Here is a 57671-nt window from a genome sequence, read left to right on the forward strand (position 1 = left end):
CTTCGTACTTGCCCTGAATACGCTGGGTTAAAGGGTTCAGCGAATGTTTGCGGATGGTCTTTGGGTGTAGAAAGAATAATGTGGTCTACTAAAACTCCAGGGATACGGATGCGGTCTGGAGTGAGTAGATGTTCGTCTGTGATTTGTTCTATTTGCACTAAGACGATTCCGCCGCAATTTTTTACTGCTTGAGCGATGGCTAGTGAATCGAGGGGGAGCGCTTCCCGTTCCATTGATATATTGCCATTTCTATCTGCGGTTGTTCCGCGAAGTAGTGCAATGTTTAGGGGGAAGTGTTTATAAAGTAAGCATTCTTGGTCGTTTATATCGAGTAGTTGAACAAGATCCTCTGTGGAGCGTGAATTTATTTTTCCGCCTTCAATTCTTGGGTCCACAAAAGTGTGTAAGCCAACTGTAGTGAGGGTTCCAGGCTTGCCTGCAGCTATATCTCGAAACATATGGCAGATAACGCCTTGAGGCAAATTGTAGGCTTCAATTTGATTGTCTATGGCGAGTTTTCCCAGTGTTGGAGCTAGTCCCCAGTGTCCGCCTATAACGCGTTTTACCATGCCTTGATGGCCAAAATGGTTTAATCCACGATGTTTAGTGTCGCCTTGCCCTGCTGCATAGAATAAGTTGAGATTATTAGGTTCGCCCTCTTCTAGGAAGCGCTTTTCAATGGCGCTAGCTAAGGTTTCTGCGAATCCAATGCCTATAAATCCGCCGGTAACAATCATGTCATTGGATTGAATTAGTTCTGCCGCTCGTGATGCGGTAATGAGCTTGCTTGGACGTTGACTCATGGTGGGCCTAATTGTCTATTATTATTTTTAGTATTACAGGTAAAGCAAAGGGGCGGCCAATGTTTTAAATGTGTTTTTAAACAAGGGGTTACTGTTTTTTGTAGAGTGAAAAGAAACCAAATGTGTCTTAATTTGTAGACATTTGTTTTTTTAGTGTTTTATTTATTGGACATTTTATTTAAATGTAAGTACAAACTTGCCCTTGATATGCCAAGTATTTTCGCTGCGGCGGTTTTGTTTCCGTTACAGTTTTGAATGGCTTGTTGTATGGCGTCTATTTCTGTTTGTGATCTTTTACTTTTTAAATCGGTTGCTTTTGGTTGGTTTGATGTAGTGTGGGGTAAATCGTCTAATGCGCCTAGGTCGTTGGCTTCTATAAATTCTCCTTCGGCCATCACGCAGCCGCGTTCAATTCTGTTTCTTAGTTCTCGAATATTTCCAGGCCAGTGATAGCTTTTAAGCCACTCATGGGCTGCTGGTGAAAGGGATAGTTCTGGTAATTGTGATTGGTGTTGAATCTGCTGCAGCATATGTTGAGAGAGTTCAGGGATATCTTCTCGTCGTTCCCTTAAAGGTGGCAACTTTATGGGGAGTACATTGAGTCGGTAGTATAGGTCTTCTCGGAACTGGCCTTTTTCTACTAGTTCTCGAAGGTCTTTTGCTGTGGCTGCAATGATTCGGACGTCTACTTTTTCTAAACGGTTGGAGCCTAAAGCCTCAACTTCTCTTTCTTGTAGGACTCGGAGTAGTTTTGCTTGCATAGCTAATGGCATTTCGGCTATTTCATCTAGAAAAAGTGTGCCGCCATCAGCCAGTTGAACTTTACCTACACGTCCTTTGCTATTGGCGCCAGTGTACGCACCGGCAGCACTGCCAAATAGTTCCGCTTCGGCTAGGGCTTCAGGTAACGCTCCCATATTAATACCCACGAAAGGGGCGCTTCTTCTGGTTGATGAGTGATGGATGCCTTGGGCTAATAATTCCTTACCAGTACCGGTTTCGCCAAGAAGAAGGAGGGTTGTGTCTAATTGTGCGGCTCGAAGCGCTTGGCGTCGTAATAATGCTGTCGGTTGCGAGCGGCCAAGCATGTCGTCTAATGCGTATCGACTAGGTCTTAGGATCTTTTCATCTTCAAATTTGCGGCGTAAGCGGGCAAATTTATCAAACAGAGGTTGTAAGCTTTCTAAGTCATCATAAAAAACAAAACCAATCGCACCTATAGTTTGTTGATTTTCGTTTTTAATGGGTAAACGGGTGACAACGCACCAGCGATGCTTTATTTGCATCAGGTCTACAAAGCTAGGTTTGCCGCTTTTTATAACGCGAGGAAGTTGGGTGGTAGGGAGGAGCTGTTCTACATGGCAGCCGGTTGGGTCAACGTCGGGTGCTATATCTATAAGCTCTTTATATGCATTGCTCATCCATAGGATGTTGCAATTTTCATCTACTGCAATGGAGCCTTGGCATAAGCTCGATAGTAGATCTAATAGATTGTGATTATTGTCTTGATCTATCAGTTCGCGCAGAGAATCCATAAGTACCGCAGTTTTATCCTGTTACTAGTTAGGATAAAACTACGCGTAGAGGCGCTCGCTGCCAAGTTATTTAGTAAAAAAATAGCTATTATGCAGCGTTTTTCTTATTCTGCTTTTGGCGGCGAGAAATAGAGCCTTTAAGTACAGTCTCCCATTCGCCTGCTGTGCTCATTAGTAGAGAGCCGCATTCGCCGCATTTACAGATCTGTGAGTGACCAAGGTCACTGATGGTTTTTAATGAAGGGTGTTCTTTCCCTGTTTTTACTAGCTCAAAACAAAGTACACAATCAGTATTCACGCTTTATTCTCCTTCCCTGTATTAGGCATGAGAGGCTGCTTTGAAAGTATTTATCGGACAGCCTATCAAAACCTTTAGAATAAAATCTATAAAAAACAGAAAGTTTTTGATAAAACTTGGTGCTGTTTGTGGAGTTTGTTTTTTAATTAATTGATAAATATGGTTTTTATATTTTATCTGATGCGCCATCCATAATGCTGCCACTTGAACCATTTTTGGCTAATTCGCCAATCTCTTTATCGATAAAGAACAAGCCCTTGCCATCTTCGCCGATAATCTTGATTTTATCCAAAATGCCATTAAAAAGCTTCTCTTCTTCATGCTGTTCTGCGACATACCATTGAAGGAAACTGAAGGTTGAGTAATCGTGGTGAGTAAAAGCGGTGTGGGCTAATTCATTGATCTTTCCAGTAATGAAGCACTCATGCTCATATACTTTTTCAAAGAGATCTTTAATTGAATTGTATTCCGCATCGGGTGCATCTATAGCACCTATCATTGCTGTTGCGCCGGTTTCATTCACATAAGTGAATAAACGTTTCATGTGTGACATCTCTTCGTCAGCATGTTTGTATAAAAATGCGGAACAACCCTCAAAGCCTTTAGATTCAGCCCATGCCCCCATCTGTAGGTAGAGGTTTGAAGAGAAAAACTCTAAGTTTATCTGCTCGTTAAGTTTTTCAAGCATTGCAGGGCTTAGCATAATAATTGGATCCTTTTAAAATAATCTTTAGCGGATTTTAAATCATTTCAGGTTTACATAGCCACTTTTTGGCGTTAGCAGAGCGTGCGCACTTTTTGCATAGATAGCAGCTGGAGCGAGTATAGCTTGCAAGTGTCTTGAACTGCTCTTCTATATCGGCCTTTTTTAATTTACATAAGGTTTTTGGTTTTGACATAGAGAACTCGGCAAGTTTTTTTGTTAATGATAATCAATCTCAAACTCTATGTGAAACAATAATTGCCGAATATGCCTAAGTATAGATGAAAATATTGCATGGCCGTGAAATAGCTGGGTCGGCCTTAGAGTCTGAGTTTAGGAGTGAAAAAAGAAGAGCAGGCGTAGAGCAATGTGTTTTTAGGGCTTTGTTGCGCTTCGTTTGATAGGTATGGCTGATAAATTAGTTTTGAATGACGCTAGTTAATATAAGCCTTCCATTGCATTATGGTGATGATAGATGTTGGATGAAATTGCTATAGTGACCTATATTGTTAGTGATAATGGGAAAGAATGTTATTGCTGTATTTGAGTTAAAGGTAGATGATTTTTAGCTATTAAAACTCCCGACAAAAAAATAATAACTGGGCTTTAGATGAGCAAAATAACGTTTTTTTACAGTGTGGCCTTTGGTTGCTTTTTAGCATTATCTCAATGTGTATCAGCTGATCGTCTTGTTCAGCCTGCTATACAGCAGGTAGCTCCTGAAAAATCTCTTTTGCTTGCTATTTCACGTGCTGGGGAGCGCTTGGTCGCTGGGGGTGAGCAAGGGGTTATTATCTATTCGGGGGATGGTGCATTAACTTGGAAGCAAGCGGAAGTTCCTACCAGCACTTTAATTACAAGCTTGAACTTTTTTGATAAAAAAACAGGCTGGGCTGTAGGTCATGATGGTGTCATTTTAGGTACTAAAGATGGTGGACTTTCTTGGCAAAAGAGAGTTGATGGTGCAGCGATTAATCAGTTAAGAGTGGGTGCGCTTGAGACTGAATTTAATTATCAAAACAGTTTGGGCGCTGTTGATGCTGATTTATTAGAAAATCTTGGTTACCAGCTGGATGATGCAAAAATAGCTGTTGAAGAGGGACCTAGTTCTCCACTGCTTGATATTATCTTTTTAGACTCGCTAACGGGTTATGCGGTAGGTGCGTATGGACTTTTTCTTAGAACGGATGATGGTGGTTTAAGTTGGGTTTACGAAGGGCATAAATTACCTAATCCAGACAGTTTGCATTTGAATAGAGTGATCCAAACGCAAGCGGGGCATTTGTTGATCTTAGGTGAGGCTGGGCTGTTGATTGAGAGCCTTGATAATGGGGGAAGCTGGTATAAAGTTGAGTTGCCTTACCAAGGTTCCCTTTTCTCAGCAGTTGAGGCAGATAGTCTTTATCTAATGGGGTTGAGAGGTACTGTGCTTAAGCGTACTCGAGATGAATTGGGCAGCACTGTTTGGAATAAAATTGATATAGGCTCAACTGCGACAATTAATGACGCAATAGTGGTTGATGATATTGCCTATCTTGTTGGGCAAGGGGGGGCTTTATTGCAAAAGCAGGGTGAGGCTTTTGTGCCTTTCCTAAAACGTGGTCTTAGGAGTTATAGTGCTGTCGAGTCTGTAGGGCAGTATCTTATTGTAGTCGGTGAAGGTGGTGTTTCTCGAATTGATTTGAACGGAGGGGCTGACTAATGAAAAGGTTGTCCTCAATACTGCTTTGGCCGATTAATACCAGTGAAAAATTAGCTGAGCGCGTACTTTTTAGTTATCGGAAATTGCTTTTAGTCGGTTTTTTGATTGCCACTTTATTCTTTACTTGGCAGGCCTCTCAGATTCGTCCTGATGCTAGTTTTGTGAAAATGATCCCTGCTCAGCATCCGTTTGTTGAAAATTATATGCGCTATAAAGATGATTTAGCGGGTTTAGGTAATAGTATTCGCGTTGTTGTTGCAGCAAAAAATGGCGATATATTTAGTGCTGAATTTCAGTCAACTCTCAAAAGTGTGACTGATGAGTTGTTTTTTATCCCAGGGGTTGATCGTTCCGCATTAAAGTCCATTTGGACACCTAATGTACGCTGGACTGAAGTGACTGAAGATGGTTTTGTTGGTGGTCCAGTTATACCTGCTAAATATGATGGTTCAAAAGAAAGTTTAGAACTCGTACGCACCAATATTCTTCGCTCAGGTCAGGTGGGAATATTAGTAGGTAATGATTTTCGCTCAGCTATGGTGCAGGTGCCTCTTTTTGATAAAGATCCAGAGACAGGGGAGAAACTTGATTATAAAGAGTTTTCCGCTCTGTTAGAAAAGCTGGTTAGAGATAAATATAGTTCTGAAAATATCAGTATTCATATCACCGGATTTGCGAAAATTGTTGGTGACCTGATTGATGGTGCGGTTGAGGTGGCTCTATTTTTTGCGATCGCTTTTGTGGTCACTATGGTGCTGCTCTATCTCTATTCCGGCAGTGTAATGGGTACGATTATTCCTTTAATCTGTTCTCTTGCAGCGGTCATATGGCAGTTAGGTGTATTGAATCTCCTTGGTTATGGAATAGACCCTTATTCGATGTTAGTGCCATTTTTGGTGTTTGCTATTGCGGTCAGCCATGGCGTTCAAATTGTAAATACAATCACACTAGAGTCTGCTACGAATGGGGCTGATAAGCTTCAAGCGGCAAAGCATGCCTTTAAAACAATCTATATTCCTGGGTTAACGGCGCTGATTTCAGATGGTATTGGCTTTATTACGTTGATGGTAATCGAGATCCAAGTTATTCAAGACCTGGCTGTAGCTGCATCTATTGGTGTTGCCGTTATTATTTTAACCAATTTAATGCTGCTCCCTTTGTTAATGAGTTATTTTGGGGTGGGTCGTAACGCTATAACTAAAGCCAAAAAAGGAATAGAGAAAAAGGATTCCCATTGGCACTTGTTAAGTGTCTTCGCTACTCAAAAAGGAGCTATAGTCGCTGTTGTGATTGCTATCTGTCTCGCGGTTTTAGGTATCTATGGGAGTAAAGGGTTACAGATTGGCGATTTGGATGTGGGTGCCCCAGAGTTGCGAGGGGACTCTCGCTATAACTTAGATAATAGTTTTATTACCGCTAATTACTCTACTTCGAGTGACGTGTTTGTTGTGATGGTTTCTACGCCAAAAGAACATTGTAGTCGCTATGAAACGTTGGCTTTAGTCGATCGTTTCCAATTTTACTTACGGAATGTTTCTGGGGTGCAATCCAGTATTTCGCTGGTGGATGTATCGGAACGTGTAACGGCAGGTTTGAATGAGGGGAGTCTGAAATGGCGTTCGGTAATACGTAATCAGTATGTGATTAATGCCTCTCTCTCTTATGTTCCAGCGGGACTGATGAACAGTAGCTGCTCTTTATTACCGGTTATTATTTTCCTTGATGATCATAAAGCAGAAACATTAAAAGCGGTGACATTTGCTGTCGATGATTTTGTTGCTCAATACGAGACAGATACAATCAAGTTTAATATGGCGGCAGGCAAAGCAGGCTTTGAGGCCGCAACAAACGAAGTGATTGAAATGGCCCAGTATGAGATGCTGATCTGGGTTTATTCTGTGGTGAGCTTCCTGTGCTTATTGACCTTTAGATCGCTTCGTACGGTAGTCTGCATCATTGCGCCCTTGATATTAACCTCAATCCTATGTCAGGCGTTGATGGCTAAATTAGGTATTGGCGTAAAAGTCGCTACATTACCGGTGATCGCTTTAGGTGTTGGTATAGGTGTGGATTATGGTATCTATATTTATTCAAAAATGCAGACCTATCTGCAGAAAGGTCATAGCTTGGCTGAGGCCTATCTTGAAACTTTACAAAGTACGGGTAAGTCTGTCGCATTTACTGGATTGACGCTGGCAATAGGGGTTGTGCTTTGGACTTTCTCGCCTATTAAGTTTCAAGCGGATATGGGGGTTCTACTTACCTTTATGTTTATCTGGAATATGTTGGGTGCGTTGATATTGTTACCCGCTATTGCACGCTTGTTACATCCAAAAACTCAATGAATAGAGTGCTGGCGCTTAGGTAGGCCTGTTGGTTTGTCGCAGTATTAAAGTAGGTGAGAGTGGTAGTTATGACTTTTATCTACTTTAGTGCGTCCAGCATTTTTTGCATTTTTGCACCTTGCCCTAAGGTTTTCTTCTCATTAACGAGTTTCAATTTATAGTTGTCAGCTAGACCCATTGTGCGGTTGTTGGTTGTTTTGATCTCTAATAATAAAGCGCGTAGTTGGGATTTAATGGCATCATCGGCTTCTGCGGTCATTATTTTTTCTACCGTGACTGAGTGTGTTTTTTGTAGGTCGGTTAACTCGTCCCATTTTCCTTCTTGCGCTAATAACTCCATGCTGGTGGATTGTTCAAGCGCTTCTTCTGCGAGCTTTATTAAAGGGTTCATGCTTTTCTCCAAAAAATATTAATGATCAGTGTGAAGGTGCCGATAACAAAAATCAACGAGGCATTGAAACAGCTTAAGGATGCTTAGGAAAAAAACTGAATGTTTTTCCTAAAGGGTTTTTTGAAGCGGTCGATAACCTAATCAAGCTTGGATTTCCCTCTTTAGCGAGCTGGAAATTCAAATAGAAAATATTTTTATTACGGTCGGTCAAATTCGGCTGAGTATGAGGAGAACAAACTCATGTCAATGGTAATTAATTCAAACATTATGTCGCTGAATGCTCAGCGTAACTTAACGCTTTCACAGAACGATCAGAACCAAGCAATGGAGCGTTTATCTAGTGGTAAGCGTATTAACTCTGCAGCAGATGATGCTGCGGGCTTGGCAATCTCTAACCGCATGACCTCTCAGGTTCGTGGTTTGGATCAAGCGGTACGAAATGCAAACGATGGCATCTCTCTAATTCAAACGGCTGAGGGTGCGTTGGACGAAACAACTAACATCCTACAGCGTATGCGTGAGCTGTCTATCCAGTCTGCCAACGGTACTTACGATGATGGTAACCGTGCAACCCTAGATGCCGAGGTTCAGCAGTTGATTGCTGAGATTGATCGTATCTCTGAAACAACTAAATTCAACGGCCTTAATATTCTTGATGGAACCTTAGGTCAAGTTGATCTGCAAGCGGGTGCTGATGCCAATGAAACTATCGCGCTAAACATTGGTGCGACAGATACTCAATCTTTAGGTAATGGTACGGGTGCATCTATTATTGGTGCAACAGATTCGGGCAATGACCTATTGACTCAGTTGCAGACATTTGACGGCACAGAGACAATGTCTATCAACGGTATTGATATCGGTGATTTGTCCGGTGAAACAGTGCTTCAGGATGCGATTGATACAGTTAACTCAAACGTTGCAGGTATAACTGTTGGTACATTGGCTGAAGCTACAGCGACAACATCGGGCGATGGTATTGTGAGTTCAGGTGAAAACATTCAGTTTGCAGTGACAATGGCGAACGGCGATGTGCAGACGTTCCAGGTATCTGAGACGGGCTCCCTTCAAGAGTTAGCGGATAAAGCTAACGAAGTATCTAACGGCCTTATACAGGCTGAGATCAATGATGATGGCTACCTAACTGTATCTGTGGAAGGTGCTGATAATGTTGCGCTTAGTGCAACTGGTGCTACGTTAAATGATGCAATTGGTACATTTACAAATGCAACGTTCGAAGCTGCGCTTACCATCTCTGCAGATTCTGGCGATGCTGTAACCATTGAATATAATGATGCTGCTCATGCTGATGTTGTTGGTTTAGATACGCGCTTAGAAGCGGGTACTGTAACAGGCTATCAAGCACAAGCGCAGGCTGATGTTGATGCAGGCCAGGTTACTATAAATGGTGTGACGCTTGGTGAGTACGATTCAAGTGTTGATTATGACGGTAACAGCACTGCTGGTGAAGAAAGTGACTTGGTTGCTTGGTTGAACTCTTACACAGATGAAACAGGTGTGACAGCGTCTCTAGATGGTGCTAATGGCATAACTGATGCTTTAAAACTGACCTCCGTTGATGGTGGTGATATCTCTATCTCATACAAGGATGGTGATGAAGCTGCGATGGAGACTATCTTTGGTCTTAATGAAACCAATGCAGCAGCAGGTGCTGGTGGCAGCGTATCAAGTATCGATATCTCAACTGCTAATGGTGCACAGGAAGCTATAGATATCATCGATTCTGCACTTGAGCAGATTAACTCCACTCGAGGTGATTTGGGTGCGGTTAGTAACCGTCTAGACTTTACAGTGAATAACTTGTCAAACGTATCTGAAAACGTTTCGGCTGCCCGTTCACGTATTGAAGATGCTGATTTTGCTTCAGAATCCGCTGCACTATCAAGAGCGCAGGTTCTACAGCAAGCCGGTACAGCGATGTTGGCTCAGGCTAACGCTGCACCACAGCAAGTTCTATCTCTACTTCAGTAAGATAGCAGCTATACTATATAGATAAAGCACTTAGTAGAGTATTCACCCCCAGAGCCTGTAACGGCGATGGGGGTATTCTCGAACGGTTAAGAAGAGGATTGGGTTATGGCTATTGAATCGATGGGGGCTGCTGCTAATGTTATTCAGCCGTCACAGCAGACTCAACAAACCGTAAATCAGGTTAAGCCTCAGCCTGTTGAACAGCCGCAGAAAAACGAGCAGTTTCAACAGACCCAAGAGGTTTCAGCAGAGAAGCTAGACGCTGCTATTGATCGCCTTAATGAAATGATGGAGAGTAGTCAGCGCTCTTTAAGTTTTTCTGTTGATAAAGCGTCAGAGCAAGTTGTTGTTGAAGTACGCGATTTGACAACTGATAAAGTAATACGTCAGATTCCAAATGAAGAAGCATTAGCGTTTGCTGAATCATTGGATCGGATGATAGGATTCCTTTTTGATAAGAAAGCCTGATATTCCATAGGCTTTATTCCACACACCTAAAAACCAGAGGCAAAGGCCATGAGTGATAGTATTATTAGCTCACTGGGAGCCGGTTCTGGTATCAATACCTCCAGCCTTGTTTCCCAGCTTGTAGAAATAGAAAAGGCTCCTAGAGAGGAGCGCTTAGATGCTACAGAGGAGAAACTGGAAGCGCAGATATCAGCATACGGAACCTTACAGAGTAGTTTGTCTGAGTTAGCTGCCGTGCTTGATCCCCTTTCTGATAATGACACCTTTAATGCGCGTAGTGTTTCATTTCCTGATACCGATGTTATCACGCCTAACTCAGTCGATCCGGGTGCTCAAACTGGTACTTATCAAATAGAGGTTGTTGAGGTTGCTCAAGCCCAGTCTTTAGCGACGGGGGCATACTCTGATAAAGATCAAGCCTTGAATGAAGCAGGTACGCTGACTATTAGTTTTGGTACTTGGACCTACGACGAAGATATTGATCCGGGTGCTGATGCTGATGCGGATCAAGATCCGTACTCGTTTGCGACTAATGATGAGCGTGCTGCATTAAATATTACCGTTGATGCATCTGATTCGTTACAGGATATTGCTGATAAAATTAATGAGGAAGATGCAGATGTTCAAGCATCGGTTTTATTGGTTGATGGGCAGTATCAGTTGTTATTAACTGCTCCATCGGGTGCGGATAATGCGCTTAGGGTGAGCAGTGATGATGCAACGAAAGGCGATGCAACCGGTTTAAGTGTTTTTGAGTTTAATGAAACGGAATCATCACAGGTTACAGAAACTCAACAAGCACAAGATGCTGAATTAAAAGTTAATGGCCTCACTGTATTTCGAGAAACAAATGACATTAGTGATGTTATTCAAGGGTTTAACTTTTCCTTAAATAAGGCGGAGCCGGGTAGTAGTTTTACTTTCACGGTAAGTGAAGATACTTCTACAGCAGAGCAAGCTATAAGAGATTTTGTTGAAGCTTATAATCTGTTTTATGAAACAGCACAAAATCTAACTGGATATAGTACGGATGAAGATAACCAGACCGTAAAGGGTGATTTGTCCACCGATGGTACAGCTAAAGCCTTGCTTAATCAGATTCGATCAACAATAGGCTCCATAGTACCGGGTATCGATGAAGGTTTTACTGCGTTAACAAATGTAGGCATACGTACAGAGCTCGATGGGACGCTGTCGATTGATGAAGAAGATTTTAGTCGAGCAATGGAAGAGAATTTTGCTCTAGTTGAAACCCTGTTTGCAACTAACACCGCGTCATCAAGTGATGAGGTGTCTGTCTCTGTAGGGAGTTATTCTTCTGGCACAGTTCCTGGGAATTACGATGTTGTTATTACTACGGACCCAGAAAAAGCATCGGTGGATGCGGATGCAATGGTTGATGGTGGTAATATTGGTTTTGATAGTGCTGCAGATACAGTTACGATTGCTGATGCTAGCTTATTAGATCTTTCTTTTAAAGTAACGGTCGATGGTATTGAGTCAGATACAATTACCTTGACGGGTAGCTATACAACTGCAGACGAAATTCGTGCAGATTTACAATCTTTGATTAATGGCGATAGTAATATCAGCGCTGCGAACGTTGCTGTTGATGTGGCTTATGATGAGGCGACCGATCAGTTCTCTTTTATATCTAGAAGTTATGGTGCCGCTTCAAATGTCGCGTTTGATGCCACTGATTTTGGTGCAGATATAGCAGAGCTAGGATTTGTTACACAATCTGATAATGGTGTTGATGTAGTGGGCACTATTGATGGTGTTGCTGGATTTGGCTCTGGTAATGTTCTTCTGCCTGAAATTGACTCTGATCCTTATGGTTTGAATTTCACTATCGGCGAAAATGCGGTTGCTGCTGGTACTGTTTCAGTAGATTTCTCACGCGGTTTTGCTGGTGAGCTTGATAAGTTAATCGCGAGCTTTCTGTCTTCTTCCGGTAGTATTCAGCTTCGCGAAGATAATATTAACAAAGCGTTAGAGGATGTTGCCGATGATCGGATTGAATTAGACCGTAAGATGGAAAAGTTAGAAACGCGTTTGTCCGCGCAGTTTTTAGCCATGGAACAAATAGTGAGTAGTTTCCAAAGTACGGGTAGTCAGTTGGACGGTTTGTTGGAACAGTTACCATTTACCGCTAGCAGCAGCTAACGACGTGTTTATTGTTAGGTGTGGATATTAGAATTTAATTAGGTAGGTATGTGTTATGAGTGTTAATTTAAATGCCCTTAAAGAGTATAAAAGTGTAGATTTAAGGGCGACTGTAGAAACAGCGAGTCCACATAAGCTTATTTCGATGTTATTAGAAGGGGCGTTGACCTCTTTGGCCAAAGCTAAAGGCTCCATCGAACGTAAACAGATTGAAGAAAGAACTGAACATTTGAATAAAGCCTCAGATATTATTGTTGGCTTGAAGGGTGCTTTGGACTTGGAAAAGGGCGGTGAAGTAGCTGCTAACCTTGATGAACTTTATAACTACATGATACGTCAATTAATTCTGGCTAATCGCGAGAATAGCGCCGACAAAATTCAAGATGTAATGGGACTCATGCTAGAGATTAGGCAGGGTTGGTCCGGTATGCCGGTTGAGCTTCAGAACGATTAGTTTTTAGTTTGTTAAATTATGTGTAGTAGTTGCCTGTGAATCAGAAAAATGATCTTGTAAAAAAGGCTCTCGCTCTTGGGATTTCAAGTTATCAGAACTCTAATTTTCCACAGGCTAAAGCTTTATTTCAAAGAGTACTTCAGCTCGATGATAGTAATTTCTATGCATTGCATTTTCTCGGTATTATTCTTCTTCAAGAGCAGAATTACAAAATAGCGCAGCTTTTATTAGCAAAGGCTCTAGGTTTAAAGCCAAAGGATGCTGAGGTTAATCACCACTTAGGTTTGGCATTTAAAGGCCTAGGTGATGCAAATAAAGCGAGCCACTGTTTTTCGGAAGCGGTCAAACTCGAACCATCCTTAGCAGTAGCGCATCTAGGTTATGCGGATGTTGTGTCGAGTATGGGGCGATATGAAGAAGCGACTAAGGCTTACAAAACAGCGTTAAAATACGATAAAAAACTCATTAAGGCCCATAATAATTTGGGGAGTGTCTATCGTAAACGCTCAGAACTTTTAAAAGCTATTCCCTGTTATCAAGCTGCCTATGACCTAGATCCTTCCCGCCTAGATATTTTTAGTAATATATTAATGTGTATGGCGTCCGACCCCTCTGTGTCTTCAGAAGAATACCTTATTAAAGCCCAAGTTTATGGTGAAGCTGCGCGCGCAAAAGCAGAACCTTATACAGAGTGGCCGTTATTAGAAAAGATAGATAAGCCGAAAATTCGAGTAGGGCTTGTTTCTGGTGACTTAAGGAAACATTCGGTCGCTTATTTTTTGAAGAGTTGGATCGATAAACTTGATAACAGTAAAGTCGAGTTACTTGCCTATAGTAACTATTCCGACGAAGATGAAGTCACTGAAGAGCTAAAGCCCTGTTTTACTAAGTGGAGTAAAATTGCTCACCGATCAGATAGCGATATCGCACAGACGATTTATGATGATCGGGTCAATATACTAATTGACTTGTCAGGGCATACTGCGCATAACCGATTACCTTTGTTTGCTTGGAAGGCTGCACCTATTCAAATCTCGTGGATGGGTTTTTTTGCAAGCACAGGGGTCGCTGAGATCGATTATTTCATTGGTGATCAATGGAATTTCCCTGATTCTATTAAACCCTTTTATGTTGAGGCGCCTTGGCACTTAAATATATCAGGTTGCTTCTTTCCGCCAGATACTGATGTGTCTGTAGGGGACCTGCCCGCGCTTAAAAATGGGTATATAACGTTTGGCTGCTTACATAAGGTTACCAAGCTGAACGATGACGTTGTTGCGCTCTGGTCGACAATTCTTAAGGAGAATGTCTCTGCAAGGTTATTGATTAAAGATACTGCTTTTTGTGATGCAGCGACTACGAGAAGTATTAAAGATCGGTTTGCTTTACTTGGGGTTGATCCGGAGAGGATTGACTGCGAAATAGGAGAAGCAAGGGAGCTATACTTTGATACGTACAAGCGTATTGATATAGGTTTGGACCCTTTCCCATTTAATGGGGGAACGGTTAATTTAGAATCGCTGTGGATGGGTGTGCCTTATATCTCTTTACAGGGTAGTGATCGTATCTCTCGACGGGGGGCAGCAGTTTTATATAAGGCAGGCTTGGATCAGTTTGTTGCAGAGAACGAAGGTGAATATATTGAGATTGCCAATAAAGTTTGTGCAGATATTCATGCCTTATCAGAGGTGCGTAAAGGGTTAAGGGAGCAGGTTAGTGAATCACGGTTATACAATGGTTCCTTAATGGCAAAAGATTTAGAAGGTGCTTTTAGTGATATGTGGTTACGTTATATTGAAAAAGTATGACTCGCCTCTGAGGGATCATCGCATGTAGTGTGTCGCCATCACCACATTAATTTTCATGTTCATGCCGATAGAAATTTCGTTTAGCATCCATGCTTTTTAACGTGCCTGCCGAGCGCTGAGCAGGAATATCTTGTCTTTCTTGTTGCTCAAGCATATTAATCCTTTGCGATGAAATCGTGTCTAAATATTCTAGGCTGTTCATCGGTGTATAGTTAAGTTCTTTCATCTCGAAATAGCATATTTTCTCCACAAGTGAGATCTCATCTGGCGTGAGTTCGTCTGTATACTTCGCACTGTTATTCGTTATTATGGGGCGCGACAGGTTGGACCAGCTTTCCTGTATTTGTGCATTGAGACGGGTTGTTTCGTCATTATTGAATTTGAGCATAGATGGTTGGAATTGGTGCCCTAAAAATGACAAGGTTGCAGATAAAGCTTCTTCGGGGTTGTCTATTAAATTTTCATATTTGATAAGAAATGCTTTATTTACTTTACGTAGTATATGGTAGTTACTTAGAAATCTTTGTTGGTCATAGGACCATTGTTTAGCGCCAACAATAATGCCCCCGGGATGGCTTTTATTTTTTTTCCACGATAATGCCATGTCTCTTGGGTCTCTGGTTTGGTAAATGAATTTAGCCTCTGGGAAGTTTATTAGCAGAAAAGGCAGAAATTCGTATAGATGGTTCTCTTTAATGAAAATGTTGTCTTTTCCGTCTTCAGATGCTTCCTCAATGAAAATATTTTTGAGTAAAGAAACAATGTCCCCACAGGGTGCTAGCCCTTTCAGTTCTGACTTTTTGAACTCCTTTTTCCAAATCGAGAAGCCCGCAGATAGCAGTATATGAATGTCGTCTATTAGGGCATACCAGTTGCGTTGATTTGATAAATCGCCATATCTAAATAAGTTCCGAGCAACGGGGTTGATTAGGTGCTTAGTTGAAGGGCCGCAGATCTCTGAGTGAGCATTCAGTAGTTTGGTAATTAAATTGCTACCTGAGCGTTCGGAGCACATTAAAAATGTGAAAGACATATGCTTACCTGTACGGATAACGGGGTTGCTTTGATTGTATTATGGAGCGTCTTCAATAAACTATATTTAGTTGGTTTGAATGCTATGTTAAAAATCTTTCTAATCGTGTGTCTTTAAGGTTACTTTGGATTTTCTCAGATATTTCTTTGGGGAGCTCTTGCTTCCATGCATCATCAGATTGTTGTGCTTTGTAGACTGAGTAGGGGTCTACATTGTATTGGCCTGTGCTTTCGTTTAGAAATCTTATAGTTTGATCTGTGTAGCTTAAGTCTAGAAAGTTAAATAGTAATTTTGTTTCTTGGGTTGGGTTGGCTAAATAAGCTGAATATGTAATCAAATGGACCCTGTCTGGGTACGCTTTTTTTAAGTCGAGGAATAAGGTGCTGGCTTCTTTCCATTTTTCAAATCCATTGTATTCTTCCGGCTTATTTTGATTTTTCTTCGTAGCATATTGCCATTCATTAAGCATATTCCAGTTAAGATCGGCCCTGAATTCTTTTGGTGCCTTCAACCATGAATTTATCACTGATAATGGGTTTCTGATGATGGTGACGAGCTTCAGATCATGCTTTTTTGCCATAAGGTTGGCTAGTATGTTGTGATACCGAACCTCCTTATAAGCGATATGTGTTATCTGCTCCTTTTTGAATACTGGCAATATCCCCTTATGTCTTTGTTCTAGCTGGCCTGTAAAGTTATCGTTGCAAGACTTTAATCTCGTGAAAAAGCTGTCAATATCCCCCTGAGTTGATGCAGGTGTTAAGAAGTCTTTGTGAGCGTATGAAAATAGCGGTTGATAGCGGTATAGGGTGTTAGGTGAGCTGTTGATTATTTCCCCAATCCACGTGGTGCCAGACCTCGGAGCCCCATGTATCGCAACAGTAATCAACGTATCTGTATTGTTGCTCAAAGTGTCATCCTTATTCTACCGTGAAATACTGAAACAGTGTTTTTGTCTCATCTATCGTATTGAACATTAAAACATCAATGATCGAAAGAGAAGGGATGAAATCATGATGAAACTGAGAATAGTGACACGCTAGACTGCGTATAAAATGAAGATCAATACCTTGGTTTTTAAAATCCCCCTTGCTGTATAACTCTTTTCCACTAGGGGCGTTTAGATAAGATGTGTAGCCTAGGTCTTTTGTTATTTTGATTAGGCGTTCTGCTTTGTCCATGCCTTGTGTATGAGGCGAGATGTCTGAGGATCTTTTATATGTAATATCGTGATTTAGGTATTGGTAAATTAATTGAATTGCATTGATTGCAACGGAGGCTATTGATTCGTTTTGAGTGTGTTTGAGTGAGGCGTCAATGAGCTCCATAACTTGAGTGAAGTGTGGGGCTTTTTGGTAGGAGTGAGTTAATTTTGCGTAAAACTTCTTTTTCCAACGTGTATCTATGCAAGTCAGAGTATCCTTAATTAAAACATTCTGGCTGGCTTGTTGAATGGGTAGAGTGAACAGGCTAGGTTCTTGCTGGAGCAGAATCCTATTTCTGTTAATCCAGCCTTTTTTTATGTAACTCACATCATCATAAAAAATGAATAGCTCACTAGCTTCGATTAAGTGAAAGTAGCCTAGATAAGGAAAAATATATGGCTGCATTATGGCGACATGGCCGTGCTTCTTCATTTTTCGCCTGTTTCGTTAGTGGTTATTATCTAGGTTATCTATTGAGTGAGTATTAATTGTGTGGTTAATGATTTCACAGATATGTTTAATCTCTTTTGTCGTTAGCCCATTATAAATGGGAAGGCACAGTATTCTAGTCGAGATGTCTTGAGATATGGGGCATCTGTTTGATGGGTTGAGATGTTCTACTGTATCTAAACTGGGGTGAAAGTAGCGTTTGGCTTCTATGTTATGTGACTTTAGGGCTTTTAAAGTCGATAAAAGTGTCGCTTCCGAATCAAGCAGAATAGGCATGTATGCACTGTTATTGGTTATATTTAATTTGATCACCGAAGGGGTGTTTTTGAACTCGTCTTGATAAACCGCAGTTATGTTATTTCTCTCTTTTATGATGTCTGAAATATCATTTAAAATGGAGAGGCCTACGGCGGCTTCGAACTCGTTCATTTTTGCATTGATACCGAGCCTGCAAGGTTCTTTATTATCGTTAAATCCGAAATTTATGATCTCTTTTGCTTTGGCTAAGTCAGATTTATGTTTGAAGCGTATCATGGCCCCTTCGACGGTATGAAACAGCTTGGTTGCGTGGAAGCTTATAATGCTGGCATCGCCGTACTGAACTATATTTCTACCTTTGTACTTAATTCCAAACGCATGGGATGCATCGTAGATTGTTTTTAACGCGTATTTCTCTGCTATTTCGTTAATTTCTTCTATTGGACAAGCATTTCCAAAAACGTGAACAGGGACAATAAATTGGGTGTTCTTATTTATTTTTTCTGCAATCGAATTGGCAGATAAACACCAGTCGGTGGGGTTTATATCGGTAAATATCGGTGTGATCCCTTCCCACTTTAATGCGTTACTTGTGGCGATAAAGGTGAACGGTGTAGTGATCGCCTCAATGGGACTCGTTTGATCATCTACCGAATTTATGAGCGTTTGATAGGCTATCTGCAGTGCTAAAGTACCGTTAGCAACCAGCAGGATATGGTCCGATTCAAAGAGTTCTTCTAGACGTTGTGTTAGCTCGTTAACAAGCGGACCATTATTGGTTAACCAGCCGGAGTCATAGATACGATCTATATATTTATCTAATATTTGTCTGTTTGGAAGATAAGGTCTAGTTGAAGGTATCGACATCTAACATACTCAATAAATATTCACCGTAATGGCTTTTACAAAGGGGCTTGCTAATTCTTCGAATGTCCTCTTCGTTTAACCAACCGTTTCTATAGGCAATTTCTTCTAGGCAGGCTATTTTATAGCCTTGCCTTTTTTCTATTGTTTCTACAAATTGCGCGGCTTCTAGTAAACTGCCATGAGTGCCGGTGTCCAGCCAAGCAAATCCTCGTCCGAGTAATTCAACTTTTAATGCCCCTCTATCGAGATAGGCCTGATTAATAGATGTTATCTCAAGCTCACCTCGCTCTGAAGGTTTTACTTCTTTTGCAATATTTATAACATCATTGTCATAGAAATAGAGCCCTGTGACGATAAAGTTAGATTTAGGCTTTTTGGGTTTTTCTTCAATGGAGATTGCATTGCGGTTTTTATCAAGCTCCACAACCCCAAAGGGTTTTGGGTCTTTGACTTGATAGCCAAAGATTGTTGCTCCTGATGTTCTGGCTGCTGCGCTTCGTAGTTTAGGAGAGAAACCGTAACCATAAAAAAAGTTATCTCCAAGGGCTAGGCATACGCTGTCTTTACCAATGAAGTTTTCGCCAATAATAAAAGCTTGTGCTAAGCCTTCAGGTTTAGGCTGAATTGCGTAACTGAGTCTTATGCCGAAGTCTTTTCCATCCCCTAGTAGTCGTTTAAAGCTATCGTTATCTTCGGGGGTCGTAATGATTAAAATATCTTGTATCCCGCTGAGCATGAGTACTGATAGCGGGTAATAGATCATCGGCTTGTCATATATGGGTAGGAGTTGTTTGGTGATGGCTCGGGTGATGGGATATAAGCGAGTTCCTGAGCCGCCAGCAAGAATGATACCTTTCATAATTTGGCTCTCTTAGTCATTATTATTTTTGTTATTTATGGTGGATGCTTTGTTGTTATTGTACCAATCGCTGTTGTTTAAGTACCAGTGTACAGTTTCTCTTAGACCGTCACTAAAAGAATGGTCAGGTTTCCAGTTTAGCTGTGAATAGGCTTTATCTGAATTTATAGCGTATCTTTTATCGTGCCCAGCTCTATCTGTGACATAAGTTATAAGGGAGTGATAGGGTATATTGGTTGGGCAGAGCTCTTCGAGTAGATCGCAGACTGTATTTACCACCTCTATGTTCTTTTTTTCTTCTTGGCCACCGATGTTATAGGTTTCTCCAATATCACTTCGTTTGATTACTTGGAGTAAGGCTTTTGCGTGATCATCTACATAGATCCAGTCACGGATTTGATCACCTGTTCCATATATAGGTATTTTCTTGCCTTGTAGAGCGTTAAGGATGGTTAAAGGAATTAGTTTTTCAGGGAACTGAAAAGGCCCATAATTATTAGAGCAATGGGATATAATAGTCGGTAATCCGTAAGTGCGCTGCCATGCTTTAACTAAGTGGTCAGAGCTTGCTTTTGATGCTGAATATGGAGAGCTAGGATTGTAGTTGCTCTCTTCTGTAAAGGGGGTATCGGTGGGTAATAAATCACCAAAGACTTCATCTGTTGATACATGATGGAATCTGAAAATTGATTTACGTTTAGCATTAAGTGTTGCCCAATAGTGACGGCATGTTTCTAGCAGTGTGTAAGTTCCGACTATATTGGTTTGAATGAAAGCGTTTGGTCCGGATATTGATCTATCTACATGGGATTCTGCGGCTAGATGCATTACTGCGTCAGGTTGGTATTTGGTGAATATATGACTGATAGCAGTAGCATCACATATATCTTGTTGTTCAAAGTGATAGCGTTCGTTTTGTAAAAATGAGTTATGTGCAGTTATATTGGCAGCATAGGTTAGCTTGTCTATATTTATAACAGTATCGTTAGTGTGTTTTAGTAGGCGGCGGATAACTGCAGAGCCTATAAATCCTGCTCCTCCTGTAATTATGAATCTCATCTTATTCCTGCTTTCTGTATGAGCTTATAGGGAATTACTTTATCTTATTGAAGTTATAGTAGAAACGTTAATTTTTTTTTGGATTCACCGACTATTATAAATCAGGGTTTTGTTGAAAGGGATATTCTCATGTGCGTCAAAATATAGGCGTTAATTTTTCTATTTTTAAGTTCTGTCAGATAATTGACATTTCGTGCTGTGGTTGCCACTATTGGTTCTACTCAAATCAGGTAGAGATAAGCAGGAATGACTGCGCAGCCAAAACTATTAATTATTGATGATGATCTAAGTCGCAGAGAGTTAATTCGTGCTGCACTTTCTTTTTTAGGTCGCCCGTTTGAATTCTATGGATTTGTTGATTGGTTGCAGTCAGATGACCAGTCACTCAAAGGTGATAAAGTCTCTTTAGTGTTGCTTGGACAAAGTGAATTACCTATATCCCTTGAAAAGCTGCTACGCAATTTACAGCAAAAAACACCTGATGCTGCTGTTGTTACTTTAGATGAATGGTCTGAAGTCGCTGAGCTGCCTGATGATCTGAAAAGTGGTGTGACAGGGCAGTTAAATGTGCCCTTTAGTTATCAAGAGTTACTCGATCAATTACATAAAGCTCAACTTTATTCTCGGCCGTCCCTGGGGGCAAGGGATGCGAATAATCCTTCTTCAGAGCTTTTTTCAAGTTTAGTCGGTAGTAGTCGGCCTATGAGGCTGGTGCGGCAGGCTATGTCTCAAGTCACGGGACGTGATGTTAATGTCTTAATTACAGGGGAGTCGGGTACTGGTAAAGAGGTGGTTGCTCGGAATCTACATGATTATTCTGTACGTAAAAATGGCCCATTCGTGCCGATTAACTGTGGAGCTATTCCTGCAGATTTGCTTGAAAGTGAGTTGTTTGGTCACGAACGGGGAGCTTTTACGGGTGCGGTTTCTAGTCGTTCAGGCCGTTTTGAGCTGGCTCAAGGGGGGACGCTTTTTCTTGATGAAGTAGGTGATATGCCTTTATCTATGCAGGTAAAGCTATTACGTGTGCTTCAAGAGCGAAAGTTTGAGCGTATCGGTGGCACTAAAACACTTGAAGCGGATATACGTGTTATCGCCGCAACGCATAAAAACCTTGAAGAGATGATTGAAGAAGGGAGCTTTAGAGAGGATCTTTATTATCGCCTAAATGTTTTCCCAATTGAGATGCCGCCATTACGAGAGCGAACCGAAGATATTCCTCTATTACTGGATGAGTTATTAGGCCGATTAAAAAAACAAGGTTTTGACTCTGTCAGATTTCAAATGAGCGCTCTAGAGTCCTTAAAGGCTCATCCTTGGCCTGGTAATGTGAGAGAGCTGTCCAACCTTGCTGAACGACTAGCGATTCTTTTTCCTAATGGCGTTGTTGGTGTTTCTGAGTTGCCGGCCCGTTTTCAGCATGTTGAAGAACCTGATCCTGCGCGTTATGCGAATACGGAAGAGTTGTTGGAATCATCCTCTGTTACTGGCGCTATAGCTTCTGCCACTCATTTAGATCATCTGCCTGAAGAAGGGCTGGATCTTAAGGCTCATTTAGAAGCTATTGAGCGGAGCTTAATTGAGCAATCATTGGCAGTACATGAGGGTGTTGTTGCCAGAGCTGCTGAGTTATTAAAAATTAGGCGAACGACCTTAGTAGAAAAAATGCGTAAATATGGGATGCAACGTAAGTAATATGAATGATATCGAACGCTATAAAACCCGTATTACGGAATTAGAAACGGCCTTAAGTCAGGCGCAAGAATCCCTAATAAGCGAGTCTCTTCAACGTCAAAAAAATGAAGATAAAAATGTTGGGCTTAGTGACCGTTTTCAAAACCTATTATCGATTTTACCGGCAGGTGTTGTCCTAATTAATGGCGCAGGCAAGGTGGCTGAGGCCAACCCTGCAGCGGAAAGCTTTTTGGGTACCCCTTTAATCGGGCAGTTTTGGTTTGACATTATTAACCGCAGTTTTGCACCTCGTGGAGATGATGGGCATGAGGTTTCTTTAAAAGATGGTCGTCGTGTCAGTTTGATGACCCGCGCGATGGATAGTGAGCCGGGCCAGTTAGTGTTACTGATAGACCAAACCGAAACGCGGTTGCTACAAGGGCGTGTTTCCCATTATCAGCGGTTGTCTGAGATGGGTCGTATGATGGCCTCATTGGCGCATCAGATTAGGACGCCTTTATCCGCAGCGTTGCTCTATGTTGATCACTTAATGCGCCCAGATCTTTTAGTTGAGCAGCGGCAGAAGTTTGCACGTAAAGCTAAATCTCGTTTAACAAACCTTGAGCAGCAAGTCCGAGATATGCTGATTTTTGCGCGGGGAGAAATGCGGTTGGATGATCAGATCTCTTCTTCCGCATTTATGCGGGAGTTAGAGGATATGCTTGATCTTCCTCTCGTCAGCTATGATGCAGATTGTGATTGTATCAATGATGTCCCTAATTACGAGTTTCAGTGTAATAAGGACGCACTGTTAGGTGTATGTATCAACCTAGTTGAAAACGCGCTCCAGGCAAGTGGTAAAGGGTGCGAATTAACTATACGTTTTACGGATGACGCGGGCCGCATAGCCCTGCAGATTATTGACCAAGGGCAAGGTATGACGCCGGAGCAATTAAAACGTGCGCTAGAGCCTTTTTATACAACTAAGTCTCATGGTACAGGGTTGGGGTTAGCTGTAGCTCAGGTGGTTGCTCATGCGCATCATGGTGAATTTTTAATACGCTCCACTCTGGGGGAGGGTACTGTTGCAACTATAGTACTGCCATGCCTATTAACCAAATAACTCTAAGCTTGAGCGATATACAACATGCCTAATAAGATAATGATTGTTGAAGATGACAATGAGTTACGAGAAGCGCTTTGCGATACGCTAGAGCTAGCGGGGTTCTCCTATATTGAGGCGCCTGATGCTGAAGAGGCCTTAGCGTTACTCGCCAAACAGCAGGTCGATATGGTTGTTACTGATGTGAATATGCCAGGCATGGATGGTCATCAGCTTTTAGATGAAATTCGGAAAGTACATCCTGGGCTTCCTGTTATGTTGATCACTGCATTTGGCCAAGTGAGTAAAGCAGTTGAGGCGATTAAGGCAGGTGCTGTTGATTATTTAATGAAACCTTTTGATTCTGAAGCCCTTATTTCTGCTGTACGTCGTTTTGCCTCGGGTGCTGTTGTAGCGCCCGAAGCACAACAGCCCATTGCGGAAGAGAGTAGTAGTAAGCAATTACTTCAATTGGCTAAAAGAGTGGCTGCTTCAGATTCAACAGTGCTTATCTCTGGTGAATCAGGCACGGGTAAAGAGGTTTTAGCCCAATATATTCATAACCACTCTTCACGAGCGGATAACCCGTTTATTGCCATCAATTGCGCAGCTATCCCTGAAAATATGTTGGAAGCTACGCTATTTGGGCATGAAAAAGGGGCGTTTACTGGAGCATATACCAGCTCTCCCGGTAAGTTTGAACAAGCTGATGGAGGGACTTTGCTTTTAGATGAAGTGTCGGAAATGGATTTAGGTTTACAGGCAAAACTGTTACGCGTTTTGCAGGAGCAAGAGGTTGAGCGTATAGGTGGGCGTAAAGTGATATCGCTCAATGTCCGTGTGATTGCTACGACTAACCGCAAGCTTGAAACTTATGTTTCTGAGGGTAAGTTTCGAGAAGATCTTTATTACCGTTTAAATGTGTTTCCTCTTCAATGGCGACCCTTGAGAGAGCGGCCAGCGGATATAGTGCCTTTAGCTGAGCTTTTATTTAGCAAGTATTGCCAAAAGATGCAGCGTTCCCCTGTTGGTTTGTCCTCTGAAGTTGTTAATGCACTAGTTGAGCATACTTGGCCGGGGAATGTTAGAGAATTGGATAATGTGGTTCAGCGTGCTTTGATTTTGCAAGGGGGGGCTGAGATTCGAATGGCTGATCTTATGCTTAATCCTGCTGACATTTCCCAGGCGGAAATATCGGAAGTAGAGACCGAATTAGATGATGAAGATTTGGTGGGTCAGTTGGGCGAAGGTATGCGCCAACATGAATTCCAATTAATTATCGATGCGTTGAAAGCAACTCATGGAAGTCGTAAGAATGCTGCTGAAAATTTAGGGATAAGTCCCCGAACCTTGCGCTATAAATTAGCAAAAATGCGTGAGTTAGGCTTAGATTTGGATAAATTGCTCGGTCGTTGATGAATTGTTGGATAATAAAAAATCACTTACAAATCAGCTTGTTGTGGGTTTTCTGGGACTAAGGTCTTAGTTCGGATATACCAAGGTCTAATTCAGGGTATTGCTCTCCCTTCTGTATAAACCTAGGACAGATATTTAACCTCATTTGCGTCTGATAATAAAAAATACCAAAAACATAGACGATCTGAGGGTATTTTATAATTACAACAATCAAGCTAAGGGCATCACGATGAGTGAAAAAATATATCCAGTTAGTCCGGAGATCGCGGCACAGGCGCACATTGATAATGATAAATATCTAGCAATGTACGATCAGTCTGTGAATGATCCAGACTCATTCTGGGGTGAAGCAGGTAAACGCCTAGATTGGTTCAAACCATATACAAAAGTTAAAAATACATCTTTTGATCCACATAATGTTGATATCCGTTGGTTCGAAGATGGTACGTTAAATGCGTCATATAACTGTCTTGATCGTCATTTAGAAACTCGCGGTGATCAGGTTGCTATCATTTGGGAAGGAGATGACCCAAGTGAGTCTGAAAATATTACTTACCGTCAACTACATGAGCGTGTTTGTAAGTTCTCAAATGCGCTTAAAGCGCGTGGCGTTAAAAAAGGCGATGTTGTAACTCTTTACATGCCAATGATCCCTGAAGCTGCTGTTGCGATGCTGGCATGTACACGTATTGGTGCAGTGCATTCAATCGTATTTGGTGGTTTCTCACCAGAAGCGCTTGCAGCACGTATCGAAGGCGCGAACTCTAAAGTCGTTGTTACTTCAAACTACTCCCTACGTGCAGGTAAGTCTGTACCGCTGAAAGCTAATGTTGACAAAGCGCTTGAGCATGAAGCAGCGAAAGCATGCATCGAGAGCGTTATCGTTGTTAAGCGTGTTGATCAAGATGTTGAGTGGAATGACAGCGTTGATGTTTGGTATGAAGACCTAGTAGCTGATGCTTCTGCAGAATGTGCTCCTGAAGAGATGGAAGCTGAAGCGCCAATGTTTATCCTTTACACATCCGGTTCAACGGGTGCGCCAAAAGGTCTTGAGCATACAACCGGCGGCTACATGGTTTACGCTTCTATGACTCATGAATATGCCTTCGATTATAAAGAAGGTGATATCTACTGGTGTACTGCCGATGTGGGTTGGGTTACAGGTCATAGTTATATTGTCTATGGACCACTTGCCAATGGCGGCACCTCATTGATGTTTGAAGGTGTTCCAAGCTACCCAGATAACAGCCGTTTCGGTCGCGTTATTGAAAAGCATAAAGTTAACCAGTTCTACACGGCGCCAACCGCGATTCGTGCCTTGATGCAGCAAGGTGAAGATGTTCTAGGTGATTCCGACCTATCTTCACTACGTATCTTAGGTTCAGTAGGTGAACCGATTAACCCTGAGGCGTGGGAATGGTATTACCGTGTTATTGGTCAGAGCCGTTGCCCAATTGTTGATACGTGGTGGCAGACAGAAACAGGTGGCATGATGATCTTGCCTCTACCTGGTGCTACTGCTGCTAAACCAGGCGCTGCTTCACGTCCATTCTTTGGTGTTCAGCCAGCATTGCTTGATGCGGATGGTAATGAGCTGGAAGGTGCTACCGATGGTAACCTCGTTATTAAAGACTCATGGCCTGGTCAGAGTCGTTCTATTTGGGGTGATCATGAGCGCTTTATTCAGACTTACTTCTCTACGTATAAAGGCTATTACACTACAGGTGATGGTGCGCGTCGTGATGAAGATGGATATTACTGGATCACAGGTCGTGTAGATGACGTAATTAACGTTTCTGGTCACCGTATGGGTACCGCTGAGGTTGAGTCAGCACTTGTTGCGCATCCTGCTGTAGCTGAAGCTGCTGTAGTAGGTTACCCGCATGAAGTTAAGGGTCAGGGTATCTACGTATACGTGACGCTACAGTCCGGCTACGAGCAATCAGATGAGCTACTGAAAGAACTGCGTATGCATGTTCGCTCTGAGATTGGTCCAATTGCTTCGCCTGACTTGATTCAATTTGCACCAGGCATGCCGAAAACTCGTTCTGGTAAAATCATGCGCCGTATCTTACGTAAGATTGCTGAAGATGATTTTGATGCATTAGGTGATACCTCAACACTGGCTGATCCGTCGGTTGTAGATGATCTCATCAATAACCGAATGAACCGTGCTAAGTAATATTTTTTAATATTTAGTCTAAAAACTCTCGTAGGACTCGGAATATCCGAGACTTACGGGAGTTTTTTGTTCTATAGTAGTAGTTAAATCACTGGAAAACCGTTCCATTTACGGTCGGCGTTCGAGTAACAGTTTCTTAAGGGGGAATTGAACGCATGCAGTTAGCTCAAAAAATTATTATTGCAGATGATCATCCACTATTTCGCGCGGCTTTGAAGCAGGCGGTTGCTCAGGCACTGCCCGGCGTCGAGACGATAGAAGCAGATTCTCTACCGGCTGTTCAGGAGGCTGTTGACCAGCATTCTGATGCTGATCTTGTTTTGCTTGATATTCACATGCCAGGCACTAATGGATTCTCAGGTTTGGTTTTTCTTCGTGGTCAAAATCCAGGTATACCTGTGGTTGTAGTTTCCGGAAGTGAACAGCCTCATATTATGAAGCGTGCAATTGATTATGGTGCTTCTGGTTTTATTCCAAAATCTTCTTCTTTAGAAACAATAGCGGATGCGGTTGTTGCAGTATTAAAAGGGGAGGAATGGTTGCCACAGGAGGTTGCAGATAATCTTCCTGATGTAAGTGAGGATGATCAGAAGTTTGCAGTCGCTTTAGCGGCCTTAACGCCGCAGCAATTTCGCGTGTTGACTATGTTGACTGAAGGGTTGTTAAACAAGCAGATTGCTTATGAATTAAATGTTTCAGAAGCAACAATCAAAGCGCATGTAACTGCTATCTTACGTAAATTGGGCGTTCATAGTCGTACTCAGGCGGTCATCGCAGCGCAACGTTTAGGTGTTGAACCGCCTAAAACTGATTTAGAGTAACCTGTAGCTCGTTAATGTTAATAAGGCGCTTGATGCGCCTTTTTTCATGTCTATGTCACAGAGGTAATGTGCTTTAGCTGGCTCGTGCAGTTGCGATGGTTTTGTTAATGATGGCCCTAAGTGCAGCAGGCTTAATCGGTTTAGTGAGTAGTTGAGCACCATTGGCCGCAATCTCCTCTTTCACTGCTTCGGTGCGGTCTGCGGTAATGATAATGGCCGGTACTTTTTTGTTGAGCAGTGGTTGAATATCTTCCAGCGCCATAATGCCGGTTAGTGTTTCTGAAAGATGATAATCTGCCAGAATTATTTCGGGTTGGAAGCCCGCGTTAATTTGTTTTATCGCATCCTCTGTTGATAGTGCTGTATTAACCTCGCATTCCCAACCATTAAGTAAAGCTGACATCCCTTCAAGAATTTTAGGTTCATTATCGATCACTAATGCTTTAATTCCTTTAAGCCCTTTGCTGTGAATCCAGCCGCGTTTTTCCGGTTTAGGTTTGATGGCTTTTGCTGGATCACCTAAAGGTATTTCAATACTAAACACGGTGCCTTTGGTTGGCCATGAGCGAACATTCAGGCTGTGTCCTAGCATGTTAGCAATACGCTCGGTGATGGCTAGCCCTAGCCCTAGACCTTGTACTTGGGAGTGTCTTGGGTTGTCTATTCGCTTGAACTCTTCAAATACCTCGTTGAGTTTATCTTCAGCTATGCCGACACCGGTATCCCATACTTCAATTCTCAGCATGTTATTGTCTCTGCGACAACCCAGTAGAATTTTTCCCTCTTGTGTGTAACGGATAGCGTTGGATAGGAAGTTTTGAATTACACGGCGCAAAAGTTGTTGGTCGGAACGAACAACCTTATTACATGGGACGAAACGAAATTTCAGCCCTTTTTTCTTTGCAACGGCTGTAAATTCTGTATTCAGCGCGTTAAACATATCGCTTAGGCAGAAGTCACTAATTGAAGGAATTAATGCACCGGCATCTAATTTAGATATATCGAGTAAAGCGGTAATTAGCTCTTCTGCCGCAGTTAAAGAACCATTTAGGTTGTCTACAAGCTGACTTGTTTCCTCGCTATGGCTCTGTTGGGCCAGTGCGGAAGTAAATAGACGTGCCGCATTTAAAGGCTGTAATAGGTCATGACTTGCTGAAGCTAAGAAACGTGTCTTGCCTATATTAGCATCATCAGCGTCCGATTTGGCCTGACGTAGTTCATCTTCCATTAGTGAGCGGATTGTATTTTCTTTACGTAGTTCTTTGTTTACTACAGAAAGGGCGTGCGTTCGCTCTCTCACTCTCTGTTCTAAGGTTTCGTTAGTCTCTTTAAGGGCTATTTCTGCTTTACGTCGCTCTGTAATATCTTGATATAAAGAGAAGTAACCTAGTACATCGCCGTAATCACCTATATGTGGAATGTATTTTACTTCTGCGTATCGCTTGCTTCCGTCGGAAGTCGGTAAGGTCGTTTCAAAACGCTGCTGTTTACCTTTTAGTGCTTCGGTAATGTAAGGGCTTCTAAGCTCATATTCTGCTTCAGACATGATTTTATAGCAGGGTTTTCCTGAGATTGAGTTTCGATCTAAGTGGAAGGTCTCTGCATAAGCCTTATTGACAAAAAGATAGCGTCGCTCTGGATCAAGGTATGCAATCAGTACAGGTACATTGTCCGTGTAGATGCGAATATTTTGTTCGCTTTCCCTTAACGCTTCTTCTACATGTTTGTAAGTGGTGATGTCCATGTAGGTGTTAACGTAGCCGCCGTTAGGCATTGGGTTGCCGCGGACTTCTAAGACTGTGCCATTGGGGCGAAAACGCTCGTAACTGTGGCGTTGGCTTGATTTAAGTAAAGATAAACGCTTTTTGACCTGTTCCTCGTTATTACCGGGGCCGTACTCTCCTTTGGTTGCGTTAAAACGAAATACTTCTTCAATTGGGCGTCCAACGCAGATAAGGCCTTCCGGATAATCGAACATCTCTACATAAACTCGATTCCATGCAACAAGTCTCATTTGCTGATCGACAACGCTAATGCCTAAGCTGATATTTTCAATAGTTGATTGCAGCAGTGAACGGTTAAACCGGAGTGCTTGAGAGGCTTCATCAACGATAGTTACCACATCGCCAATGTGCATATCTTTTCCACGCAAGGTGGACGCTAAGACTATGCGTGAAGATGAAGCACCAATCACGCCCGCAAGTAAGCGTTCGGTAAATTGGATTAATTCAGGCGTGGCTTTATCATCAGATAGGGGTGGCTCTTCATCCCGTTGTAGAGCAAAGCCCGTAAATGCATGTTGGGTGCGGCTGATCCCTAGAAAGCGTTCAGTTAGCATTTGTAAATCACCAACAGTGACTTGTCCGTACTGTCTTGAACTTTCGGTTAGATCCTTGTTGTATACGTCAACAAATGCGCTTGCTTGTATGCGGTCCACAAGTCGCGGTGTTGCGTAGCGAGAGATCAGAATATAAAGACTCGTATTAACGAATAGAGACCAGAATACCCCATGGGATAAAACATCTAGGCTATCGAGGTTAAATAGATTGGTTGGTGAAAGCCAAGTGATATTAAATATCCCGTTATTGAGATACTCAGGGCCTAGTAATCCTGCTTCACTAAATGAGGGGAGCACAAGGGTATAAAGCCATAGTATAAATCCGCCAATTAGGCCGGCAATAACCCCATTGCGGGATCCAGATTTCCAGTAAATTCCGCCAATAATCGCTGGTAGAAATTGTGCTGCTGCCACAAATGCAAGTAAGCCGAAAGAAGCTAGCGGGGATTGATCGCCTAGGATTCGATAGTAGAAATAGGCCAAGATCATTAAGCATAAAATGGTGATACGTCGGACACGAAGTAAAAGGGAGCCGATATCTTTGTTATCAGAGAGTCTGAGCCATGAAATACGAAATAAAAGCGGCATGATTATGTCGTTACATACCATTGTGGCTAAGGTAATGCTTGCTACGATAACCATACTGGTGGCCGCGGATAATCCCCCAATAAACGCGAAGGTCGCAAGTTGTTTGTAATCCGCAGCTAAGGGGAGCATAAGTACAAAAGTATCTGCATCAACGTTTGTACCTTCAAAATAGAGCACACCTGCTGTAGAGATGGGTAAAACGAAAGCCGATAGTAAAATCAAATAGACAGGAAATAACCAGCGAGCCAGTTTTAAATGTCCAGCATGTGTATTTTCTACTATGGTGACATGAAATTGACGCGGTAAGCAGATGACGGCCGCGCAGGCGAGAAGTGTCTCTGTTAAAAAACTGCCCTCAAGGAGTGAGGTTGTGTAGTTGTTATTGTTATTTAACTGTAGGGCGATATTGTAAGCAAGGTTGCCAAAACCATCAAAAACTTCAAAGGTTACGAAAATACCAACGGCTATAAATGCTGCGAGTTTTACGATGGATTCGAAAGCTACGGCGAGTACTAAACCTTCATGGTGTTCGGTCGCATCTATCTGTCGCGTACCAAAAAGAATGGCAAATATGGCCATGACAATGGCAACGAAGAGCGCTGTATCGCTCCCTTTACTGATGACCTCTTCTGTTCCCGGTGTTAAGGCGTTGTAGCTAATCGCCACCGCTTTAAGCTGCATGGCTATATAGGGCATAGTGCCGGTAACGGCAATAATGGTTACTAATACAGCTAGGGCTTGGCTTTTACCATAACGAGATGAGATGAAATCAGAGATGGTTGTTATATTTTGTTGTTTGCTGATCAGCACCATTTTTTCAATTAATTGCCAGCCGAAAATAAATACGATGACCGGCCCGAGATAAGTGGCTAAAAACTCCCATCCGTTGGTGCTTGCTCTGCCTACTGCGCCATAAAAGGTCCAAGAAGAGCAGTAGACGGCAAGGGAGAGTGAGTAGATGATCGGTCTACTGGCTGCCCGAGGATTTTTTTGAGCATTTTTGTCACCGTAGTAAGCGATGGCAAAAAGCAAGCCTAGGTAGGCAAGCGATATAAGAATTATCGACCAACCTGAAAGCATAAACACAATTCCTCGGTGAGATTGTCAGGTAGTTAGTTTACTTGTTTTGAGCAGGAACCCAATGTTTACCTGATTTTTGCAGAATAACTAATAGATATGTATCTAAATGACTAATACTTTTGTATAGGTGCTTGTTGTTAATAGGTTTTTTGGTTATGCCCTAGAGTCTGCGGGAAATGGCTAATCAGAGGGAAATTGATAGGTATAAGGATATAACGAGTCGACTAAAGTTTAGCTTTGTTTGGCTGCGGTGTCTGATAGTCTCTACCTGTCTTAAATTTTCACCAATTTTTCAATAACAAAAATAAGGATGGTGTTATGTCAATTAGTAATGAGCAGGCGCAAGCCTACTGGCGCGAAAATTTGCGCATCATTATGACTCACCTTGCGATCTGGTTCGTGGTTTCCTACGGCTGCGCGATCCTGTTCGTTGAACAGCTTAACGAGATTCCGTTTTTCGGTTTCCCATTAGGTTTTTGGTTCGGCCAACAGGGGTCAATCTTCGTATTCGTCATCTTGATCTGGACTTATGTGTTCAGTATGAACAAGCTTGACGAGAAGTATGACGTTCACGAATAACAATAATAATTTCAATTAGGACGGCATTGCTATGAGTCTCGACGTTTTAACTTTTCTCTTTGTAGGTGGCTCCTTTGCGCTATATATCGGTATTGCGATATGGGCGCGCGCAGGATCAACCAAAGAATTCTACGTGGCAGGCGGTGGTGTACCACCAATTGCAAACGGTATGGCGACGGCCGCTGACTGGATGTCTGCAGCTTCGTTTATCTCTCTAGCCGGTTTGGTTTCCTTTATCGGTCGTGATGGTTCAGCTTATTTAATGGGTTGGACTGGTGGTTATGTATTGTTAGCACTGCTGTTAGCGCCTTACCTACGTAAGTTTGGTAAGTTCACAGTACCTGACTTTATCGGTGACCGTTATTACTCGCAAACTGCGCGTGTAATTGCAGTAGCTTGTACAATTGTAATCTCTTTCACTTACGTTGCTGGTCAGATGCGTGGTGTTGGTATCGTGTTCTCTCGTTACCTACACGTTGATATCAACACAGGTGTAATTATCGGTATGGCGATCGTATTCTTCTACGCTGTACTCGGTGGTATGAAAGGTATTACTTATACTCAGGTTGCACAGTACTGCGTACTTATTCTTGCGTTTACTGTACCTGCATTGTTCCTATCTGCTCAGGTTACGGGTCACATCCTTCCTCAGATCGGTTTAGGTGCAACTTTAGATAGTGGAATGTCCGTGCTAGCGACCTTGGACCAACTTTCAGTTGATCTAGGTTTTAGTCAGTATACTAGTGGTACGAAATCTACGATTGATATCTTCTGCTTAACCGTTGCGCTAATGTGCGGTACTGCAGGTCTTCCACATGTAATCGTACGTTTCTTCACGGTTCCTCGTGTTAAGGATGCTCGTATCTCTGCTGGTTATGCATTGATCTTCATTGCGCTTCTTTATACTGCGATTCCTGGTGTTGCTGGTTTTGGTCGTGTAAACCTTATCCAAACACTGAATGGCGCTGATGGTTCGGGTGCTTCTTATGAAGCTCTAAAAACCGATGCTAAGTGGTTCCAGCAGTGGGAAAATACAGGTCTTATCGGTTGGAATGACCGTAACGGTGACGGTAAAGTTCAGTATGCTGCAGGTCCTGCATTTGACGCTAAGAAAGGCAAGCCGGCCTTCACAGAAGAGCGGGGTGAGTATGGGCAGCGTGTAGCCACTAACCCTCTTACTGGTGCTGATTTTGATGCAAATAAACAGCCATTTGCTAACGAAGTATATGTCGACCGAGACATTATGGTGTTGGCTAACCCTGATATTGCGCAGCTTCCTAACTGGGTAATTGCGTTAGTAGCAGCGGGTGCGGTTGCAGCGGCACTATCTACTGCAGCGGGCTTGTTGTTGGTAATTTCAACAGCGATCTCCCATGACTTGATGAAGAAAACTATCAATCCGAATATCAGCGATAAGCAGGAGCTTCTTTATGCTCGTCTAGCTGCGATTGTTGCGATTTGTATTGCCGGTTACTTCGGTATTAACCCGCCAGGCTTTGTTGCTCAAGTTGTAGCCTTGGCGTTTGGTTTGGCGTGTGCTTCAGTATTCCCAGCAATCATTATGGGTATCTTCTGGACTCGTCATAACTCACAAGGTGCGATTGCCGGTATGTTGGTAGGTCTAGTATCTACAATGTGCTACATGTACTACTTCGCATTTGGTAGTGGTACACCTGATCAGTATTTCTTAGGCATCTCTCCAGGTGGCTTCGGTACTGTTGGTGCGGTTCTGCATATTATTGTTGGTTTCGTAGTATCTAGTATGACTGCGGCACCACCAAAAGAAATTCAGGAGATTGTAGCTGATCTGCGTATTCCGCGTGGCGCTGCTGAGGCTCATGATCATTAAGATCGAGTAATCACCTATTAAAGAGGCGCCCAGCGTAGAGTTGGAGCGCCTTTTTTTGTGAATATTGTATAAGGATTTTAGATATGCCTGATTCTTTCAAAATGACAAATCTACCGTTTAGTTTGTTGGATGAAAAAGAGCAAAACACACTGCGCTCTAGCCTAGATATAGGCTATTACCAGAAAGGTGAGGTTATTATGGCTGCTGGTGAGGAGCCTGAAGGTGTGTTTATTATTTTGAAAGGAAGGGTTGGAGAAAGTGAAGTTATTAAGGAGGGGGAAACGAGCCGAGAGCAAATTTTTGTTTATTACACAAATGAAGATTATTTCGGTGGCTGGTCATCAATTCGTGGCAAAGCGATTCATAACTTCATTGCTGAAGAGGAAACTATTTGTCACGTTTTACCAACAAAAACTTTATTGGACTTAATGTCTACTAACAGCCTATTTGCTGATTACTTCCAGCAAAATCTGTCGGCTAAAGCTGAAATTGTTCAGCAGCATGGCAAAGACCAAGATATGGCTGAATTTATGTTGGCTAAAGTATCTGATGGGTTGATTAGGGAACCGTTGGTCATAGTGGAGGGGACCTCTATACGTGAAGCAACCTTGATTATGCGAGAGCATAAATCGGATTGCTTGTTGGTTAGGCGAGGAAGCCGATATGGGATGGTAACGGGAACTGACTTGCTTGATGCGGTCATCGTGAATGAGATGCCGATGGATACAGATCTTGCGGAGATAGCAAGTTACCGCTTAATTACAGTAGAACCTGACGATTATCTATTCAATGCGTTAATTATTATGACCCAGCAGCGTATTGAACGTGTTGTGGTTATGCAGGGATCTGAGATGAGTGGGATTGTAGAGCTCACAGATGTATTAAGCTATTTCTCGAGTCATTCTCATGTTATTGGTTTGAGGATTGAGAGAGCGCAAACGGTTGAAGATCTAAAAGAGGCTGCGCAGGGTTTAGATGATTTAATTAAGGCTTTGGTTTCACATGGCGTTAAAACGCGTTTTGCTATGGATCTTTTAGCCGCCATGAATGGTCGAATAATCGCCAAATTATTCAATATTATCATGCCTTCTGATATGCAGCCGCATGTTTGCCTTTTGGTGATGGGTTCGGAAGGACGTGGTGAACAGATTATGAAAACTGATCAAGATAATGCTGTTATTTATCGAGATGGATTAGTCTGGCCGGAGATGCAGGCGACCTTAAACCGCTTTAGTGAGACTTTGATCGGATTCGGTTTTCCTCCGTGCCCAGGTAATATTATGGTTTCAAACCCTGCTTGGGTTCGTTCATTGGGTGAATGGACTCAGATGTTGAGGGAGTGGGCTGAAAAGTGCGACTGTGAGTCGCAGATGAATTTGGCTATCGCGATAGATGCTAAGCCTGTGGCTGGTAACCCTGCTATATTTAAAGCGAGCCGTAATTGGTTTATGCGTCATTTGCGTAATAATGATGTTTTTTTCTCCCATTTTGCAAAAGCGTCTTTAGAGTTCGATACGCCGCTAACCTTCTTTGGTAATTTAAAAGATAAAGGGCACTTAGATATTAAGAAGGGTGGGATATTTCCTATAGTTCATGGTATTCGGACTATTGCTCTTGAATATCGTATCAAGGTGACAAATACATTTGAGCGAATTGAAGCGTTGGTTGAGCAGGAACAGTTGCAGAAAAAACATGGTAGCGAGCTAGCGGAGGCGCTAAGTTTATTTATTAGTTTAAGGTTAAGGCAGCAAATTAAACGTATAGAGTGTAGTGAAACTGGTCACGACCAAACACCTAACTTAATTGAATTACAGTCGTTAGATAAAATGGAGCGTGATCTGTTACGGGATGCTTTGCATATTGTAAAAGGATTTAAGAAGCATCTTGAGCTGAGATATCACCTCGGGGGTTAGTTGATGATAATACCCAGAGCGGTTAGAAGAATAAAAGAGAAATATGATCACAAAGCGGGTCCGTTCGCCCATCTTTTTGAGTCCTATAATGGTGATGAAATTGTATCGCTGGATTGTGAAACTACAAGTTTGGATGTGAAGCAAGGTGAAATTGTATCTATAGGTGCGGTTAAGATTAGAGGTCGCAAAGTACTTTCGAGTGAGCGGCTAGATATTAAATTAAAGCCACCCAAATCTTTGAGCGGCGATTCCATTAAAATTCATAAAATTCGTGAGAGCGATTTAGCGGAAGGTATCGAGATTGAAGATGCTTTGCAGCAGGTGCTTGAGTTTGTGGGAAATCGTCCTATTTTGGGCTATTACGTGAATTATGATATTCGCATGTTGGATAAGTTTATCAGGCCTCTATATGGCTTTGGTTTACCGAACAAGGCGGTTGAGCTTTCGCACGTCTATCACGATATTATCAAGTGGAAGTCTGTTGGTGGTAATGTTGATTTGCGGTTTGATACTATATCGAAAAAGTTAGATATCCCCATGTTGGAGCGGCATACTGCTATAGGTGATGCTTTGACCGTAGCATTGATGTATGTGCGTCTGAAATACGGCGATCCACCAGAAACGCATTATTAATAGATAATACGTCAAAAGATTAGCGGGCTCATGGCCCGTTTTTTGCTTTATCTCTACCGTGTGCACTCATTTATAGTCTGAATAGACAAAATAATGACATTATTTTGTTATCCTCTATTGATGAAGTGCTAAGTGTGATTATAATGTCAATAAATTGCCGCTTGGTGTTGGTATGATAGAAAGAGCAGATATAAATAGCGTTCTTATGCAGATGCGGACGATTAAAGCGCAGGTCCAAGCCCCTTCTTCCGATATGGCGGATATTGCGCCGGAAGGTTTGAAGGAAAATGGTGTTGTAGGGCGGACGTCGTTTGGAGATATCTTAAAAAATGCCGTTGATGGTGTGCATGATACTCAGGTAAGTGCCAAAAAGTTGGCGGTTGCGTACGAGCAAGGTGATTCGAGTATCGATTTACCGCAAGTAATGATTGCGGCTGAGAAGGCGTCTGTATCTTTTCAAGCTATGACCCAGGTACGTAATCGCTTGGTGTCAGCTTATGAAGATATTATGAAAATGCCGATCTAATAAAAAATAGAAATTCAAGGTGAGTGGCTGTGGCTGGTGGTTCTGAAACGTTAAGTGGAAACCCAATGCAAGGTTTTAATAAGCTAGGTATTGTACGTCAACTCGGTTTGATGGTTGGGTTGGCTGCCAGTGTCGCTATAGGCTTTGCTGTTGTTCTATGGTCTCAAAAGCCTGAGCAGCGAGTTCTCTTTAGTAACCTCTCTTTTTCTGATGCGAATCAGATTATCGAACAACTTCGTTTATACAATGTCCCCTATAATTTTGATGCGGATGGTCGGGCTATACTGGTGCCTGATGAATATGTTCATCAAGCACGTTTAAAACTTGCGGCTGAAGGTTTTACTGCAGATAAAACTGTAGGCTTCGAGATTATGGATAAAGAGCAAAGTCTCGGTACCAGTCAGTTTATGGAAACGACAAGGTATAGACGAGGCTTAGAGGGTGAGCTGGCGCGCACAATCGCTAGTATGACGGCCGTTCGAAATGCTCGGGTGCATTTAGCTATACCTAAAGATACGGTGTTTATTCGCGACACTCGTAAGCCTACAGCCTCAGTTTTCTTAGAGCTTTTTTCTGGTCGAGCTCTCGAACGGGATCAAGTTGCATCAATTGCTAATTTAGTTGCTTCAAGTATTCCTGCTCTTAATGTTAAAGATGTAACAGTGGTTGATCAGCAGGGCCGTTTGCTGAATATGCGCGACAAAGACGTTAATGTCGTTTTAGCAGCGAAGCAGCTTGAATATACACGAAGCCTAGAAGGAACTTTGCTCAATAGGGTTAATAGTATTCTGCAGCCCGTTGTGGGGGCGGGGCGTTTCCGTGCTGAAGTATCTGCTGATGTGGACTTTACAGCGGTTGAGCAAACGGATGAACTTTATAATCCGGATCTGCCAGCGTTGCGTAGTGAGCAAACGATGGATGAATCTCGTGTTAGCGGAAGTGCACCTGTTGGGGTGCCTGGTGCATTATCTAATCAGCCGCCAGGGCCAAGTAGTGTTCCTGAACAAGTAGGGTCGGGTGACAGTGCTGCGGCGGGAGGTGGATCTCCAGGTTCCGCTCGTAAGCAGGCGACTCGAAACTATGAGTTGGATAGAACGATCAGTTATACCAAGCATCAACAAGGACGTGTTAGACGTTTAACTGTAGCGGTTGTGGTAGATGATTTGTCTAGCGTGGACCCTGCAAGCGGTGATGCGATCAGGGCGCCTTGGGATCAGAATGAATTGGAGCGCTTACGTATACTTGTCCAAGATGCTGTAGGTTTTTCTGCCTTGCGTGGCGATAGTGTTAATGTTGTGAATACTCCCTTTGTCGCTGAAGAACCTATAGTGACAGAAGATATTCCGATCTGGAAAGAAGATTGGATCTGGGATATCGCTAAGCAAGCAATGGCTGTTATTTTTGTTCTGGTTTTGGTTTTTGGTATTTTAAGGCCAATTTTGCGTAACTTGGCGACAGCAGGTACCGCTGGCAATGTTGCTGGTTTGGGTGCTGCGGGTGATGTGAGTGCTGAGTTGGCTGGGTTAGATGGCGCTGACTTTTCGTCTGATTCTGTGACCTTTGGCAGTGATGATGAATTACTACCTACCCCCAATGAAAGTTTTGATTATCAGTTAAATGCTATTCGTAGTATGGTGGCCGAAGATCCTGCGAGAGTAGCGCAGGCAGTTAAACAATGGGTAGGTGATAATGAGTGACGGAGCGGATCAGGGGGGGCGTGAAATTGATAAGGCCGCCATCCTGCTGATTAGCTTGGGTGAAACTGACGCTGCAGAAATTCTCAAACATATGGGCCCTAAAGAGGTTCAAATGATTGGAGAGGCGATGGCACAGTTAAATAATGTTCCTCAGACAAAAGTAGAATCGGTTGTAGGTGACTTTATGGGATTGGTTAGCGACCAAACCGGTATAGGCATTAATAACGATATCTATATTCGCTCTATGCTTAATCAGGCGTTAGGTGAAGAAAAAGCTAAAACTCTCCTTGATCGTATTCTTATGAGCACCAATACGTCTGGCCTTGATACGTTGCGCTGGATGGAGCCTCGACAAATCGCAGAAATTATTCGTTATGAGCATCCACAGATTCAGGCGGTGGTTGTAGCTTATCTTGAAGCTGATGTGGCGGCGGGTGTTTTAGGGTGTTTCGATGAAAAGCAACGCCTTGATATTCTTATGCGCGTTGCTGCTTTGGATCGTATTCAGCCGCAAGCGTTACAGGAATTGAATGACATATTGGAGCGTCAATTTGCTGGCGCAGGCGGTGCGAGCACTGCTACCTTGGGCGGTGTAAAATCAGCCGCGAATATCATGAACTTTATTGACTCTAATATAGAAGTTGAGTTGATGGAGAGTATTAAAGAATCGGATGAATATCTGGCGTCTAGTATCTCTGACCTCATGTTTGTTTTCGATAATCTGCTTGATGTTGAAGATATGGGTATTCAAGCTATCTTGCGTGAAGTGTCGACGGATGTGCTAGTTATTGCGTTGAAAGGTGCCGATGTGGCCTTACAGGATAAAATTTTCAGAAATATGTCTAAGCGTGCTGCTGAATTGCTTAAAGATGATCTTGAGGCGAAAGGTCCTGTACGGGTTAGTGAGGTCGAAGGCGCACAGAAAGAGGTGCTTACCATTGCACGCAGACTTGCCGATGATGGTGAAATTATCCTTGGCGGTGGTGGCGAGGCGATGGTGTAATTGATATATGTCTAACGAAACTAAGGCGTATAAACGTATTAGGGCTGAAGATGTGCGTGATGCTCAAAGCTGGACTTTACCTCAAATGGGAAAGTCTTCTGCGGCCGCTACTGCGCTTCAGCATAAAACAATTGCCGAAGTTACCGTTGTTGATGAAGTTATTGCTGCAGAAAAAATTACTGTTGCTGAGCTTGAAGCTATCCGGGAAACTGCGCGTATTGAAGGTCTCGCGGCGGGTTTAGAAGAGGGGCGTAGTCAAGGTCAAGAGGAAGGACATACAGCAGGTTTAGTTGCGGGACGAGAAATTGGTTACAAAGAGGGTTTTCAGCAGGGAGAGTCAGAAGTTGAAAGGCTTCAAGCACTGCTAAAAGGTCTGTTGTCTGAATTACAAACTCCACTGGATGAATCGACCGCAGCTATCGAAGAAGAGCTAGTGAAACTTGTTGTTTTATTAGCTGAAAAAACAGTAGGTGCTGAACTGCTATCAAGAAAGGATTTGCTTTTATCTTCTATCCGAGAAGGCTTACAGCAGCTGCCTGAACCCATAACGACAGTGCTTCTAAAAGTGAATCCAGACGATTCTGAGTTTATTGAGCAATCACTGCTTCTGCCGGGTGGCTCTATTGTTGTAGAGGCTTCCTCTGATATAGCGGTTGGTGGGTTTCACCTTGAAACTGAAAATACTTTGATTCAAGATGAAGTTGAAACACGTTTTGCCAAAGTTGTAGGGCAATTCTATAACAATCTAAAACATGATGCTGCTGGCGATCATGAGTAAGCTTCTAGAAAAACTATCCCGTTATTCTCAATACCGAATAGATCCTCCTTGCCCGCGTGTAGAGGGGCGCATCACGCGTATGATCGGCTTGACGATCGAGGCTGTCGGTATTAAGTGTGCTGTGGGGGCATGCTGTTTTATTGAGTTATCCAAAACAAATAAAGTTGAGGCTGAGGTGGTGGGGTTTTCTGGAGACCGCATTTATTTGATGCCTTTATATCCAATCGATGGATTACAGTCTGGAACACGGGTTATAGCGTCTTCTGAATCTGGAAAAGTCCCTGTTGGGATGAATCTTCTTGGTCGAATATTAAACGGTGTGGGTAAGCCCATCGATGGTAAAGGGTCTTTGCAGCCGGAAGCTGAAACGGATTTAGCTGGCGAGATTATTAATCCCCTTTTGCGAGAGCCAATAAAGCAACCTCTTGATGTAGGTATCCGAACAATTAATGGCTTGTTGACGGTCGGACGTGGCCAGCGAATGGGTCTGTTTGCTGGTAGTGGTGTCGGTAAATCCGTATTGCTAGGGATGATGACGCGTTTTACTGAGGCAGACATTATTGTTGTAGGTCTGATCGGTGAGCGAGGAAGGGAAGTTAAAGAGTTTATTGAGCATAGCTTAGGTGAAGAAGGCCTGAAACGCTCGGTTGTGGTGGCTTCGCCTGCTGATGATTCACCTCTTATGAGACTTCGGGCTTCGCAATTATCGACACGTATAGCTGAGTATTTTCGCGATCAAGGGAAAAATGTACTTTTGCTGATGGATTCTCTAACCCGTTATGCTCAAGCTCAACGTGAAATAGCCCTGGCTGTTGGTGAACCACCTGCAACTAAAGGTTATCCACCATCTGTATTTGCTAAGATCCCTAAATTGGTTGAACGAGCGGGTAATGGTGAAGAGGGTAGTGGTTCTATTACCGCGTTTTATACGGTATTGACTGAAGGGGATGATCAGCAAGACCCTGTAGCTGATTCGGCACGTGCGATTTTGGATGGGCATATTGTTCTATCGCGTCGTTTGGCTGAGCAGGGGCATTATCCCGCAATTGATATTGAGGCCTCAATTAGTCGTGCGATGCCACAGATTGTTGAGGTGGATCATCTGAAAATGGCAATGCGATTTAAACAGCTATACTCTAAGTATCATCAAAACGAGGATCTTATTAATGTAGGGGCTTATGTTAAGGGAAGTGATCCTGATACTGATTTTGTTATAGAAAATTTACCTTCAATTAGCGCTTATCTGTGTCAGAGTATGGATGAGTCCTTTGCGCTAAAAGAATCTATGCAGCAGATGATTATGGTTATCTCTACACCACCACAAGCGGAGTTAAACCAGCAAATACGTCGTCCAGCAAATAATGGCTTGCAGAAATGAGTAAACGTTCAAAGCGGTTGCAGTTAGTTCTTGATCTTGCCGAGAGAAAAAAGAAACAGGCGGATCAGTTTCTTGCGGCTAGTCGTCAGCGAGTTGAACAAGATAAGAAAACTATGGGGCAGTTGGATCAATATTTAGCTGAATACCATCAAAATTATCTGGGGGTCAATGCGGAAGGCTGTACCGGTGCACAATTGCATGCACAGCAAGCTTTTATGCAGAAGATACAAGATGCCAAAGATGCTCAGACCAATGCCATGGCTCAGAATCTAAAAGAGCTTGAGGCGGTTGAGCAACATTGGAAAACTTCATATGCACGTATGAAGGGCATGCAAAAACTGACGGATAAAGCGCTCAAGGCTGAAATGCAAGCAGAGGAAAAAGCTTTGCAAAAGCAGATAGATGAGCGTGCTCAAGTAATGAAAAACTCCTTCCTATAATCTTGGCCCCTTTTTTGCTTTTGTTGTACTAGGCAAATTCATAGGAGCCTAGAATGAGCGAGCAAATATCAATGTCCACAGGTAGTGGGCTATTAACTTTAAATCTATCAGTATCGTCACAAAGTGGCTCTTCGCTAGCTCCTGGTGGTGCTTTGTTTAGTGGTTTTGGTTCAGTGTTGAGTCAATTGCCAGGGCAAGAAGCTGGACTTGCTAGCGGCGCTTTCTTGCCGCAATCGGGTGGTAGCTTGCCGCAAGTTAGTGATAATGGTTTGCTTCCTGAAATTTCACTGGAGCAGAAGATGCTCTACATTGCTCAGATGTTAGAGCAACAATACGGTGAAGGTGCTGAACTTCCGACTGAGCTTCCGACTGAAGTTGCTGAAGAGCTTGCCAGTGCATTGAAACAGTTTGCTGAGCAGCGTTCAAAGATAGATGAGAAAGCTACAACCACAGATTCTGATATCGCGCCGATCGATGTGGATGAGGGCTTAGCTACCGCGACCGTTGTCGGTCCCCCAATACTTTTATCTGATCTTGAAGAAAGCATTCGTAATGGTGCGCTTTCTGAATCCCTTAAAGCTGTCTTTGATAAGGTTATGGTGGCTAGCGATAAAGTTGCTTTATCCGATGACGTTGATGTGACAGTGCTGCAAAATGGTGTGCTTACCAAGTTAATGGGTAATGCAGAGGATGTTCTAGCATTAGAGCGTGGGTCCAATGCGGAAGAGGCGAAAGCTATAGATGCTCTAACTGTAGCTATGCTCGCAAGTTTAACTAGGGATGAAAAAACAGCAGTATTGGAAGCGCAAAATGCGAGGATGAGTTCGCCTGAGGTAGGCTTATCCGCACAGATACGTGTAACTGAGGGCGCTGCTAAAGTTAACCCTGCTATAATCGCTTCGCCGTTCCCCTCAAAATCAACCAATGAAAGAGTACCTAGCGCTGAGGCTTCTTTGTCGATCGATGATGGGCTTGATACGATGTTGCATTCTGGTGTGAAAAGGGATAATTCTATCGTAGGGCGCAGTTCAGATAAAGTTGATTTAATGAGCTTAAACGCGCAAAAAGAGGTAGCTGCGGAATTGGCTGTCAAGCCTGAGTTGTCGACAAAAACTGTGTCGGGAGGAGTATTGCCTGAAAAATTTGAATCAGCTTTAGAGTTGTCAAAACAGTTATTGCAGAAGGTGACAGCGAATGAAAAGGCTGTTGATAATAACTTTAGTCAACGGATGGAAACATTAGTACAGGCGCAGACCCAGCCGACAGCCGGTGTTATTCAGCCGACACAGGCTCAAAAGGTGGTGTCTGATGGTCAAAACCTTATGATGCCGCAGCAAGTTCAGATCAATACACCCGCATGGAAAAACGCATTGGGTGAACGCGCTATTATGGTTTCGACGCAGAATCTAAATGTAGCTAATATTCAGCTAGATCCTCCAGAGCTAGGCTCTTTAAGTGTCAGAGTGCACATGAATCAAGATCAGCAAGTCAGTCTTAATTTTACCTCGCCTCATGCGCATGTTCGTGATGCTGTTGAACAGAGCTTGCCAAGGCTCCGCGAGATGTTTGCTGAGCAAGGTTTGTCTTTGCAAGATTCATCTGTGGCCGATCAGTCTGCGGATCAGCAACATAGAGAGCAGTTTGCTGAGCAGGGTGAAACAGGTAATTCAGGAAGCTCATATATGGAATCAGGAGAAGCGGGTAGTGAAGAGCCGCTTGCTCAAGTGGAGTCTAAGCCGATGTCGTTGGTTGATTACTATGCTTAGATCGCTTTCGTTGATGATTATTGAATAGCTAGGCGACCTGTAAATTATCGTAGAATGCTTTTTGAAACTAGGCTACTAGCTTGTTGTTTATCATCTGATCGGTTTTGGGTGATTGATATACCTGCTTATTTTCGTTTTTCTTGTAATGGCACTTCGGCTTCTTGTTCGACGTTTACTATAAAAACAGTAGTTTTTGTGGTTCTTGATCTTCAGCCTTAAAAACCTTTGACTTCACGGTCGTGCAGGTTCGAATCCGACCCTAGGTATCATATAAAACGGGCGTTTACGTAAGTAAGTGCCTTTTTTCTCTAAACCGCTTGTACCGTAACCATTTTCCTTTACCCGTGCATTCTCCACATATTGCCCCAAATGTTTAGGTGCAATATGAGCATATTTTTCAACCATTGCTAGGGTCTTCCAGCCACCTAGATCTTTAAGTACATAGAGATGGGTTACATTTTGGACATGCTGAGATGTCCACGTATGGCGTAAATCATTCCAACGAAAATTTTCAATTCCGGCCATAACTAAAAGCAGTGTATGTATCTGGTGGAGTTGAATGGAGTAACGACGACAAAGACTCTTACACCTACGCTAGATTCCGCGGGAAGAAAGCTTGTATAGGTTTCTGTATAAAAAGGTAATTAAACAGAAAACAAAAATGTTATTTAATACGGCTAGACAATGTTTGAGTTGTTAGCAGCTATCTGTGTCTCTATTTCAGTTCTTATTCTCTTAAAATCAATAGGTTTTCTCAGAACGCAAATATGATTAATGTGATGTATGTTTTCTGTAATTTCATTTTCTGATAGCCCTGAGACTACGATTACCTTCATCTTAGATAACAGTTTGTTTTTTAAGAGTGTGGCAATAATTTGAAATCCATCGACACTAGGTAGAGATAAGTCAAGAATTAAAACATCAGGTTTGAATGAGCCAATTTTGATTAGGCCATCATAGCCATCCTGACATAACTCAAGGTTAATTGGTAATCCCCAGCTTGTGATGTTTATGTTATATAGGTTTAAAAGCATTGAATTATCTTCAATAACCATAACTTTACAGCTACTAGCAGCTTCACTTGGATCGAACTGTTCATTTTCCAGATCTTTTTGGTTTGCAAGTAGTTTATTAACAGTATCTTGAGTGAACCGTCTATGTCCGCCAGCTGTTTTTCTAAATTCTATTTTTCCTGACTCGCTCCATAATTGAACCGTCCTTTGTGTAACGCCTAATATTTTAGCGATGTCTTTTGTTGTGTACTCAGTAGCTGTCATTAGTGATACCTAAGGTTAGTTATATCTCCGACCATTATATACAATACTTTTGATATTTTGATTGATTGACATCTACTATTAATTGGTTTGGTTTATTTTATTCTTCATTAAGATAATGTCTTTCTGAATACTGATAAAACATTCAGCTAGTTCAGGGTCAAAATGTTGGCTTTTTTCATTTTTTATTAAGTTGAAGGCCTCAGTATCAGAGTAGGCTGGCTTATAACATCGCTCCATAGTTAATGCATCATAAAAATCTGCTATAGAGACTATTCTCGCACTAAGTGGAATCTCCTTTCCTTTTAATCCATAAGGATAGCCTGTGCCATTATATTTTTCGTGATGACTTAGTGCTATTTCGGCGGCAAGTTTAACTACTGGAACATCTGAATCACCTAAAATATCAGCGCCGAACTCTGGATGTTTACGCATGATTTCCCATTCAGAAGCGTCTAATTTCCCTTTCTTTTTCAGAATTGAATCTGGAATGCCCATTTTGCCTATATCATGCATAGGGCTTGCGATACGAATTAATTCGCAGAATTCGTTAGGCATACCAAATGCTCTTGCAAGCATTTCAGAGAACTTGGACATTCGAGTAAGATGAATGCCCGTGTCATCATCCTTAAACTCAGCAGCTCTAGCTAGCCTAGTTAACGTATTGAGGTGAGCATTATATAGATCCTTGTATGTCTGATCGCGCTCTTTTAACAGTGTATTGAAATCTTTCACATACAATAAAAATTGAGGATCTTACTTGCTATATTCTCTTGAATTAGTGGGCATATGCTGGTTATTCATTATGATACGGTAACCGATTGGATGCTATTGAGGAGGCTAAGAGGACTGAATGGTTTTACAAAATAGGCATCAGCCCCAGCTTGTCCACCGGCTTCTAAGTCAACTTTTTGCCCTTTTGCTGAGAGAATGATTACTCTTATATGAGATAAGTTAGGATCGGATTTTATTTCTCTACAAACATCAAGTCCGCTTAATTCACCTGGCATCATAATATCCAGCAAAACAATTCCCGGCTTAATTGCTTTTATGAGTTGAAGAGCTTCCTGTCCATTCTCAGCCTCATGAAGCTTATAGTGACTAAAAGTTAAGGTCATTTTAACTAGTTCACGTAGTTGCCAATTATCATCGACAATTAATATACTTTTATCGGTGCTCATTGGTTAGTTTCCTTTTCCATTTTTAGTTTTAACAGCCCAATCTCATGGGCAAACACCCTACTCTGCTCATGCATCATATCTTTTTCATCTTGTTTGGGAGGGTATGTAGGGAGCTTGATAATAATGCCGGGAGAAAGATCCTGGTTTAGGACTGCAAGATACCCATGTAGCCGTTTAATAAGGTACCTCGCAAGTGGAATGTTGTGTGATTTCCTATCATTGGTTTGTTTGTGAGTGTTTTGTGTTAAGCCCTTAAATATTTTCTTCATCGTGAAATTCTGATGGAGGTGGGCTATCGAACTATTTCTAGCAGTGATATGTAAAGAGATGTAATGACAACTTTGGTCTACAGTAACGGCTATATTAAATGTAGAGTCTTTATTAAAAATCAGATGATTTAAACAGTCACTTAGAATTATTTTAAACCAGTCAGGGTGACAAGAAATAAGTAGAGAATCAATTTTAGATACGCCATAAACATTTAGTTCTACATTTTTTGATAAAAGAGGAAGCTCGGACTGACAATCTACAGAACCTAGCACTTCTACTAGTAACTCTGGTTTTTTTGGTTCCGATAAGAAGATTGCATTCATCATCAGGTTTAGCTTTTTTTTGAGGTTATGAGCTTCATTCAGTAATTGGTAATCTGAGTCGGGAATTTTTGAGATGAAAAAAGTCGAAAAAAGATCAACTTCATCATTGAATAAATCGTGAAGTTGATTACTTATAGAGTTAAAGTTTTTGGGGTTCTTATTGAATTGAAATTGATCGTTATCAATTTCAGATGGCTGAATACACATGGCCACAATATAAAGTGAATAAAGTTTACTGACGGTTATCAGATATTTAGCGTTAGACGATGTTTGAATGTTGAAACTGTAAGGTGTAAGAATTTGCTCATTTATAACAAGCGATAACATGTCGCCAAGTTGGCCTATACCTATCGTGTCAACATGAGTTCCCTTTATCAGCTCGGATGCAGGTTGATTGAAATAATTTACTTTACCTACTTGATTGATGATCAGTATTGCATCTGCTAGGGCATCAAAAACTTTTGTAAGACTCATAAATCACCTTAATTATATTGTTCCTGATTGATAACGCAGCGGATAGTAACTATATTATAAAATAGAAAAAATGGAATAAAAGTGATAATTTCGTAATTTTCTATTAATAGCACCAGGAAAGCTGTTATCTTGTTGATTTTAAATGATTAATAATTTTTTATTATGTTTTTAATGTTTTTTTGGTCAAGTTTTGATTGAGTTTTGTGTTGACAATTTCCGATATGTAATTAAAAATAAAGAGAATTTATAAGAAATAGTTTCCGGATTTTCGAATAAAGAGGCCAAAAATGGATGTTAAATACAAACTATTGACTGTTAGCTTGCTCGTATCGCTTGTGAGCGCTTGTTCTGGGAGTGGCGGAAAAAATATTAGAAGTTCGTCCTCAGGTCCAGATGGCAATGAACCTGACCCCCCTAAAGAGATGACTTCAAGTACTTTTGTTGAAAAAACGGTTGAAGACTCAAGTGATGTGACGGGCGAAGCAGGGAAGACCATTGAGGTTCTTGGTGCAACTATAAGCCAGACTGAGCTCCCTGTATTAGGAACCGTTACTGATGGCGCTGGAAATGTAGTTTCATCTATAGGTGAAGGCGTCACTGATCTGTCTAATGGCCTCGATAATGGTGTAGGTAATATTTCGGAAAATGATAATGCATTAGGAACAACAATTGCCGGAGCCACAGGGCTAGTATCTAAAACAGGAAACGTTGTAAGTGAGACAGGGACAATAGTGGCTTCGCTCGAAACGTTACCCGTATTAGCACAGCTTGATGAGGCGAGCGGAGTTTTGACAACAGTTGGTGGAACGTTGGATAGCCTAAGCCTAAAAGTAACCAGCATTGGTGATTATCTAACATTAGCCTTTGTTGGAGAAGGTGGTGCTGCTAGTTCTTTGACGCAGAATCTAACTGCAGTTGTACGTCCGTTAATTATAAATGTCGATGGTGTTATTAAAAATGTTGGTCAGGCTATCGTTATTACGCCTGCTGTAACAGGTTTAATAGAAAATGTTGGTGCAGGCGTAGTTGTTCTTGGTGAGAGCTTTGACAAGCAAGATAATATTGTCCTAGCTAGCGCTGGAGGTGTAGTGAAAGGTGTTGGGCAGCTACTTGTACAGGTAGATGGTAACCTTGCCATAGATGCTGAGGAATCAGATGCGGTTGGCTTAAACGCTTTTGCTCTTACAGGTTTACTTGCTGATAACGATTCAGGTGACTTACTCAACCAGTTGTTAGGTAACGGTTTATTACTTGGTGAAACTAGTTTGCTCGCAGAACTTATTAATCAAGATCAGCCGCTCCTTGCTAGTTTGACTCAAGTATTAGATGGGTTGACTGGAGGTTCATTGGGTCTTTTAGGATCTAACGGTGGTGGACTGCTTAACACAGTCGGCGGCGTTACTGGAAGTCTGACAGGCTCTGAAGATGACGGACTTGTAGGCGGTGTACTTAATACAGTCGGAGGTGTTGCTGGTGGTCTGACAGGCTCTGAGGGTGATGGACTTGTAGGCGGTGTGCTTAACAAAGTCGGCGGCGTTACTGACGGTGGTCTGACAGGCTCTGAAGGTGATGGGCTTGTAGGCGGCCTACTTAATACGGTCGGCGGTGTTACTGGCGGTGGTCTGACAGGCTCTGAAGGTGACGGACTTGTAGGCGGTGTACTTAATACAGTCGGAGGAGTTGTTGGAGGTCTGGCAGGATCTGAAGATACAGGACTTGTAGGTGGTGCTCTTGGCGATTTAATAAATCGTTAAAGGAAAGGACGTAGATCGGACCCAGCAATTTTATATTGAAATTGCTGGGTATTATATTTTCAATGATTTGGGATGTATGGACGCAATGATAAGAGGTTTTAAAAATTTCTGGGTAGTTACAGTTGTTCAAGTTGTTTTTTTTTTTCAAATCGAAGTGCTGTATGCAAGTGAACCTCCAGTTATAGTTGACACAGTCTTCGAGAGAAAACCTCAAATTCAACAACAGTCTACAGAGCTTCCTGATTTACAAACACGTACGGAATCGTTGAGTAGCGGTTCGTCTATAGTAATAAAAAATATTGAGATACAAGGTGGAACAGTCTTTAGTTTAGAGCAAGTGTCTGACTGGCTTCAGCCAATTATAGGGAAAGAAGCTAAGCGTGAGTTGTTAATTGAAGTTCTTAACAATATTACAACCGCGTACTCTAAGTCTGGTTTTCCTCTCTCGTATGCCTCAATTCCTTCAGGACAAGATTTATCATCAGGAAAAATAATAATTCGCCTGGTGGAGGGGTATGTTGCTAGATCGGAGGTGGAAGTGGACAGTAAGCGTATAGAAGATCGCATAGAACGATACGTTACTCGTATGATGCAGGAAAGACCTTTATCAAAGAAAACATTTGAACGCTACGTCTCATTAATTGAGGCTACACCAGGATATAAATTCCACATCAATGTTCCTAAGCCAATGTCTGCAACTGGCGCTACGACCATTCGAGTTGAACAAGTTGAGAAAGAATTAATACAGCCTAGTTTAGCTTTAGATAACTCTGATTCCAATAGAATACTGGCTTCTGTCGGTGTGAATTCAAGTACTTCATATGCTGATCAATTGACTATCGCAGGTCTTTTTTCTAATGATGTAGACAAGTTTTATTCAGCAACCTATTCGCAATTCATTAATGATGATGGTTTAACAGTTCAGTTAGGCGCAAGGTATTATAAATCGGACGAGACGGATCGCTTTTCCGTTGTAGATATACCGATGGATTACTTCGAGAGTAAAACTCGTGAAGAATATAGTATAGGGTTAAGTTACCCGCTAGAACTGAGTCAAACTCATGCTTGGTGGGTTGGTAGTAAAATTCATCATTTTGATGAAGCGTCAGTTTTTAAGTTAAGGTCACAGAGCTCTTTTGCTCAAATTAATAAAGATTTGAAATACTCTGCTGTTGAGGCGTATACCAGTTTGCTAATCAATACTAGCAAGAGTGTCCGTCAAGCCAGTGTTGCACTTAAGCAAGGTGTAGATTTAGGTGCTAACCAGAATGAGCTTGGGGACAGCAGTGTAACAGTATCTGGTGCTGAAAACCTTTATTTTACATATCTGACTACAGAGTTGTTTTGGCGCTCACGAGTCGCTAAGAAGTGGCAGATACAAACTAGGCTACATGGGCAGTGGACTGATGATATTCTACCTTCAGCAGAGCAAGATCGATACGGTAATATTCTTTTTGCAAGAGGCTATCCTGAAGGTCAGGCGCAAGGTGATAGAGGATATGCTGGCGAAGTCGAACTTCGATATATACACCCACTAAATACAACATTCATTAAGCAGATCGAGCCTTATTTTATTGTCGATGCTGCTCGTACCCACCTTCTATCAAATGGAAATCGGTCATCATTATCTTCTTCTTCTGTCGGTATCGCTTTTACTGATAATCGTTACTATGGGTTGAGTATGGAATATTCTGTTCCAACTGGAGATCTGCCGATAGATTCGAACCGTCGGAGTGGGGTTGTGAACCTTAGGGTGCAATGGCAATTATGATCAAAAAACGTTTGCTTAAGACAAGTGAAGAGGTAAACTTCGCTTTCTACAAGGAGTTGTTAAAGGGATATAGGATGTTTCGAAAGTATTTTAGTATTGCATTGTTGCTGGCGTTGCATTCAGCAAATGTTAAGGCAGATGAAAATTACTTAAACGTTGGTATTGAGCCTAAAAATGATGCCGTCCTAGTAGCTGAAAAGTGGATTCCAATCCTGCAGGATTTATCTGATTTAATGGGTGTAGCCCTTCGCTTTAAAACAGCGCCTGATGTTCTCAGCTTTAATCGTTCATTAAGTGATGGTGAGTATGATCTTATTATCAGTTCATTTTACTTAAACACAATATTTACTGCAAAATACCACCTAGAGGAGGTCGGAAAACTCAAGCTGAAAGGTAATAATGAAGCCTTGGTCCTTATTGGAAATAATCAGCAACTCTCAAAAAACAATCATCAACGAGTAATAGTTGGTATCAGTAAAGATAATCAGCATAATGATTTGAGTTCTATTTTGGATCACTTTGATAAACTGCATCAACAATTCATTTTGGTGGCTTTTGAAAATGATAGTCAAGTTATTGAAGCGGTCCAAGAAGGCTTACAGGATTATGGCATCGTAAATTATGATGAGAAAATATATGCTGCTACTGAGTGGGACGGTTTCAAGATGTATGGCTTAAATGATGAAAATGAAACATTCTACCTGAGTGCTAAGCCCGAGCTTAGTCAAAATTTATTGAATCGTTTACGTAATGTTCTTGTAAGTATTGAAAAAAAAACACATTGGACTAGCGTCCATGGCATTAGTCATTCAGATGTTATTTCCGGGAAATTTCTTGCATATAACATGTCTATAGAATTACGTCCTTGAGTTTTTCCTGTGTGGCTTAAATTTGACGTGTATAAAAAATCTTTTATACACAAAGTAGCTATGTTTTCAATTTTGACCTCAGTAGTGGTCATGTCCACATTGTATTATTACACTTCATTAATGATGCAACAGACTCTTAATACTGAGTATGAAAATTATTCAAAAAATTTTGAGGCATATCTGCAAGATATACTCTTACCGCTTATCGTTGCGAATGATAGAAAGTCAATTAATCATATTTTAAACTCTTTGATGAGCCTAGATATAATCGAAAGTATGAAGGTTCAGACATTTGATGATGTTATTTTTGAACGTGATAAAAATCGGTTAGTGTCATCTAAAGAATTAGAATCGAAAGTATTCCCCCTTGTTACATCGTTTGAAATTTTAGGCATGACTGTGGGTCAGCTTAAGGCGAATCTCTACTTAAAAGAAAGAGATTTACGCTTTAAAGACACACTCTATGCCTTGTTATTTGCGAATGCTATTGCCGCCTTACTTATTATTATAGCGATTATTCTTTTGTTAGTGAGTATAAAAAAGAAATTAAGTTTATTTGAGGCTGCAACAAGATCTATAACTACGAATCACATCCCTGAGGCTATACAGATTCAAGGCCGAGATGAGTTCTCTCAGATGGCCTTAACGTTTAATTCAATGTTGTGGCAACTTAGAGAAAAATATGTCGCAATGGATATGTCACCAGATGGTATCTTGATAGTGAATAATGTTGAGAGAATAACTTATATCAACACAAAATTATCTCAGTTATTATCACTTGATTCGTCTTTAAGAGCTTATCTATCTTTAAGTGGTTTTAATTTAATATTACGAAGGGAGTTGAACTTAGCAGAATCAACTGTTGACGGTCTTAATAAAGATTTTGAAGAGGCTGTACTTGTTTTAAATGATAAGCGACATACTACTTTTAGGTGTCATGTTAAACTTTACCAACATCAAGATGGTGAAGGTTATTCGAAAGTTTATTATTTTGTGGACATTACACACGAAAAGAAAATCGAACATTTAAAGAGTGAATTTTTAAATACAGCAGCTCATGAGCTTAGAACCCCTCTTGCTGGTATCTATGGTTACAGCGAGTTATTGATTAACTTTGATTATAAACCAGAAAAGTCGAATCAATTTCTGAGTATAATTCATGACCAATCAAAATTGTTAACATCAATAATTGATGACTTGCTTGATCTTGCAAAAATTGAATCAGCGAATGAACACTTTATTGATAGGCGGCAAGCAAATTTAGTAGATACGCTGGATCAAGCTTGTGAACAAGCAAGGATAATTGCAAGATGGAAAAATATCCAAATACAGTGTTTCTATCCCGATGAGATTGAGGCATATTTTGATTCGGAGAAAATACGCAGAGCTCTAGTTAACCTTCTCTCCAATGCTGTCAAGTACTCAGATAAAGACACATTAATTGAAGTACATTGCAATCAGGGACCTTCTGACGAGCAGATAATTACGATTCGTGATCAAGGAGTAGGGATGTCAGAAGAAGAACTTGATCGTTTAGGTGAGAAGTTCTTCCGAGCAGATAAATCTGGCAATATACCAGGAACCGGCCTTGGTGTCTCTATCAGCAACCAGATAATACAACTACATGGCGGTAAATTATCGTATGAGAGTTCTTTAGGAGTTGGAACCATAGCCGTTGTTACTTTACCTAAAAGAATGATTACATCGTTACCAATAAGTGAATGACAAGTTAAAGATTTATCATTAAACCTTTAACTAGATGACAATAGAGTAAGAAATCAGGCTTTAATAATGACAATACAAGTTCATTATTATTGATTAATTGAATAAAGAACGTTTTATATCGCCAACAGAGTTTTTAGCTAACGCCTAAATAAAGCCAATTATCTTATTCCTTGAATAAAAAGTGTACTAGATATTAGCGAGGTTTGTTGGTTTTTATCTGGTTTAAGGTGGTCTCGTAGTGTCGGCGATAAGTGTTTTTCAAGGGTTCAGATACGCTAAAGCATTGCTCTGCTATTTGATGTGACCATGCCAGATAGCTTGCCTAGCCTTTCGTGGGGTCGTGAAGGTGGTAAGCTTGTAATGTTGCTACAGTGATCATCTAACTTAATGTATTTGACGGGATTATTATATGTGTTGATTGTATTGACTTGCTTATCCCGTCGCTCTTCTAAAGACAATGTTTTGTTGTCTGTCACTGCTTCAACGTAATGCAATACTTGCTGACTATACTGCTCTGAAATGTCATTGGCTGTAATCTTGGTGTCATGCAAGATAGAAGCAATTAGCATATCCACATATGTTGCTTTGCCATTACAGAGTGTAGGGTGGTCACTTCGAGAAGATGGTTGATACTATTAATGGTGACGTACCCTTATAAATTAAGTCATCTATAAAAATAGATAGAGTACCTATATTGCTCTCAATAAAACCTGTAACGTTGAGGTTAGTTGTCTTAAGCAGGTTTCATCAGATGGGCATAAAATAGACTGCTATAAGCGTATAGGTGACATATTTGAATAGCTGTCTTTTCACAACAAAAAAATGGGCTAAAAGTAACGAAGATAACTAAGGGGTTCTCAATATACTTCGCTGCGCTACGGTGTTTCGTCGATGAATCGATCCCCCCCTCTCTCTTTCCACACACATATTTCCTCATTTTATGAACATCACGCCAAGGGTGTTAATGCATCAAAAAATTGAAAGGGAAGTTGGCTGAAGAAGTGTTACTGGCGTATCAGACATTATTCTTGCGGAGGGATTGCCGAGGCCTTTCTATTATTTAAATAAAATACTAACGTGGGTGTTTTGTCTCATTTGGCTTTAGGAGAGGGGGGTTGGACATTCAGAACCTCTCATGTGAAAGAGCATATATGTAAAGTTGCTAATAAATTAGAGTGTGTTTTTTAGCAGAATTAAGGGGGGGAAGGGAAAGAAGAAAGGGATGTATGAAGTCAAAGGCTGTGTTGAGCATGTAGATGGGGATGAATTATCTTTTTTTTGATAACGTTAATGTTAATCGCGTAGGAGCTAATGGCTGGAAGCTGCGGCCGGCTCAATTGGGTGTAATCCATCCTTAATGTCGTATTGGTCCTTGTTAAGTAGTGTGGTAACGATAGTTCCTCCTACCGGTACAGGGAAAACGGAAACAATGCTTGCTACATCAATAGTGGATAAGGCTGAGAGAACTTTAGTCATAGTTCCCACAATTCATCTTTAAGATCAAGTTGCAGAAAAATTCTCGAACTGGGGAATGTTAAGAGAGTTAGGTGTTATATCTCGTGATGCACCAAATCCAAAGGTTCTTGCTTTAAATAAAATTCTTAAAGAGAAAGAGTTCGTGTGCATAATTAAAAAGTCGGATGTGGTTGTTTCAACTCTGGGTTTATTGGCTAGGGCGGAGTTAGAGGTGCATTCGTTGTTATTTTAGTTTATAGAGTATTTGTTTGGGTTGTTGAACCGATATGCTGGATAAATATATTAATAAATATAAACTTGAATGTCCGCTTATGGGATTAAGAAGCCTAGATGGCTAATCTAGCCAATGATGTATCTATTCGGATAAGTTATAGGTCTTCTATCAGCCTTGTTTTTATGCACGATCTCACTGAGAGCGTAGATGTTCAAAATTTGTACCATCTTTGTACCGTTAATAGCCATATTAGGGTTGCTTTAGGTAGTTTTTAATAAGTGGTATGCGTTGTAAGTCATTGAGATATAATGATAGATTAAAAACTTAATCCTGACTTAAAATCAGTGTGTTATATTAGGCTTAATTCTATTTTTACAATGCGGCTATCGTAAAGCACTTGCCGTGATGTTGCTGAGGATCTATACATGGCTGAAGAACAGGGACCGAGTACAGAAGAAAGCGATCCAAAAAAATCGTCTAAGTTAAAATTAATTATTATCGTTGTACTTGCCCTCATTATCGGTGGTGGTGGAGCTACTGCGGCATTCCTTTTTATTGGTGGAGATGATTCCGCAGAAGAGACTGCGCCAGCGGAGCCGGTTAAGGCTGAAGCGATTTATACTAAGGTGAGAACGATGGGGGGTAAACCGATGTTTGTAGTTACTCTCCAGTCAGACGATCAGCGTTCGCATTATATGCAGCTTTATGTAGAGGCGAAAACTCGTGATCAAAAAGTTGCTGATGCGTTAACCCTTCATATGCCCTTGATTGTTTCTAGGCTAAATAACTTATTTAGTGCACAGAATTTCCGAGTTTTACAGTCATTGGAAGGTAAGCGATCTTTACAAAATGATGCCACTGAATTAGTGCGTGAGATTATGCAAGAAAAAATAGGTAATCCCGGTGTTGAAACTATTCTCTTTACTAATATGGTTATGCAGTAATGCGATTGTATTTAGTTGAGGAATCTTGCTAGATGTCAGTCAAAGACCTGCTTTCCCAAGATGAAATCGATGCTCTTTTACATGGAGTGGACGATGGTGATGTTGAAACTTCTGAAGAGATAGAAGTTGAGGACGGAGAAGTCCGTCCTTATGATCTAGCCAGTCATGAACGTATTGTTCGCGGCAGAATGCCGACGCTTGAAATGGTTAACGAGCGTTTTGCGCGTTATACTCGACTAAGTCTTTTTAACCTGCTGCGCCGTTCTGCTGATGTGACTGTTGGTGGTGTACAGGTTATGAAATATGGCGATTATATTCACACGCTATATGTTCCTACCAGTATGAACCTTGTACGGGTTTCCCCTCTTCGTGGTACCGCCCTCTTTATTATGGATGCTAAGCTAGTTTTTAAGCTGGTAGATAACTTTTTTGGTGGAGATGGGCGTCACGCAAAAATAGAAGGGCGAGAGTTTACGCCCACAGAAACCCGCCTTATTCATAAAGCATTGGAGCAGTTCTTTTTGGATCTGGAAGAGGCATGGCATCCCGTTAAAGAGCTAAGTTTTGAGCATTTAGGCCATGAGATGAACCCTGCAATGGCTAATGTTATCAATCCTACTGAGGTGGTGGTTGTAAGTACTTTTCAGGTCGATCTTGAAGGTGGGGCCGGTGAGTTTCATGTGGCAATGCCTTACTCTATGCTTGAGCCGATTAGAGATCTGCTCGTATCTGGATTCCAGAATAACGAAGATGAAAAAGATGAACGTTGGCAAATCGCGTTACAGAGAGATATTTTGATGGCGCAGCTTCCGCTCGATATGGTGGTGGCGCAGCAGGATATGACATTGCGTGATGTGCTGGAGTTAGAGGCGGGTGATGTAATACCTATAGAGTTGCCATCTTCGTTTGAGTTAAAGGCTAACAAAGTGCCTGTATATCGTTGTACTATGGGGGTTGCTCGGGGTAACTTGGCTGTAAAAATTGTTGATCAGATAGTACGCCCTAAATAAACGGCAGATAAGATTATTAGAGAGCAAAATAGATGAGTGATGAAACTGAAGATCAGCAAGCACTGGCTGATGAATGGGCGGCAGCAATGGAAGAACAGGTCACTGATGAGGGTGACGGCGCGGTTGATCCTGATGAGTTGTTAGCTGCAACGGGTGCTGTTGGAACATCGGTTGAGCTTGATGAGTTACAGGATGAAGGGACACCCGTATCTGATCCTAAATTAGAT

49 protein-coding genes (2 of these 49 running past the window's edge) are annotated in these 57671 nt (G+C 41.8%); 30 read left to right on the forward strand and 19 right to left on the reverse strand.

Features of this window, described 5'->3' with window-relative positions; translation table 11 throughout:
* The 4 genes from ACOQOE_RS02980 to ftnA form a co-directional block, all read right to left on the reverse strand.
* Positions 1-803: the beginning of an acyl CoA:acetate/3-ketoacid CoA transferase gene (locus ACOQOE_RS02980; RefSeq protein ID WP_067866555.1), read on the reverse strand. Its footprint begins 856 nt before the window's first position; 803 of the gene's 1659 nt are visible here — the first part of the coding sequence; it begins with the start codon at positions 801-803; the stop codon falls past the left edge of the window.
* Between the two features lie 158 nt (positions 804-961).
* Positions 962-2338, reverse strand: a complete 1377-nt coding sequence (locus tag ACOQOE_RS02985) for a sigma-54 interaction domain-containing protein (RefSeq protein WP_067866553.1) — start codon at positions 2336-2338, stop codon at positions 962-964.
* An 88-nt stretch (positions 2339-2426) separates the two neighbouring features.
* Complete coding sequence (locus ACOQOE_RS02990) at positions 2427-2636, reverse strand: hypothetical protein (protein WP_067866551.1); 210 nt, start codon at positions 2634-2636, stop codon at positions 2427-2429.
* 166 nt (positions 2637-2802) lie between these two features.
* Positions 2803-3339 (reverse strand): non-heme ferritin, encoded by a 537-nt coding sequence (gene ftnA, locus ACOQOE_RS02995; RefSeq protein WP_067866549.1) that lies wholly within the window; start codon positions 3337-3339, stop codon positions 2803-2805.
* A 610-nt stretch (positions 3340-3949) separates the two neighbouring features.
* On the opposite strand from ftnA, the gene ACOQOE_RS03000 reads away from it, so the two are divergent.
* Together ACOQOE_RS03000 and ACOQOE_RS03005 are read left to right on the forward strand one after the other, a co-directional pair.
* Positions 3950-5041 carry a WD40/YVTN/BNR-like repeat-containing protein gene (locus tag ACOQOE_RS03000; protein WP_420554849.1) on the forward strand — a complete coding sequence of 364 codons (1092 nt, stop codon included), beginning with the start codon at positions 3950-3952 and terminating at the stop codon, positions 5039-5041.
* Entirely contained in the window at positions 5041-7386 is a 2346-nt protein-coding gene (locus ACOQOE_RS03005; protein WP_067866545.1) for an efflux RND transporter permease subunit, read from the forward strand. Before ACOQOE_RS03000 ends, ACOQOE_RS03005 begins: the two co-directional genes overlap by 1 nt.
* Positions 7387-7465: 79 nt before the next feature.
* On the opposite strand, the gene fliT is transcribed toward ACOQOE_RS03005, so the two are convergent.
* Positions 7466-7777, reverse strand: coding sequence for a flagellar protein FliT (fliT, locus tag ACOQOE_RS03010; protein ID WP_067866543.1), 312 nt, complete (start codon positions 7775-7777; stop codon positions 7466-7468).
* A gap of 240 nt (positions 7778-8017) precedes the next feature.
* Here fliT and ACOQOE_RS03015 point away from each other — a divergent pair, with 240 nt between their 5' ends.
* The 5 genes from ACOQOE_RS03015 to ACOQOE_RS03035 all read left to right on the forward strand — a co-directional run bounded on the left by ACOQOE_RS03015 (position 8018) and on the right by ACOQOE_RS03035 (position 14665).
* Positions 8018-9769, forward strand: coding sequence for a flagellin (locus ACOQOE_RS03015; RefSeq protein WP_067866541.1), 1752 nt, complete (start codon positions 8018-8020; stop codon positions 9767-9769).
* A 105-nt stretch (positions 9770-9874) separates the two neighbouring features.
* A complete protein-coding gene (locus ACOQOE_RS03020; protein ID WP_067866539.1) occupies positions 9875-10237 on the forward strand; it encodes a flagellar protein FlaG in 363 nt (120 codons plus the stop codon).
* 48 nt (positions 10238-10285) lie between these two features.
* Positions 10286-12403, forward strand: coding sequence for a flagellar filament capping protein FliD (fliD, locus tag ACOQOE_RS03025; RefSeq protein ID WP_067866537.1), 2118 nt, complete (start codon positions 10286-10288; stop codon positions 12401-12403).
* Between the two features lie 55 nt (positions 12404-12458).
* Positions 12459-12857, forward strand: a complete 399-nt coding sequence (gene fliS, locus ACOQOE_RS03030) for a flagellar export chaperone FliS (protein WP_067866535.1) — start codon at positions 12459-12461, stop codon at positions 12855-12857.
* A gap of 35 nt (positions 12858-12892) precedes the next feature.
* Positions 12893-14665, forward strand: coding sequence for a tetratricopeptide repeat protein (locus ACOQOE_RS03035; RefSeq protein ID WP_420554850.1), 1773 nt, complete (start codon positions 12893-12895; stop codon positions 14663-14665).
* Between the two features lie 46 nt (positions 14666-14711).
* On the opposite strand, the gene ACOQOE_RS03040 is transcribed toward ACOQOE_RS03035, so the two are convergent.
* From ACOQOE_RS03040 to rfbB, 6 genes are all read right to left on the reverse strand, one after another.
* Entirely contained in the window at positions 14712-15698 is a 987-nt protein-coding gene (locus tag ACOQOE_RS03040; RefSeq protein ID WP_420554851.1) for a sulfotransferase, read from the reverse strand.
* Between the two features lie 82 nt (positions 15699-15780).
* The gene (locus ACOQOE_RS03045; protein WP_420554852.1) at positions 15781-16608 is read right to left on the reverse strand and encodes a sulfotransferase domain-containing protein; all 828 of its coding nucleotides are present in this window, start codon (positions 16606-16608) and stop codon (positions 15781-15783) included.
* Between the two features lie 10 nt (positions 16609-16618).
* Entirely contained in the window at positions 16619-17335 is a 717-nt protein-coding gene (locus ACOQOE_RS03050) for a WbqC family protein (protein ID WP_067866527.1), read from the reverse strand.
* Between the two features lie 15 nt (positions 17336-17350).
* On the reverse strand, positions 17351-18478 hold the full coding sequence (locus ACOQOE_RS03055) for a DegT/DnrJ/EryC1/StrS family aminotransferase (protein WP_420554853.1): 1128 nt from the start codon (positions 18476-18478) through the stop codon (positions 17351-17353).
* The gene (rfbA, locus tag ACOQOE_RS03060) at positions 18459-19337 is read right to left on the reverse strand and encodes a glucose-1-phosphate thymidylyltransferase RfbA (protein WP_067866523.1); all 879 of its coding nucleotides are present in this window, start codon (positions 19335-19337) and stop codon (positions 18459-18461) included. Before rfbA ends, ACOQOE_RS03055 begins: the two co-directional genes overlap by 20 nt.
* A gap of 12 nt (positions 19338-19349) precedes the next feature.
* A complete protein-coding gene (rfbB, locus tag ACOQOE_RS03065) occupies positions 19350-20396 on the reverse strand; it encodes a dTDP-glucose 4,6-dehydratase (protein WP_420554854.1) in 1047 nt (348 codons plus the stop codon).
* Positions 20397-20642: 246 nt separating this feature from the next.
* Here rfbB and ACOQOE_RS03070 point away from each other — a divergent pair, with 246 nt between their 5' ends.
* The 5 genes from ACOQOE_RS03070 to ACOQOE_RS03090 all read left to right on the forward strand — a co-directional run bounded on the left by ACOQOE_RS03070 (position 20643) and on the right by ACOQOE_RS03090 (position 27591).
* On the forward strand, positions 20643-22091 hold the full coding sequence (locus ACOQOE_RS03070) for a sigma-54 dependent transcriptional regulator (protein ID WP_420554855.1): 1449 nt from the start codon (positions 20643-20645) through the stop codon (positions 22089-22091).
* A gap of 1 nt (position 22092) precedes the next feature.
* Positions 22093-23193, forward strand: coding sequence for a sensor histidine kinase (locus ACOQOE_RS03075; RefSeq protein WP_420554856.1), 1101 nt, complete (start codon positions 22093-22095; stop codon positions 23191-23193).
* 24 nt (positions 23194-23217) lie between these two features.
* A complete protein-coding gene (locus tag ACOQOE_RS03080; protein ID WP_420554857.1) occupies positions 23218-24588 on the forward strand; it encodes a sigma-54-dependent transcriptional regulator in 1371 nt (456 codons plus the stop codon).
* A 229-nt stretch (positions 24589-24817) separates the two neighbouring features.
* The gene (gene acs, locus ACOQOE_RS03085; RefSeq protein WP_067866512.1) at positions 24818-26770 is read left to right on the forward strand and encodes an acetate--CoA ligase; all 1953 of its coding nucleotides are present in this window, start codon (positions 24818-24820) and stop codon (positions 26768-26770) included.
* Between the two features lie 155 nt (positions 26771-26925).
* A complete protein-coding gene (locus ACOQOE_RS03090; protein WP_420554858.1) occupies positions 26926-27591 on the forward strand; it encodes a response regulator in 666 nt (221 codons plus the stop codon).
* 73 nt (positions 27592-27664) lie between these two features.
* On the opposite strand, the gene ACOQOE_RS03095 is transcribed toward ACOQOE_RS03090, so the two are convergent.
* Positions 27665-31597: a NahK/ErcS family hybrid sensor histidine kinase/response regulator gene (locus ACOQOE_RS03095; protein ID WP_420554859.1), complete on the reverse strand. Its 3933-nt coding sequence runs from the start codon at positions 31595-31597 to the stop codon at positions 27665-27667.
* Between the two features lie 318 nt (positions 31598-31915).
* On the opposite strand from ACOQOE_RS03095, the gene ACOQOE_RS03100 reads away from it, so the two are divergent.
* The 11 genes from ACOQOE_RS03100 to ACOQOE_RS03150 all read left to right on the forward strand — a co-directional run bounded on the left by ACOQOE_RS03100 (position 31916) and on the right by ACOQOE_RS03150 (position 44159).
* Complete coding sequence (locus ACOQOE_RS03100; protein WP_067866506.1) at positions 31916-32176, forward strand: DUF4212 domain-containing protein; 261 nt, start codon at positions 31916-31918, stop codon at positions 32174-32176.
* A 31-nt stretch (positions 32177-32207) separates the two neighbouring features.
* The gene (locus tag ACOQOE_RS03105; RefSeq protein ID WP_420554860.1) at positions 32208-34025 is read left to right on the forward strand and encodes a sodium:solute symporter family protein; all 1818 of its coding nucleotides are present in this window, start codon (positions 32208-32210) and stop codon (positions 34023-34025) included.
* Between the two features lie 83 nt (positions 34026-34108).
* Positions 34109-35938 (forward strand): putative nucleotidyltransferase substrate binding domain-containing protein, encoded by a 1830-nt coding sequence (locus ACOQOE_RS03110; RefSeq protein ID WP_420554861.1) that lies wholly within the window; start codon positions 34109-34111, stop codon positions 35936-35938.
* Between the two features lie 3 nt (positions 35939-35941).
* Entirely contained in the window at positions 35942-36571 is a 630-nt protein-coding gene (locus ACOQOE_RS03115; RefSeq protein WP_067866501.1) for a 3'-5' exonuclease, read from the forward strand.
* A 172-nt stretch (positions 36572-36743) separates the two neighbouring features.
* Positions 36744-37097: a flagellar hook-basal body complex protein FliE gene (gene fliE, locus ACOQOE_RS03120; protein WP_420554862.1), complete on the forward strand. Its 354-nt coding sequence runs from the start codon at positions 36744-36746 to the stop codon at positions 37095-37097.
* Positions 37098-37162: 65 nt separating this feature from the next.
* Positions 37163-38794 (forward strand): flagellar basal-body MS-ring/collar protein FliF, encoded by a 1632-nt coding sequence (fliF, locus tag ACOQOE_RS03125; RefSeq protein ID WP_067866618.1) that lies wholly within the window; start codon positions 37163-37165, stop codon positions 38792-38794.
* The gene (fliG, locus tag ACOQOE_RS03130) at positions 38787-39797 is read left to right on the forward strand and encodes a flagellar motor switch protein FliG (RefSeq protein WP_067866497.1); all 1011 of its coding nucleotides are present in this window, start codon (positions 38787-38789) and stop codon (positions 39795-39797) included. The genes fliF and fliG overlap by 8 nt, the downstream gene beginning before the upstream one ends.
* A 7-nt stretch (positions 39798-39804) precedes the next feature.
* Positions 39805-40575 carry a FliH/SctL family protein gene (locus ACOQOE_RS03135; protein WP_067866495.1) on the forward strand — a complete coding sequence of 257 codons (771 nt, stop codon included), beginning with the start codon at positions 39805-39807 and terminating at the stop codon, positions 40573-40575.
* The gene (gene fliI, locus ACOQOE_RS03140; RefSeq protein ID WP_420554863.1) at positions 40568-41953 is read left to right on the forward strand and encodes a flagellar protein export ATPase FliI; all 1386 of its coding nucleotides are present in this window, start codon (positions 40568-40570) and stop codon (positions 41951-41953) included. Before ACOQOE_RS03135 ends, fliI begins: the two co-directional genes overlap by 8 nt.
* Positions 41950-42393, forward strand: a complete 444-nt coding sequence (gene fliJ, locus ACOQOE_RS03145) for a flagellar export protein FliJ (RefSeq protein ID WP_420554864.1) — start codon at positions 41950-41952, stop codon at positions 42391-42393. Before fliI ends, fliJ begins: the two co-directional genes overlap by 4 nt.
* Positions 42394-42446: 53 nt before the next feature.
* Positions 42447-44159, forward strand: a complete 1713-nt coding sequence (locus ACOQOE_RS03150; protein WP_067866490.1) for a flagellar hook-length control protein FliK — start codon at positions 42447-42449, stop codon at positions 44157-44159.
* A gap of 231 nt (positions 44160-44390) precedes the next feature.
* Here the strand turns inward: ACOQOE_RS03150 and ACOQOE_RS03155 are convergent, their stop codons facing one another.
* The 5 genes from ACOQOE_RS03155 to ACOQOE_RS03175 form a co-directional block, all read right to left on the reverse strand.
* Positions 44391-44684, reverse strand: coding sequence for a tyrosine-type recombinase/integrase (locus ACOQOE_RS03155; RefSeq protein WP_420554865.1), 294 nt, complete (start codon positions 44682-44684; stop codon positions 44391-44393).
* A 152-nt stretch (positions 44685-44836) separates the two neighbouring features.
* Positions 44837-45436 carry a response regulator gene (locus tag ACOQOE_RS03160; RefSeq protein ID WP_420554866.1) on the reverse strand — a complete coding sequence of 200 codons (600 nt, stop codon included), beginning with the start codon at positions 45434-45436 and terminating at the stop codon, positions 44837-44839.
* 78 nt (positions 45437-45514) lie between these two features.
* A complete protein-coding gene (locus ACOQOE_RS03165) occupies positions 45515-46030 on the reverse strand; it encodes an HD-GYP domain-containing protein (RefSeq protein WP_420555459.1) in 516 nt (171 codons plus the stop codon).
* Between the two features lie 206 nt (positions 46031-46236).
* The gene (locus ACOQOE_RS03170) at positions 46237-46614 is read right to left on the reverse strand and encodes a response regulator transcription factor (RefSeq protein WP_420554867.1); all 378 of its coding nucleotides are present in this window, start codon (positions 46612-46614) and stop codon (positions 46237-46239) included.
* Entirely contained in the window at positions 46611-47681 is a 1071-nt protein-coding gene (locus tag ACOQOE_RS03175; protein WP_420554868.1) for a hypothetical protein, read from the reverse strand. Before ACOQOE_RS03175 ends, ACOQOE_RS03170 begins: the two co-directional genes overlap by 4 nt.
* Positions 47682-47968: 287 nt before the next feature.
* On the opposite strand from ACOQOE_RS03175, the gene ACOQOE_RS03180 reads away from it, so the two are divergent.
* The 4 genes from ACOQOE_RS03180 to ACOQOE_RS03195 all read left to right on the forward strand — a co-directional run bounded on the left by ACOQOE_RS03180 (position 47969) and on the right by ACOQOE_RS03195 (position 53800).
* Positions 47969-49435 (forward strand): collagen-like triple helix repeat-containing protein, encoded by a 1467-nt coding sequence (locus tag ACOQOE_RS03180; protein ID WP_420554869.1) that lies wholly within the window; start codon positions 47969-47971, stop codon positions 49433-49435.
* An 85-nt stretch (positions 49436-49520) separates the two neighbouring features.
* Positions 49521-51206, forward strand: a complete 1686-nt coding sequence (locus ACOQOE_RS03185) for a ShlB/FhaC/HecB family hemolysin secretion/activation protein (RefSeq protein WP_420554870.1) — start codon at positions 49521-49523, stop codon at positions 51204-51206.
* A complete protein-coding gene (locus ACOQOE_RS03190; RefSeq protein WP_420554871.1) occupies positions 51203-52075 on the forward strand; it encodes a hypothetical protein in 873 nt (290 codons plus the stop codon). Before ACOQOE_RS03185 ends, ACOQOE_RS03190 begins: the two co-directional genes overlap by 4 nt.
* A 90-nt stretch (positions 52076-52165) precedes the next feature.
* Complete coding sequence (locus ACOQOE_RS03195; protein WP_420554872.1) at positions 52166-53800, forward strand: HAMP domain-containing sensor histidine kinase; 1635 nt, start codon at positions 52166-52168, stop codon at positions 53798-53800.
* Positions 53801-54075: 275 nt separating this feature from the next.
* Here ACOQOE_RS03195 and ACOQOE_RS03200 read toward each other — a convergent pair whose 3' ends face one another.
* Both ACOQOE_RS03200 and ACOQOE_RS03205 read right to left on the reverse strand, forming a co-directional pair.
* Complete coding sequence (locus ACOQOE_RS03200) at positions 54076-54375, reverse strand: hypothetical protein (RefSeq protein WP_420554873.1); 300 nt, start codon at positions 54373-54375, stop codon at positions 54076-54078.
* 733 nt (positions 54376-55108) lie between these two features.
* The gene (locus tag ACOQOE_RS03205; protein WP_420554874.1) at positions 55109-55276 is read right to left on the reverse strand and encodes a hypothetical protein; all 168 of its coding nucleotides are present in this window, start codon (positions 55274-55276) and stop codon (positions 55109-55111) included.
* A gap of 639 nt (positions 55277-55915) precedes the next feature.
* On the opposite strand from ACOQOE_RS03205, the gene ACOQOE_RS03210 reads away from it, so the two are divergent.
* The 3 genes in view from ACOQOE_RS03210 to fliN are tightly spaced (at most 32 nt apart) and all read left to right on the forward strand, a layout consistent with a single transcriptional unit that may run on beyond the window.
* Positions 55916-56434: a flagellar basal body-associated FliL family protein gene (locus tag ACOQOE_RS03210; protein ID WP_420554875.1), complete on the forward strand. Its 519-nt coding sequence runs from the start codon at positions 55916-55918 to the stop codon at positions 56432-56434.
* A 32-nt stretch (positions 56435-56466) separates the two neighbouring features.
* Positions 56467-57444 (forward strand): flagellar motor switch protein FliM, encoded by a 978-nt coding sequence (gene fliM, locus ACOQOE_RS03215; RefSeq protein ID WP_067866485.1) that lies wholly within the window; start codon positions 56467-56469, stop codon positions 57442-57444.
* 32 nt (positions 57445-57476) lie between these two features.
* Positions 57477-57671: the beginning of a flagellar motor switch protein FliN gene (gene fliN, locus ACOQOE_RS03220; protein ID WP_067866484.1), read on the forward strand. Its footprint extends 246 nt past the window's final position; only the first 195 of its 441 coding nucleotides appear in the window; the start codon lies at positions 57477-57479; its stop codon lies off the right edge, out of view.

This window comes from Neptuniibacter marinus, assembly GCF_965223595.1.
GTDB classification, from domain to species: domain Bacteria; phylum Pseudomonadota; class Gammaproteobacteria; order Pseudomonadales; family Balneatricaceae; genus Neptuniibacter; species Neptuniibacter marinus.

What these genes read in the sequence shown, in the direction of transcription:
- ACOQOE_RS02985 (WP_067866553.1), bottom strand. Translation starts at nt 2,338, where the DNA reads ATGGATTCTCTGCGCGAACTGATAGATCAAGACAATAATCACAATCTA.
- ftnA (WP_067866549.1), bottom strand. Translation starts at nt 3,339, where the DNA reads ATGCTAAGCCCTGCAATGCTTGAAAAACTTAACGAGCAGATAAACTTA.
- ACOQOE_RS03000 (WP_420554849.1), top strand. Translation starts at nt 3,950, where the DNA reads ATGAGCAAAATAACGTTTTTTTACAGTGTGGCCTTTGGTTGCTTTTTA.
- ACOQOE_RS03005 (WP_067866545.1), top strand. Translation starts at nt 5,041, where the DNA reads ATGAAAAGGTTGTCCTCAATACTGCTTTGGCCGATTAATACCAGTGAA.
- fliT (WP_067866543.1), bottom strand. Translation starts at nt 7,777, where the DNA reads ATGAACCCTTTAATAAAGCTCGCAGAAGAAGCGCTTGAACAATCCACC.
- ACOQOE_RS03015 (WP_067866541.1), top strand. Translation starts at nt 8,018, where the DNA reads ATGTCAATGGTAATTAATTCAAACATTATGTCGCTGAATGCTCAGCGT.
- ACOQOE_RS03020 (WP_067866539.1), top strand. Translation starts at nt 9,875, where the DNA reads ATGGCTATTGAATCGATGGGGGCTGCTGCTAATGTTATTCAGCCGTCA.
- fliD (WP_067866537.1), top strand. Translation starts at nt 10,286, where the DNA reads ATGAGTGATAGTATTATTAGCTCACTGGGAGCCGGTTCTGGTATCAAT.
- fliS (WP_067866535.1), top strand. Translation starts at nt 12,459, where the DNA reads ATGAGTGTTAATTTAAATGCCCTTAAAGAGTATAAAAGTGTAGATTTA.
- ACOQOE_RS03040 (WP_420554851.1), bottom strand. Translation starts at nt 15,698, where the DNA reads ATGTCTTTCACATTTTTAATGTGCTCCGAACGCTCAGGTAGCAATTTA.
- ACOQOE_RS03050 (WP_067866527.1), bottom strand. Translation starts at nt 17,335, where the DNA reads ATGAAGAAGCACGGCCATGTCGCCATAATGCAGCCATATATTTTTCCT.
- ACOQOE_RS03055 (WP_420554853.1), bottom strand. Translation starts at nt 18,478, where the DNA reads ATGTCGATACCTTCAACTAGACCTTATCTTCCAAACAGACAAATATTA.
- rfbA (WP_067866523.1), bottom strand. Translation starts at nt 19,337, where the DNA reads ATGAAAGGTATCATTCTTGCTGGCGGCTCAGGAACTCGCTTATATCCC.
- rfbB (WP_420554854.1), bottom strand. Translation starts at nt 20,396, where the DNA reads ATGAGATTCATAATTACAGGAGGAGCAGGATTTATAGGCTCTGCAGTT.
- ACOQOE_RS03070 (WP_420554855.1), top strand. Translation starts at nt 20,643, where the DNA reads ATGACTGCGCAGCCAAAACTATTAATTATTGATGATGATCTAAGTCGC.
- ACOQOE_RS03075 (WP_420554856.1), top strand. Translation starts at nt 22,093, where the DNA reads ATGAATGATATCGAACGCTATAAAACCCGTATTACGGAATTAGAAACG.
- ACOQOE_RS03080 (WP_420554857.1), top strand. Translation starts at nt 23,218, where the DNA reads ATGCCTAATAAGATAATGATTGTTGAAGATGACAATGAGTTACGAGAA.
- acs (WP_067866512.1), top strand. Translation starts at nt 24,818, where the DNA reads ATGAGTGAAAAAATATATCCAGTTAGTCCGGAGATCGCGGCACAGGCG.
- ACOQOE_RS03090 (WP_420554858.1), top strand. Translation starts at nt 26,926, where the DNA reads ATGCAGTTAGCTCAAAAAATTATTATTGCAGATGATCATCCACTATTT.
- ACOQOE_RS03095 (WP_420554859.1), bottom strand. Translation starts at nt 31,597, where the DNA reads ATGCTTTCAGGTTGGTCGATAATTCTTATATCGCTTGCCTACCTAGGC.
- ACOQOE_RS03100 (WP_067866506.1), top strand. Translation starts at nt 31,916, where the DNA reads ATGTCAATTAGTAATGAGCAGGCGCAAGCCTACTGGCGCGAAAATTTG.
- ACOQOE_RS03105 (WP_420554860.1), top strand. Translation starts at nt 32,208, where the DNA reads ATGAGTCTCGACGTTTTAACTTTTCTCTTTGTAGGTGGCTCCTTTGCG.
- ACOQOE_RS03110 (WP_420554861.1), top strand. Translation starts at nt 34,109, where the DNA reads ATGCCTGATTCTTTCAAAATGACAAATCTACCGTTTAGTTTGTTGGAT.
- ACOQOE_RS03115 (WP_067866501.1), top strand. Translation starts at nt 35,942, where the DNA reads ATGATAATACCCAGAGCGGTTAGAAGAATAAAAGAGAAATATGATCAC.
- fliE (WP_420554862.1), top strand. Translation starts at nt 36,744, where the DNA reads ATGATAGAAAGAGCAGATATAAATAGCGTTCTTATGCAGATGCGGACG.
- fliF (WP_067866618.1), top strand. Translation starts at nt 37,163, where the DNA reads ATGCAAGGTTTTAATAAGCTAGGTATTGTACGTCAACTCGGTTTGATG.
- fliG (WP_067866497.1), top strand. Translation starts at nt 38,787, where the DNA reads ATGAGTGACGGAGCGGATCAGGGGGGGCGTGAAATTGATAAGGCCGCC.
- ACOQOE_RS03135 (WP_067866495.1), top strand. Translation starts at nt 39,805, where the DNA reads ATGTCTAACGAAACTAAGGCGTATAAACGTATTAGGGCTGAAGATGTG.
- fliI (WP_420554863.1), top strand. Translation starts at nt 40,568, where the DNA reads ATGAGTAAGCTTCTAGAAAAACTATCCCGTTATTCTCAATACCGAATA.
- fliJ (WP_420554864.1), top strand. Translation starts at nt 41,950, where the DNA reads ATGAGTAAACGTTCAAAGCGGTTGCAGTTAGTTCTTGATCTTGCCGAG.
- ACOQOE_RS03150 (WP_067866490.1), top strand. Translation starts at nt 42,447, where the DNA reads ATGAGCGAGCAAATATCAATGTCCACAGGTAGTGGGCTATTAACTTTA.
- ACOQOE_RS03155 (WP_420554865.1), bottom strand. Translation starts at nt 44,684, where the DNA reads ATGGCCGGAATTGAAAATTTTCGTTGGAATGATTTACGCCATACGTGG.
- ACOQOE_RS03160 (WP_420554866.1), bottom strand. Translation starts at nt 45,436, where the DNA reads ATGACAGCTACTGAGTACACAACAAAAGACATCGCTAAAATATTAGGC.
- ACOQOE_RS03165 (WP_420555459.1), bottom strand. Translation starts at nt 46,030, where the DNA reads ATGTCCAAGTTCTCTGAAATGCTTGCAAGAGCATTTGGTATGCCTAAC.
- ACOQOE_RS03170 (WP_420554867.1), bottom strand. Translation starts at nt 46,614, where the DNA reads ATGAGCACCGATAAAAGTATATTAATTGTCGATGATAATTGGCAACTA.
- ACOQOE_RS03175 (WP_420554868.1), bottom strand. Translation starts at nt 47,681, where the DNA reads ATGAGTCTTACAAAAGTTTTTGATGCCCTAGCAGATGCAATACTGATC.
- ACOQOE_RS03180 (WP_420554869.1), top strand. Translation starts at nt 47,969, where the DNA reads ATGGATGTTAAATACAAACTATTGACTGTTAGCTTGCTCGTATCGCTT.
- ACOQOE_RS03185 (WP_420554870.1), top strand. Translation starts at nt 49,521, where the DNA reads ATGATAAGAGGTTTTAAAAATTTCTGGGTAGTTACAGTTGTTCAAGTT.
- ACOQOE_RS03190 (WP_420554871.1), top strand. Translation starts at nt 51,203, where the DNA reads ATGATCAAAAAACGTTTGCTTAAGACAAGTGAAGAGGTAAACTTCGCT.
- ACOQOE_RS03195 (WP_420554872.1), top strand. Translation starts at nt 52,166, where the DNA reads ATGTCCACATTGTATTATTACACTTCATTAATGATGCAACAGACTCTT.
- ACOQOE_RS03205 (WP_420554874.1), bottom strand. Translation starts at nt 55,276, where the DNA reads ATGACTAAAGTTCTCTCAGCCTTATCCACTATTGATGTAGCAAGCATT.
- ACOQOE_RS03210 (WP_420554875.1), top strand. Translation starts at nt 55,916, where the DNA reads ATGGCTGAAGAACAGGGACCGAGTACAGAAGAAAGCGATCCAAAAAAA.
- fliM (WP_067866485.1), top strand. Translation starts at nt 56,467, where the DNA reads ATGTCAGTCAAAGACCTGCTTTCCCAAGATGAAATCGATGCTCTTTTA.